The 41,744-nt window shown below is 40.7% G+C and carries 31 protein-coding genes and 1 pseudogene; 18 read left to right on the forward strand and 14 right to left on the reverse strand.

The window, feature by feature from the left end; translation table 11 throughout:
* Positions 1 to 514 precede the first annotated feature (514 nt).
* Positions 515 to 2,551, forward strand: a complete 2,037-nt coding sequence (gene ligA / locus HWQ42_RS27190; protein ID WP_292817385.1) for an NAD-dependent DNA ligase LigA — start codon at positions 515 to 517, stop codon at positions 2,549 to 2,551.
* Positions 2,552 to 2,883: 332 nt separating this feature from the next.
* On the opposite strand, the gene HWQ42_RS27195 is transcribed toward ligA, so the two are convergent.
* Both HWQ42_RS27195 and glgP read right to left on the reverse strand, forming a co-directional pair.
* Positions 2,884 to 3,636, reverse strand: coding sequence for a Uma2 family endonuclease (locus tag HWQ42_RS27195; RefSeq protein ID WP_292817387.1), 753 nt, complete (start codon positions 3,634 to 3,636; stop codon positions 2,884 to 2,886).
* Between the two features lie 104 nt (positions 3,637 to 3,740).
* Positions 3,741 to 5,161: pseudogene (gene glgP, locus HWQ42_RS27200) on the reverse strand (alpha-glucan family phosphorylase).
* A 673-nt stretch (positions 5,162 to 5,834) separates the two neighbouring features.
* Here glgP and HWQ42_RS27205 point away from each other — a divergent pair.
* Entirely contained in the window at positions 5,835 to 8,051 is a 2,217-nt protein-coding gene (locus tag HWQ42_RS27205; protein WP_292817389.1) for an FUSC family protein, read from the forward strand.
* A gap of 402 nt (positions 8,052 to 8,453) precedes the next feature.
* Here the strand turns inward: HWQ42_RS27205 and HWQ42_RS27210 are convergent, their stop codons facing one another.
* Positions 8,454 to 9,191 carry an SDR family oxidoreductase gene (locus tag HWQ42_RS27210; RefSeq protein WP_292817391.1) on the reverse strand — a complete coding sequence of 246 codons (738 nt, stop codon included), beginning with the start codon at positions 9,189 to 9,191 and terminating at the stop codon, positions 8,454 to 8,456.
* Positions 9,192 to 9,378: 187 nt separating this feature from the next.
* Positions 9,379 to 10,044: a phosphoribosyltransferase gene (locus HWQ42_RS27215; protein WP_292737965.1), complete on the reverse strand. Its 666-nt coding sequence runs from the start codon at positions 10,042 to 10,044 to the stop codon at positions 9,379 to 9,381.
* 795 nt (positions 10,045 to 10,839) lie between these two features.
* Here HWQ42_RS27215 and HWQ42_RS27220 point away from each other — a divergent pair.
* The gene (locus tag HWQ42_RS27220; protein WP_292817393.1) at positions 10,840 to 11,343 is read left to right on the forward strand and encodes a hypothetical protein; all 504 of its coding nucleotides are present in this window, start codon (positions 10,840 to 10,842) and stop codon (positions 11,341 to 11,343) included.
* A 437-nt stretch (positions 11,344 to 11,780) separates the two neighbouring features.
* Here HWQ42_RS27220 and HWQ42_RS27225 read toward each other — a convergent pair whose 3' ends face one another.
* A complete protein-coding gene (locus HWQ42_RS27225) occupies positions 11,781 to 12,572 on the reverse strand; it encodes an ion transporter (RefSeq protein ID WP_292817395.1) in 792 nt (263 codons plus the stop codon).
* Between the two features lie 88 nt (positions 12,573 to 12,660).
* On the opposite strand from HWQ42_RS27225, the gene HWQ42_RS27230 reads away from it, so the two are divergent.
* Positions 12,661 to 13,086 carry a nucleoside deaminase gene (locus tag HWQ42_RS27230; protein ID WP_292817397.1) on the forward strand — a complete coding sequence of 142 codons (426 nt, stop codon included), beginning with the start codon at positions 12,661 to 12,663 and terminating at the stop codon, positions 13,084 to 13,086.
* A 121-nt stretch (positions 13,087 to 13,207) separates the two neighbouring features.
* Here HWQ42_RS27230 and HWQ42_RS27235 read toward each other — a convergent pair whose 3' ends face one another.
* Together HWQ42_RS27235 and HWQ42_RS27240 are read right to left on the reverse strand one after the other, a co-directional pair.
* A complete protein-coding gene (locus tag HWQ42_RS27235; protein ID WP_292817399.1) occupies positions 13,208 to 13,870 on the reverse strand; it encodes a response regulator transcription factor in 663 nt (220 codons plus the stop codon).
* Entirely contained in the window at positions 13,870 to 15,135 is a 1,266-nt protein-coding gene (locus tag HWQ42_RS27240; protein ID WP_292817401.1) for a sensor histidine kinase, read from the reverse strand. The genes HWQ42_RS27235 and HWQ42_RS27240 overlap by 1 nt, the downstream gene beginning before the upstream one ends.
* Before the next feature lie 381 nt (positions 15,136 to 15,516).
* Here HWQ42_RS27240 and HWQ42_RS27245 point away from each other — a divergent pair, with 381 nt between their 5' ends.
* From HWQ42_RS27245 to HWQ42_RS27260, 4 genes are all read left to right on the forward strand, one after another.
* Entirely contained in the window at positions 15,517 to 16,035 is a 519-nt protein-coding gene (locus HWQ42_RS27245) for a P pilus assembly/Cpx signaling pathway, periplasmic inhibitor/zinc-resistance associated protein (RefSeq protein ID WP_292817435.1), read from the forward strand.
* Between the two features lie 70 nt (positions 16,036 to 16,105).
* Positions 16,106 to 16,627, forward strand: a complete 522-nt coding sequence (locus HWQ42_RS27250) for a Coq4 family protein (protein WP_292817403.1) — start codon at positions 16,106 to 16,108, stop codon at positions 16,625 to 16,627.
* A 160-nt stretch (positions 16,628 to 16,787) separates the two neighbouring features.
* Positions 16,788 to 17,030 (forward strand): regulatory protein SipA, encoded by a 243-nt coding sequence (sipA, locus tag HWQ42_RS27255; protein ID WP_292737954.1) that lies wholly within the window; start codon positions 16,788 to 16,790, stop codon positions 17,028 to 17,030.
* Positions 17,031 to 17,087: 57 nt separating this feature from the next.
* A complete protein-coding gene (locus tag HWQ42_RS27260) occupies positions 17,088 to 17,645 on the forward strand; it encodes a peroxiredoxin (RefSeq protein WP_292737952.1) in 558 nt (185 codons plus the stop codon).
* A gap of 37 nt (positions 17,646 to 17,682) precedes the next feature.
* Here the strand turns inward: HWQ42_RS27260 and modA are convergent, their stop codons facing one another.
* Positions 17,683 to 18,477, reverse strand: a complete 795-nt coding sequence (gene modA / locus HWQ42_RS27265; RefSeq protein WP_292737950.1) for a molybdate ABC transporter substrate-binding protein — start codon at positions 18,475 to 18,477, stop codon at positions 17,683 to 17,685.
* A gap of 94 nt (positions 18,478 to 18,571) precedes the next feature.
* On the opposite strand from modA, the gene HWQ42_RS27270 reads away from it, so the two are divergent.
* Positions 18,572 to 19,015 (forward strand): molybdopterin-binding protein, encoded by a 444-nt coding sequence (locus HWQ42_RS27270; RefSeq protein WP_292817405.1) that lies wholly within the window; start codon positions 18,572 to 18,574, stop codon positions 19,013 to 19,015.
* Between the two features lie 191 nt (positions 19,016 to 19,206).
* Here HWQ42_RS27270 and HWQ42_RS27275 read toward each other — a convergent pair whose 3' ends face one another.
* Positions 19,207 to 20,175 carry a TauD/TfdA family dioxygenase gene (locus HWQ42_RS27275; RefSeq protein ID WP_292817407.1) on the reverse strand — a complete coding sequence of 323 codons (969 nt, stop codon included), beginning with the start codon at positions 20,173 to 20,175 and terminating at the stop codon, positions 19,207 to 19,209.
* Positions 20,176 to 20,889: 714 nt separating this feature from the next.
* Here HWQ42_RS27275 and HWQ42_RS27280 point away from each other — a divergent pair.
* The 3 genes from HWQ42_RS27280 to HWQ42_RS27290 all read left to right on the forward strand — a co-directional run bounded on the left by HWQ42_RS27280 (position 20,890) and on the right by HWQ42_RS27290 (position 27,964).
* Positions 20,890 to 22,482, forward strand: a complete 1,593-nt coding sequence (locus HWQ42_RS27280) for a glycosyltransferase family 39 protein (RefSeq protein WP_292817409.1) — start codon at positions 20,890 to 20,892, stop codon at positions 22,480 to 22,482.
* Positions 22,483 to 22,769: 287 nt separating this feature from the next.
* On the forward strand, positions 22,770 to 26,708 hold the full coding sequence (locus HWQ42_RS27285; protein ID WP_292817411.1) for a DUF2157 domain-containing protein: 3,939 nt from the start codon (positions 22,770 to 22,772) through the stop codon (positions 26,706 to 26,708).
* A 917-nt stretch (positions 26,709 to 27,625) separates the two neighbouring features.
* Positions 27,626 to 27,964, forward strand: a complete 339-nt coding sequence (locus tag HWQ42_RS27290) for a hypothetical protein (protein WP_292737940.1) — start codon at positions 27,626 to 27,628, stop codon at positions 27,962 to 27,964.
* 62 nt (positions 27,965 to 28,026) lie between these two features.
* Here the strand turns inward: HWQ42_RS27290 and HWQ42_RS27295 are convergent, their stop codons facing one another.
* Positions 28,027 to 28,986, reverse strand: coding sequence for an NAD-dependent epimerase/dehydratase family protein (locus HWQ42_RS27295; protein ID WP_292817413.1), 960 nt, complete (start codon positions 28,984 to 28,986; stop codon positions 28,027 to 28,029).
* Positions 28,987 to 29,631: 645 nt separating this feature from the next.
* Here HWQ42_RS27295 and purD point away from each other — a divergent pair.
* The gene (gene purD / locus HWQ42_RS27300) at positions 29,632 to 30,909 is read left to right on the forward strand and encodes a phosphoribosylamine--glycine ligase (protein ID WP_292817415.1); all 1,278 of its coding nucleotides are present in this window, start codon (positions 29,632 to 29,634) and stop codon (positions 30,907 to 30,909) included.
* Between the two features lie 125 nt (positions 30,910 to 31,034).
* Positions 31,035 to 32,981, forward strand: coding sequence for a two-component system sensor histidine kinase NblS (nblS, locus tag HWQ42_RS27305; RefSeq protein WP_292817417.1), 1,947 nt, complete (start codon positions 31,035 to 31,037; stop codon positions 32,979 to 32,981).
* A gap of 108 nt (positions 32,982 to 33,089) precedes the next feature.
* Here the strand turns inward: nblS and HWQ42_RS27310 are convergent, their stop codons facing one another.
* On the reverse strand, positions 33,090 to 33,461 hold the full coding sequence (locus HWQ42_RS27310) for a zinc ribbon domain-containing protein (RefSeq protein ID WP_292817419.1): 372 nt from the start codon (positions 33,459 to 33,461) through the stop codon (positions 33,090 to 33,092).
* Between the two features lie 258 nt (positions 33,462 to 33,719).
* On the opposite strand from HWQ42_RS27310, the gene HWQ42_RS27315 reads away from it, so the two are divergent.
* The 3 genes from HWQ42_RS27315 to HWQ42_RS27325 are packed head-to-tail and all read left to right on the forward strand — an operon-like array spanning position 33,720 to position 36,653.
* Complete coding sequence (locus HWQ42_RS27315) at positions 33,720 to 35,099, forward strand: AAA family ATPase (protein WP_292817421.1); 1,380 nt, start codon at positions 33,720 to 33,722, stop codon at positions 35,097 to 35,099.
* A gap of 2 nt (positions 35,100 to 35,101) precedes the next feature.
* Positions 35,102 to 35,854 (forward strand): chromosome partitioning protein ParB, encoded by a 753-nt coding sequence (locus HWQ42_RS27320; protein ID WP_292817423.1) that lies wholly within the window; start codon positions 35,102 to 35,104, stop codon positions 35,852 to 35,854.
* A 43-nt stretch (positions 35,855 to 35,897) separates the two neighbouring features.
* Entirely contained in the window at positions 35,898 to 36,653 is a 756-nt protein-coding gene (locus tag HWQ42_RS27325) for a hypothetical protein (RefSeq protein ID WP_292817425.1), read from the forward strand.
* Positions 36,654 to 36,884: 231 nt separating this feature from the next.
* On the opposite strand, the gene HWQ42_RS27330 is transcribed toward HWQ42_RS27325, so the two are convergent.
* From HWQ42_RS27330 to HWQ42_RS27340, 3 genes are all read right to left on the reverse strand, one after another.
* The gene (locus HWQ42_RS27330) at positions 36,885 to 37,832 is read right to left on the reverse strand and encodes a glycosyltransferase (RefSeq protein WP_292817427.1); all 948 of its coding nucleotides are present in this window, start codon (positions 37,830 to 37,832) and stop codon (positions 36,885 to 36,887) included.
* 65 nt (positions 37,833 to 37,897) lie between these two features.
* Positions 37,898 to 38,926: an Npun_R2821/Npun_R2822 family protein gene (locus tag HWQ42_RS27335; RefSeq protein ID WP_292817429.1), complete on the reverse strand. Its 1,029-nt coding sequence runs from the start codon at positions 38,924 to 38,926 to the stop codon at positions 37,898 to 37,900.
* 284 nt (positions 38,927 to 39,210) lie between these two features.
* On the reverse strand, positions 39,211 to 39,660 hold the full coding sequence (locus tag HWQ42_RS27340) for a hypothetical protein (RefSeq protein ID WP_292817431.1): 450 nt from the start codon (positions 39,658 to 39,660) through the stop codon (positions 39,211 to 39,213).
* A 504-nt stretch (positions 39,661 to 40,164) separates the two neighbouring features.
* On the opposite strand from HWQ42_RS27340, the gene HWQ42_RS27345 reads away from it, so the two are divergent.
* The gene (locus tag HWQ42_RS27345) at positions 40,165 to 41,604 is read left to right on the forward strand and encodes an MFS transporter (protein ID WP_292817433.1); all 1,440 of its coding nucleotides are present in this window, start codon (positions 40,165 to 40,167) and stop codon (positions 41,602 to 41,604) included.
* Positions 41,605 to 41,744 lie beyond the last annotated feature (140 nt).

Below are 41,744 nucleotides of genomic sequence, written 5' to 3' on the forward strand. Positions count from 1 at the left end.
TGAGAAAACATATTTCTTGTTTTTCTTGGAATAATTTATTCTTTGGAAGTCCCTAATTTTAAAATACGGTAATACGATAGATTTACTGTTATTTAAATATAATATCTCATAGCTTGATGCAAGAAGCAAGTTTTAATGGCTTGGGTATGGGGCAAAACAGTTCCGTGAGCGGATAGCTAAGGTTTAGCCCGTTCTGAGTAAAAAAGTGAGATTCCCCACTCAGCACTCATTAGACATCTTGCAAAAGTAACTTTTGCAAGATGTTGGGGAAACGTTTTATATAGCCATTTATTGACTCGCGATCGCTCTACATTTTTTACCAGTGGAATTATACTTAGTACTCAGGGGAAGCGCACTACTGAAGTTTGCCGTGCGATCGCCCTATCCAAGTATTAGATAGCGGGGGATTTGGTAAAACTTATTTAGCTTTATATATGGCTCAAAAGCCAAAATTTTGTATAGTACAAATGTATGATTTGTTAGCCCTAATCCTAGATATTTTATAATAATTCTCATGACACAGATTAAGCCGGAAGTAAAGCGCACAGAAGAATTGCGCCAGTTATTGCAACAAGCAAGTTTCGCTTATTACGTCCTAGATGCTCCAATCATGGAGGATGCAGTCTATGACCAGTTATATCGAGAATTGCAACAACTGGAAACTCAATATCCAGAATTGACAGCACCAGATAGTCCGACTCAGCGTGTAGGTGAGAGGCCAGCAACACAATTTACCTCGGTGCGGCACAATATCCCCTTGTACAGTCTGGAAAATGCATTCAATATTGATGAGTTGCAAGCATGGGATCAGCGTTGGCGGCGACAAGTACCGAAAATAGATGCAGTGGAATATGTCACTGAACTGAAAATTGATGGTTCTGCTTTGGCTCTTACTTACCAAGATGGCCTTCTAGTTAGAGGCACAACTAGGGGTGATGGGGTGACGGGTGAAGATATCACCCAAAATGTACGGACAATTCGCTCAATTCCCTTACGTTTGAATTTTGAAGGGTTAGAAATTCTAGAAAGAGTAGAAGTACGAGGTGAGGCATTTTTGCCGTTGGAAGTATTTAAACAAATCAACGAGGAAAGGCAAAAAGCTAGTGAGCAATTATTTGCCAATCCCCGCAATGCCGCAGCTGGTACACTCAGGCAACTAGACTCCCGCATTGTCGCTAAACGGCGGTTGGATTTCTTTGGCTACACCTTACATATTCCTGGTAGAGATGACACTAGTATTGCTAATAGCCAATGGGAAGCGTTGGAGTTGTTGGAAAAGATGGGTTTTCGAGTTAACCCTAACCACAAACTCTGTGCTTCGATCGCAGAAGTGGCAAAATATTATGAATACTGGGATACGGAACGGCTGAATTTACCCTACATGACGGATGGGGTAGTCGTGAAGCTGAGTTCTTTTAAACTTCAGGAACAGCTAGGGTTTACGCAGAAATTTCCCCGTTGGGCGATCGCCTTAAAGTATCCAGCCGAAGAAGCACCTACCCGTGTAGAAAATATTGCTGTAAATGTAGGACGAACGGGGGCGTTAACACCGTTAGCCGAGATGCGCCCGGTGCAACTGGCGGGAACAACAGTTTCCCGCGCCACTTTACATAATAGCGATCGCATTACTCAATTAGACATCCGCATTGGCGATACTGTCATCGTCCGCAAAGCTGGAGAAATCATACCAGAAGTGCTGAGGGTCATCAAAGAACTCCGTCCCGCTGACACCGAACCCTTCGTTATGCCTACCCATTGCCCAGTCTGCGGCCAATTGGTGGTGCGAGAATCCGGTGAGGCGGTGACTCGGTGCGTCAATGCTTCCTGTGCGGCGATTCTCAAAGGTTCCATTGAACATTGGGTAAGTCGTGATGCCTTGGATATTAAAGGTATGGGCGAAAAACTGGTATATCAACTCGTTGATAAAGGTTTGGTGCATTCCGTTGCCGATTTATATGAGTTGACAGCAGAGAAGTTATCTGCATTGGAAAGGATGGGGAAAAAGTCGGCAGAGAAGTTAGTGGATGCGATCGCTCAATCAAAAAATCAACCTTGGTCAAGGGTATTGTATGGTTTAGGCATCCGTCACGTTGGCAGTGTGAATGCCCAATTACTGACTCATAAATATTTCACTGTAGACCAGTTAGCGGCAGCAAAGCAATCAGATATTGAAGGCATTTATGGTATTGGTGCTGAAATTGCCCAATCTGTATACCAGTGGTTTCGGATTGATGCTAACCAAAGGTTGATAAAACGCTTACAAGCAGAAGGATTGCAATTAACTGCCACAGAGAAAACAAAAATAGTTGGGGATGGTAATCAAAAATTTGCAGGTAAAACGTTTGTAATTACGGGAACATTGCCAACCTTAAAGCGGGATGAAGCGAAGGCTTCGATTCAAAAATCTGGGGGGAAAGTAACTGATTCAGTTAGTAAAAAAACAGATTATTTAGTTTTAGGAGAAGATGCCGGTTCCAAGTTAGAAAAAGCAATTTCCTTGGGAATTACACAGTTAAGTGAGGCGCAATTGTTGGAGATGCTTAAAGATTAAAATCAGGTAAATAGCCTGGAAAGCTATATATTTCGTGAACGAATCCAGACAATTAACCCATACTTATCAATCAGCCAAAAATCATGACCGCTACAACCTCCATATCCCCGATTTATCAAATAATACCAATTTGAAAAAAGAATGCGACAAATAGACCATTTGTAGAGACGCGATTCATCGCGTCTTTAGCCAAGGATGTGTTGCAATTATTAATTGAATTGGTATAAGTCGGCGATATTATTTTTCAGGAACGATTCAGGATTGCTATCGCAAACTAGTTGGTTTTGCAAAATCGGATGATTCTCGTAAGGGCAATTTATCAATTGCCTCTACTAAAATGGGGGCAAGTTATTCGGGTCAATACCCTGTGATTGCAAATAAGCAATCAGTCGTTCTTTTTGCTGGCGTTCTTGTTCTGTACGTTGGCGTTCTTGTTCAATCTGTTCTACAGCCCACGGTAACAAATTACCATCTCGGTCCCACCAGCGCAACCAATAACCAGTGCGACCTTCTTTTGTTCCTTGCCAAGTTGCTAAAAATAAGCCCATTACATCAATCCAATGACGACCATTTTCGTCGGGTTGCTTTAACTCATAGCGCTTATTTTCCAGTTGATAATATTCTAATAAACCGCCATAAGGTTCAAAAATAACGTAGATGGGAATCTGCAAAATTTGCTCGTAGAAAAACCATTTTCCTGGTGGATAAGTTCGCTTGACTGAATATTCTCCACCCTCAGTATCGGATAAAAATTCAATAGCGATCGCCGGAATATCCCCTTCTAAATTGGGTGTATAACTTTTGCGATTACCCACCACTTCATTAACCGACGGCACATAAACCCAGTCTGGTGCTTTGGCAATAAATTGCTCGTTGACTGTCGCACAAAGACCAAAGTTTGAAGCTATCAACATCTGAGGTTGGATGAATCCACTGATTTCTAGGCTTTCACGCAAAGCACCAGCCAAAAGTGGCTGACCGGTATTCTCCACTGGTTCATCCTCTAGTTGAAAATCTTTGGGCAAGGCTTCCCAAGAGATTACCAGTTCTGTTGGTGATTTGGCTTGGCTGAGTTGGGTTGCCATAAACACAGCATGAATTTATTCTCGATCTTATCGCAAGCGATACTAGGAGCAAGAAAAGGGGCAGAAAACCCGCCCCTCTATTTAACCAGGAAACTAAAAATTATCTAAAGCAGTACTTTAGCTAAAATCGGTTCCACACTCTTAGAAATCTCTGGGACATATACCTGTGAAACGTAGTCGGCAATCATCCTGTCGGTGTTGAATAACGGCGCATTTGTCTTAATCGACGTTTTCATCATCTGCACCCAACGGTGAGGAATGCCTTTGGCATCTTGGTCATAGTATAAATGTAACCAATTGGCACTTTATCTTTCGATCGCTGCGGATAGAGAACTGTCCACATTTTACGAGAAACTTGACCGTGTAATTCACTCACGCCATTGCAAGCACGCGACATCCGCAATGCTAAAACGGTCATCCCAAAGGGTTCCCAAGGATCGCCCAATCGCCTTGCACCCAGCGCCAAAAATTGTTCGCGGGAAAGTCGCAATTGCGGCCAATAGCTGGCAAAGAAGGAATCTATTAAATCGGGAGAGAAGACATCATGACCGGCGGGAACGGGGGTATGGGTGGTAAATACACAACTGTTCCGCACCTTAGCTTCAATGTCATAGAAAGATTTACCAGTCCGTTCAATTTCTAAGCGGGCAATTTCCAAGGTGCAGAATGCAGCGTGTCCTTCGTTGAGGTGATAGACAGAAGGTTCAATTCCCAAGGCGTGTAGGGCGCGAACGCCACCAATTCCTAAAACGACTTCTTGGGCGATGCGGGTTTCCAAATTACCGCCGTATAGATGTCCTGTTAGCCAGCGGTCAATGGGATCGTTATCGTGGCGATCGCTATCTAATAAATATAATGTGACTCGCCCAACTTGCACTCGCCAGATTTGCACTTTCACAACTCGTTGGCGAACTTGTAACTCGATAGTGACCGATTCCCCTTGCTCATTTTTGATTAACTCCAGGGGCATTTGTTCAAAGGGATTATCAATATAATAATCTTCTTGCCAACCTTGGCGGTTCAAGCGTTGCCGAAAATAACCTTGGCGATACAACAAGCCAACACCAACCAATGGCACACCTAAATCTGATGATGATTTCAGGTGATCCCCGGCGAGAATTCCCAACCCGCCAGAGTAGATGGGTAGAGATTCATGGATGCCAAATTCGGCGCAAAAGTAAGCAATGGGGCGCAATGCAGATACTTGCGGTGCAACTCGACTGACCCAAGTATCTTGCTGATTGATGTATTGGTCAAACTCACGCGCTAGGGCGGATATCTGCTTTAAGTAAAATGGGTCTTCTGCTAATTGCGTCAGACGCTCATAAGTTGCCGACTCTAAAATTGCGACTGGATTATGCCCACAGCGTTCCCATTCTTGGGGATCAATTGTTTGGAATAAGGAGATGCGATCGCCACTCCAACTCCACCAATAGTTATAAGCCAAATCTGCCAAACGCTTGAGCGGCAAAGGTAACTTTTCACTCAAGTGTCGTGCTGGGGTGATTGCACTGCTATTAGCCATACTAAATCTATGTCCTCGCGCTTAACTTTTTCTCTATGTATCGGGAACTGGGGAAAAAGCAAGGGAGCAGGGGGCAAGGAGCAAGGGAGAAGAGTTTTCCCATTTGCCCGCTGCACCCCGCCCCGATGCCTCTTTTCCATGCCCAGTCCCTTTTATTTACTCTTCAGGTTTATAACACCGGAGCCTTCACTTGCTGAATTCTCCCCTGAAGTTGGAACAGTTTTTCGACATCAAACCTTATCCAAGTAAATGGTTTTTATTGTTTTCGTCTTTTAAAAATTATCTCTACTTTTGGACAGATTTAATATTTTTTTCTATCAAATTCGTTGACATTATTTTACTTTTTTTATTTTATTGTAAATATTTATTTACATTTTTACAATCAGCAACTAAGGTTATTTATATGTCTTGATAATAGTCAATTTTTAATTACAGATATTTGCAGCATAATAATGCTTTTTATCAGACAATCACAGCAATCATGCCGTTATTCACGATAAAACTCATATCTGTTAACAAATAATTAAAAATGACTTATAAAGTGACAAAATATGTATCTGAAGATTCACTTTTTGTAAAAGCTCTTAATTGCCCACCATCAATTAGAATAAATTTTAATATATCAAAAAATTAAGATAATTTCGATAAAAATTTTGTTTTGTTAACAAAAACAATGCAGTTAAATCAAAGTAATTTCCTCAAATTTCTGATCCAATCAGAGCCAGGAAAACCAGCAATATCCAACGGCTTACGAGCTGCTTTCGCGTTGGGAGTTCCCATGCTAATTGGGCAACTCATTAACCAAAGAGAAAGCGGACTATTGGTTGGTTTAATGGCTCACTTTGTCAACTTAGCGAATGTTGGTGGCCCTTACCAAATCAAAGCTAAGGCGATGACACAGGCTACTTTGGGAATAACTGTTTCAGTATTTGTGGGTACTCTAGTCGCTCAAGTTCCGGTACTAGCTGTAGTGCTGACACTTCTCTGGGGAATTGCTTCCGGTTTTGCGTCACTGTACGGTAATGCTGGTGCCAATGTTGGTCTGGTGGTAGGGATATCATTTATTACCACGATCGCACAGCCAGGAAACTTGGAAGTTGCACTCGTGCGATCGCTGCTATGCCTAACCGCAGGTGGATGGGCGATGCTACTCTCCTTAGTAATGTGGCCTTTTAGACCTTACGATCCAATACGGCTAGCTTTGGCTGATTGTTTCAGTGCAATCGCCAACTACATTCAGGCATTTGTAGGTAAAGTAGCAACAACTGAAAATATTCTCGAAATTAGAAAAGCATTAGAAACAGCACGCACTGCTTTAGGTACATTACGGATTGGACAGTCGTCTCGGAGTTGGATAAATGAGCCATTTTTGCTGCTAATTCAGGATGGCGATCGCTTGCTTGGTTTAATTGTTGCCTTAACAGAATTACTAGAAACTCACTTCCAACAACAGCAATATTATACAGTCCAGCAATTAGTAGACGATGCACTCGAACAAATATCAGTCATTCTTCAAGCCATAGCGAAAGTCATATCTCGCAAGCCTGCTAGCATCGACTTGGGAAATCTCAAGCGCATCTATGAAGCACTGAAAGAACAAGAAAGTCTGCAAAGAAAAGCAATTGCTGGGAGTGAAACCGACTACACAACCCTCGTTGCTTTCACTAACCTGGTGCTGACGCTCAAAAAGCTGATCGAGCAATTGCAATACACGGCTCAGACAGCTAAATCTCTGGCAGATCGCAGCAAAATGAGTCAACGAGATATAGATAGACTTCTTTTATTTGAAGAAGAACAGCGATCGCCCTTAAGTTTACTCAAAGAAAACCTCACCTTAGACTCAGCAATCTTTCGCCATGCTCTCCGCATTGGTGCGAGTCTAACTCTAGGCGTGATATTATACAGCGTTACAAATTTACCAATGGGCTATTGGGTAACACTGACAATTATATTAGTCCTGAAACCAAACTTGGGTGCAACTTTCAAACGGTTTTTCCAGCGAGTTGGCGGGACAATCTTAGGAGCTGTCTTAGCTGCTATCTTACTTGCAACCATCACGAGTAAGCCTGTATTAGACATCATTATTCTGCTGACAGTATTTTTTGGCGTTTCCCTGATCGGTTTCAACTATGGGTATTCAGTGATTTTCTTCTCAATATTTGTCTTACTGATTATCGATATTGGTCATCCTATTAGTTGGCAACTTGCTGGCTTTCGGGTGTTGAATACATTAATTGGGGCGGGACTGGCTTTTGCGAGTCATTACTTTTTATGGCCAAACTGGGAACGCGATCGTTTACCTAGTCAACTCGCCACAGCACTACGAGAATGTCACAAATACTTTCGGGATGTGATGGCTGTTTACCAAGGCACAAAGGAGCGTGACTCTAGTATTATCAGTCAACGGCGACAAACTGGACTAGCAATTGGCAATGCCCAAGCCTCCTTCCAAGGATTGCTGCGCGAACCGAAAATGCACCAAGAATTAGTAGAACCAGTAATGACGCTGCTGCTGTATATGGGACGTTTTAATAACGCCGTAACAGTTTTGGCAGTACATCTCGAACATTTCCGAGGAACAGTACCACTCCCGGAATTAGAAACCTTTGTCTGCCAAATTTCGCTACTCTTAGAGCAGTTAGCTGATTCAGTACAGCAGGAAATTCCCCCACCGCCCTTACCTGACTTGGAAGAAACACTGCTAAAAATCCAGCCATACCTGCAAGCACTGCGTACAGCCAGGATAGAAGAACTAGCCGTCAATCAAGGACATACACCGATTCGTCAGGCAGTCATTGATTACAGCATATTAGATTTGGAGATCGAGCAGATCGTTCGGCGTTTGACCGCTATGCACTCAGCGATGGTACGGCTAACATTAGCTAATTAAATTTCAAGTGTTCGGTAGAAAAAGACGATAGGATTCGCTGTCCATCAAAATTCTAAAACCTAGCCACATCAGTAGGAAGGGGAAAATCTTGCCAGCATAACGGTCAATACGGTTCGGATAAGTAGAGGAGGCAGGGGTGCAGGGGAGGCAGGGGAGGAAAGAGAGTTATTATTAAGCAATTTCTCTTCCCCTGCTTCTCTTCTCCCCCTGCTCCCCTTGCTTGCCTTATTTGAATGCTGCTGGCAAACAGAGTATATAAATCCCAAGATTATTGCCGCCGTTAGAAATTGTTACCGCACAGACGCGCTAGGTTTGGCGATCGCTTTCTGAAATCAAATCCTTTAAATTTAGAGTTTCTTTTTAGATTAGCTGACTTAGTTTTTTTAAGTTGTAAGCCTAAATTTAAAGTTCTTGACGTGTCGGACGGATGATGATTTCATTCACATCAACATCATCAGGTTGCTCAATGGCGTATGCGATCGCACGGGCAATGGCATCTGCATCAATGGCGATCTCATAAAGTTGGTTAATTCCTGCTGCTGTGTCTTTATCGGTAATCGTGGTGGTCAGTTCGGTGGCAACGGCTCCTGGTGAGATATTAGTCGAACGGATTTCACCATTTGACTCTAGCCGCAGCCCTTCAGAAATCGCCCGCACTGCGTACTTGGTGGCACAGTAGACAGCTGATCCCGCAAACACCTTATGTCCAGCCACGGACGATAGGTTAATGACGTGACCAGACTTTTGCTGACGCATAATCGGTAAGACGGCAGCAATCCCATAGAGAACGCCTTTGATGTTGATATCGATCATCCGATCCCACTCCTCCACCTTTACTTGGTCGAGGGGAGAAAGCGGCATCAACCCGGCATTATTGATTAGCACGTCAATTTTGCCATAAGTACTCAAAGTTTTTTTCGCTAAGGCTTCCACCTGGGCGCGATCTGCTACATCGGTTACTTGATAGGTTGCAGTCCCTCCTGATTTAGCGATCGCTGCAACCAATTCTTTGAGACGATCTTCGCGTCTGGCAGCCAGCATTAGTTTGGCTCCACTAGCAGCTAGTAGCTTCGCAGTTGCCTCACCTAACCCACTGCTAGCTCCAGTGATGATTACCACTTTGTTTTGAATCTCAGACATATTGATTTCTGCGGATTATTGAGTATGGATCGTGAAACATAGGGTGCTGTTTCAGATGAACTCAGCATTACTTAACCATATCAACTAGTTTGTAACAGGATCAACGTTTTTGTCTGAGCAACATCACGCCGTTTGAGTTCTGTCCCGTTAAAACTTCAGTTGGTCATCTCATAAACTTAATCTTTATCTACATACCAAGAGGTATTACTTCACCGTTCTTTGCTGCTTTGGCGAGTAAGTCACGGACTTCTTCATCCGTCGTTTGAGGAAAGCTTTCGTACCAAAGACCAACGCTCTGGAAAGGGCTGGGTGTAGAGATGCAAACGATTTCGTCTACCTCAGTTTCTAACTCTTGGCAAGTTTCAGGTGCAGCCACAGGTACAGCAATCACAATCTGAGCAGGTTGCTGTTTTCGCACAGTTACAACAGCAGCCCACATGGTTGCACCCGTGGCTAAACCATCATCTACTAAGATGACTGTACGTCCTTGTAAATTTCTTAAGGGGCGATTTCCCCGATAAAGCCGTTCCCGCCGCTCTAACTCCCGTTCTTCTTGCGCCGCCACTCTGGCAATTACTTCATCAGGTATCTTTTCCAGGCTGATAATATATTTATTGACTATCCGCACACCACCAGAAGCGATCGCTCCCATCGCTAGTTCTTCTTGATCGGGCACACCCAATTTACGTACCACTAAAACATCTAAGGGAGCATTTAACGTTTTGGCAACTTCAAAGGCAACGGGTATACCACCCCTTGGTAGCCCTAATACCAAAACATCTGGATCGTTAGCATAAGCAGTTAACTCCTTAGCCAAAACTTGACCTGCAAACCTCCGATCTTTAAATAGCATGGTGATATTCCTAATTAGTTTCCAAAAAAATTAAATAAATATTTACATAAGTTTGTTATTGACTATGAACCTCAAACAATGGAGCAAATTCCAAACTTGTTGTTATAGTTCAGATGTTCTGAACCGATCTTAGAAAGCTAAATATTCCCTGTCCTCCACTAACGGAGCGACATCTTCAATCTACAGGTCTATCAAACGAATGAGTTAGCTTTAATACAACAAGATTTCTGCATCTTGCGCTGAGACTATTTTACTACTCTACACTCAATATCCGTCCCCAAATGGCTTGTTGAGAAGACCGATGACGCGGTGAACTATAGCTGTAGGGGGTTTACTGCTCTAGGTAACTGGTGTTAGCGTGAAGCAAAGTTATAGTGCGACCACAAAAGAAGGGTGATATGGAAAACCTAATGTTTAAGTAGGGGTGCATTTGAAAACTACTATAAGTTTTGCCACTTCCTAACATTTACTGCTAGACTTTTACGGAGTATCTTTTTTACCGTATTTTAAGAAAAAAATACTTACGTGCTAGCAGATGCAAAAATCTATGAAAATCCAGTGATAATTAAATTGTTAATTCTTCGCTTGTCCCGTATTACTGACATTGGATTGATATTATCTTTACATCATCCCTAAATTGTGAATATGAGATAATGCACCAATCTGCTTGTTCATTATATAATGCTTAATATTACAGAGAAAAGTCATCAAAGTTACCCAATTAACACTTTTGAATAAAAATTAATAGGGTAGAATCACTGAGTATGTTTGAAAATCAAAAGAAGGGTGTTTTTAATGATCAGCTTAACTAATTCAGAAAACGGCACAGTTAGCAGCACAGCAGCCACTAAGAGGCTGGCAAGGGCGATGATGGTTTCTGGTGGAGAGTTTTCACTCTTATTGGCGTGTTGTAACTCTGTTCAAAGGCAGCAGCAAGTGCTGAATTTATTAACAGAATTTTCATCAGCAGATATCCACGAAATATTGCTCTCACCTACGGTTGACAAATTATACACAGCTATTATAAGTGAAATTGGTACTACTCAACCCGAAGCTTTGATGATAAGGGGCTTAGAATCTGTAGCGGCAATTAACCAACTGATTATTAGTACCAATATCATGCGAGATGAGTTTCGGAAACAGTTTCAGTTTCCCTTGGTATTGTGGGTCAATGATGAAATTCTGCGTAAGCTAGTTTGGCTAGCACCCGATTTCAAAGACTGGGCAGCTACTACTATTAGATTTGATGTACCTAATAATCAGTTAATTGAATCTGAACAACAACCCATCAGCGCCTAATATTGTCTGAAATTACTTTTAAAATTTTATATATGCTAGTTGAGCCGAGCAAAACCGAAGCTCAGGTTCTGTCACATTATTTTCTAAAATTACTTTTATTTAACTACTCCCTTAGCAATTAACTACTCCCTTAGCAAAGTGAGCTAAAAATTCTTGGAAGCTATTTTCAAAATTAGAAGATGGTATGGGTGTCGAGTGTGTTATCGCCTTAGTACACGTCATCCTAAAAAAGGTGTGAGAATTAAGCTGCGATCGCCATATTTGTTTGAATCGTATAATTTATTCTACTTCAACAGCACTAACTGAAATTGTTATTGAACCTGGGTTTTCCTCAAAAGAGATATCCTATAGGAATGAAAAAGAATGTAGAGACGTAGCAATGCTACATCTCTACAAAGATTGTGGATAACGCATACATATTTAATTTAACCAGATGTCTAATCAATCCTGCGACTAGCTAACTTAGTCCCGCACCTCTGACAAAACCCAGCATTTACATCATGGAAAGCTAAACCACAACCTGAACAAACTATTTCTACCTGATTAGCAGTTTTCACCACTCGCTTAATCAAATCCCCTACTTGCCAAGGAATGAGTGCAATTCCGGTAAAAATCATCAATACTGTTAGCAAGCGTCCTAATTCCGAAATTGGAATAACATCACCAAATCCTACAGTTGTCATTGTGACAACAGAGAAGTAGAATGCATCCAAAAATGTACCGTAATTTTCAGGATTAACCGGATGCTCAACTTGATAAATTAAGCCAGAGTAAATAAAAACAATTGCAAATAATGTAAATAATATTCGCGCAAAAATCATCCCATCTTCACTGCTGATACTAGCGAATAAAAACTTTCTATCGATAAATCTAATTAATCGTAAAATCCGAAACCATCGTAATAGGCGGATAAAGCTAATATCCACCATACCTAGAAAAAATGGCAGAATCGCCATTAAGTCAATAATCGAATAAAAGCTAAAAATATACTTAATCTTATTTTCCGCACTCCACAGGCGGAGTAAATATTCCACAGCGAAGATCATGACGATCGCAGTATCAGCTACATTTAATTGAAACCGCATATAGTCAGGAATATTATATGTTTCTGCCACAAAAATTCCTGATGATATTAGCACCAAAGAGGCAAGTGTTAAATTAATCGCTTTACCTATTGGTGTTTCTAGGTCTTCTAAGTAAAATTCTGTTTCTTGTCTGCTCAGTAACATATTCGACCATTAATACATCTTAATTCCCAGTTATAACATTAGAAATACGATATTATTAACAATTATCCTTATGTTAACCTCAGCTTATATGAACCCAGAATCTTTTATGCGTTTAGCATTGGCAGAAGCAAAAAAAGGGGATGCGCCTTACGGTGCAGTGATTGTTAAAGATAATGAAGTCGTTGCCGTAGCTCATAATACTGTAAGGAGAGACAACGATCCATCAGCCCATGCAGAAATCAATGCTATTCGTAGTTTAACAGCTAAACTCAAAAGCCTCTCTTTAGAAGGTTATAACATATATACAACTGGCGAACCTTGTCCAATGTGTGCAACTGCTTGTGTTTGGAGTGGTTTATCAGAAATTGTATATGGTGCTTCAATTCAAGATTTAATTTCAGTAAATCAATCACAAATTAGTATCTCTTGTGAAGAGGTAATCGATAAGTCATTTAGGAAAATCAAAGTGACAAAAGGCGTTTTAAAGAATGAATGCTTGGAGTTATTTAAATAAGCTGAATTTAGATTCCTGATTTATTTAAAATCGGGAATATACGGATTGCAATTTTCACCAATAAAATAGAATTGCTATAAAGCTTAAAATTACGAATTACGAATTACGAATTACGAATTACTTAACTTGGCTCATTCAAATAGGATAAATATGTATTTGCCCAAATTGCAGCTTGAGTGCGATCGCGCAAATTTAACCTGTTTAAAATATTCGTAACATGATTTTTTACTGTCCCCTCAGAAATGTAGAGTTCCTGAGCAATTTCTCGGTTACTAGCGCCTGTAGCAATTAATTGCAAAACCTCTTTTTCTCTAGGGGTAAGTTCCGCTAAAGTAGATGGTACAGGCGGTGACTGGATTGGTGCAACATGAGAAAATTGGGTCAACAGCTTTTTAACTATACCTGGGCCTAACTGAGTATATCCTTTATGAACGGCACGAATAGCAACAGCTAATTCTTCTGATGGTGTATCTTTCAATAAATAACCCATAGCCCCATTCTTTAAAGCTGCTGACACATATTCATCATCATCAAAAGTCGTTAGTACTAAAATCTTAGTTTTGGCAAAACGTTTTTGAATTTCCTTCGTGGCTGCAACTCCATCCATAATTGGCATTCTGATATCTAGCAATATTACATCTGGCTGAAATTGGGCAACACAATTAATCGCCTGTTCGCCATTTTCTGCTTCTCCAACTATTTCTAAATCTGGTTCTAGTTCCAATAAAGCTCTTAATCCTTGACGAATTAAACTTTGGTCATCTACCAGCAATACTTTAATCATTATGTTAACCTTGTTAATGGAATATTAACTGTAATTTTGCAACCAGAGCCAAGAGCGCTATTAATATTAAACTTACCTCCAAGTGCTAAAGTGCGATCGCGCATACTATGAAGTCCAAAACCAGTAGTATTTTGCCCTACGTCAAAACCTTTACCATTATCCTGAATTATCAATTGTAAATTGCCTTTAGTCGTAGTGAGTTCCAATTTAACCTCTGTTGCATAGGCATATTTAGATATATTAGTTAAAGATTCTTGAGTAATCCGGTAAATAGCAGTATTTATTTCAGGTGGTAGAGAATAGTCCAGGTTGATTTGATAAATTGGTAATATCCCATTAAACCGATGAAAATTTTCTGAAAGACTAGCGATCGCATCTTCTAAAGATTGTTCTTGTAAGGGATTAGAACGCATAGTAGAAACAGATTGACGAACATCTTTTAGCGCCTTTGAACCTAATTCCTTTGCAGTTGCAAGAAATGTTTCAGCCTTACCTGGGTTAGATTGCCATAGTTTTAAAGCAGTTTCTAATTGTAGGTTTAAAGCAGTCAGAGAGTGTCCTAATGAATCATGAATTTCACGAGCAATGCGGTTACGTTCTTCTAAGGTAGCTTGATTTTCAATTTGCATGGCATATTGACGGAGTTTTTCGTTAGCAAGAGCTAGCTTTTCTCGACTTTGCCGTTCAGACAAAACTGCATTCATCATCAGCAACACAAACACCAAACTTAAGCCAAATACTAGTGACGAATTCAAAATCAAAAATCGATATCGCTCTTGTGCCTGTGGCGATGCTTGAAAATTGAATAACTGATATTTTAGTTGTGTGGTAACTAAAAATAAAGCAAATGACAAAGCTGTAACGAATAAACGCCCATTTAACTGAAAAATCAGACAACTGCGAGTCACTAAAATTATATAGAGAAAGGGGAAAAGTCGAGCAAATCTCTCCCCAAAAAGTCCAATTATTAAAATCAATAAAATTTCAATAGCTGTATATATTACCTTAGTTGTCTGGCTATTCCTGGGTAATCTTAAGCCCATTAGTGCAAAAATAATCAGACTATAGATTGACAGTTCTGGCAATATGCTACAAACTGACAAGTCTGGAAATGCACCACAAATTGATAGTTCTGGAAGCTTGGGACGAAAACGCCGTAACGGGGGTGGTATAACGGCTGTCAATGCGGTGATCGCCAGTAATGTCCACTCCAGATAAAGCAGAGACGGAAAAGGATGTTTCTTAATTTGAATTGAACGACTCATTAGCCGCGTTGCTCCCGTTATAAGTTATGAGTTAGGAATTAGGAATTAGAAGTTAATAATTCCGAATATTTGAGCAGTGGCTTCCGCCACTTAGAATTTTCGCTGAGTGAGAAATCAAAAGTAAATTCAAACAACAGAATCGTTACTTAATAAGCTAAAGAATGACTTATAAAATCATCATAATCAAAATTTTCAGGATTTATAACTCTAACTTTTAACTCCTAACTTCTAACTCCTAACTCCTAACTTCTAACTTTTAACTATCTATTGTCAATCATGACTTTAGTCATGGGTATAACCATGACTTTCTCCTCATGTAACTGCTGAAGATAAGTTCTTATGATGGTGGCATCCAACCAGGAAAAACCCACCAGACAAGTAATGAAACTCAAAGCATTATCGCTAGTCGCTTCCGCAATCGCCTTAACTTTAACTGCAACCTCCTTTGCTGTTCACGCTCAAACAGCCTCTCCTTCACCCCTGTTACTTGCACAAACTCAACAAAAAGAAAGAGGCCCTTGGAAGGAGTTGGGTCTAACAGATGCCCAAAAAACCCAAATTCAGACGATTCGCCGCGATAGCCGCGCCAAATTTGAAGCAGTTTTGACCCCAGAACAAAAAGCAAAATTAGAGGCAGCAAAACAAGCACGTCGGGCTGAGTGGCAAGCGCGTAAGGCTCAGGGGCAAACAGGTCAAGGTCAACGGCAACCCGGCCAACGTCGAGGAAAGGGTGGTTTTGGTGACTTAAATCTGACTGAAACCCAAAAAACCCAAATGCGACAAATCCGCGAATCTGAGAAACAACAGATTCAAGCAGTCTTAACCCCCGAACAGCGTCAAAAATTGGAGCAATTTCGTCAAAATGCTCCATCACGCCGTCAACAAGGCAATCCTCAATAATCATCTTTCAAAAAATAATAATTTTGGGGTGGGCAATACTCGCCCATCTCAATCCCAAAATAGATAGATTATGATGCAACCCTTTGCGGCTTTACCAAATCCCGCTCCTCGTCTGCAACAGGTTTTAGATGTACTCGATCGTATCGCACAAGCGCAGGGGCGAGATGTTCCCCAAATTGTGGAAATAGAGAAATTGCGTTTCCTCCCTACTGGCACTTTTGGCAGAACTTGGGCAGACTTCCTCAATGAACACAATTTAAAACCCTTTACTACAGGTAGCCGCCGTAAACAACTCCATGACGGGGTTCATGTTCTCACAGGCTATGGCACAGACTTCATTGGCGAAGCAGAAATACAGGCATTTTTATTAGGAACAAATTTTAGCATAACTAACTTGATGCTGGGACTAGGACTGTTGCGAGTCATCCATAAAAACCTAAATTCTCGACAACAATTCACCTGGGACAGACTTTGGCAAGCATACCAACGCGGTTGTCACTCTCACTTTGACCCAGATACTTGGCAACCAGAATTACTTTGGCACTTACCCTTGACTGATGTCCAGGCATTGTTTTCCATAGTCAAAAATTAACAGACTTCTTGCAGAAGATGCGGAAAGGGGAAAAACTTCATCCCCTTTCCCTTTCCCTATTTTGAGTGCTGAGTTCTGAGTTCTGAGTTCTGATTCAATTTAGTAGACTTTCAAGATCGTTTTGAGTTATGAGTTAATCAAAACTCCTAGCTTGATTAACATGTCGAAAGAATTCGCAATTGGTAGTAAAGTCCGTGTTGTGGCGCTACCAGCCTACGTCAAAACTGCTGAACCTATGCCCATGTTGCGCCCTCCCAATGTCATTCACATTGGTGAAGAAGGTATAGTCATTGACCGCAGACCTGGTGGATATTGGGGTATTCGCTTTGCTAGGGGGGCTTTTCTCCTAGATAGTCAATATATCGAAAGCACAGATACCCCTGCCGAATCTCACTTAGAATAAGATTTCTCGCAACCAAGAATTGTAAACTTGTGTAAAGTTGTGATTCTGGTTTACACCATGATTTCCCGCCGCACTTTTTTAAGCATATTATTTGCCAGCTGTATTTCTGTCATCAGCTGGCTGAATTTTACCCCTGCTGCTAATGCTCTTGGTGGTAAACTTCCGGCAATTAATCAACCTGCACCAGAGTTTACTCTGCCAACCAACACAGGTGATGGTAAAATTTCCCTCTCTGACTTGCGTGGTAAATGGCTAGTCCTGTACTTTTATCCTAAAGACTTCACCTCTGGTTGTACTATAGAAGCTCGTCGTTTTCAGCAAGACTTACCCCAATACCTGGAAAAAAACACTCAGATTATTGGCGTTAGTGCTGATGATATTGACTCCCACGCCAAATTTTGTGATTCAGAGGGACTAAAATTCCCCCTATTGGCTGACACTGATGGTTCAGTGAGCAAAGCTTACGGTTCGTGGCTTGGCTTTTTATCTATGCGCCACAGTTTTATCATCGATCCTCAAGGCGTCTTGCGCGAAACTTTTGTCAAAGTCAACCCAACTATTCACAGTTCAGAAGTGCTGGCACGACTAGAAAAATTACAGTCCACAGCTTCTTAAACTTCAATAAATCAACAAGGGGCTTAAGCCCCTTATTTTAACTCACAATAAACCCATATTTTTTGAGTACAGTTTTGGCTTCACTGCCAGATAGAAACTGGACAAATTCTTTGGCAGCGGAAGGATTTTTACTGCTTTTAATTATTGCTACCGGATAGACAATCGGTGAGTGAAATTTATCATCAGCAGTAACTGCGACTTTTACTTTGTTGGAAATTTTGGCATCAGTGGCATAAACTAAACCCGCTTCGGCATTACCACTTTCTACTGCTGCTAAAACTTGACGCACATTGTTAGCAAAGACTAATTTCGACTTGAGGCGATCGTAAAGTTTCAATTTCTTCAAGACTTGCTCGCCATATTGACCGGCGGGTACGCTTCTGGGTTCACCGATCGCAATTTTTTTAATCTTACTATCTGTTAAATTGTAGAAGCTATTGATGCCAACAACATCCTGAGCCACAATCAAGACTAGACGGTTATTTGCTAGGTTAGTACGGCTACCTGGTAGCAATAATCCTTTTTGTTCCAAGGCATCCACTTGCTTTTTGCCAGCAGAAATAAAGATATCCGCTGGCGCACCTTGCTCAATCTGTTGCTGCAAGGCACCAGAAGCCCCAAAGTTATAACTAATATTGATATTTGATTTACTTTGTTGGTACAAAGGCTTAATTTCTTCCAGTGCCTCTTTTAAGCTGGCGGCTGCGGACACGAGTATGCTGGTGTTCGACTGTGCTATTACAGGAGAAGGAGGAACCAACGGTAAACCAATTGCTAGCAGCAAGCCAGCGATCGCTATACCCAGGAAGCCAAAAATTTGTCTTCTTTTCATAGAAAAGGCGTTTGAAGGGTTTCTTCCATAAAATTGATGCTAGGTAAAATAGTACCAAAGATACCAACATATAACCAACTATATCGGTAAAATTATGCCTAGAAAAGAACAAGGGTGGGTCACATTCCAAACCTCAGAAGAGGAGCGAAAGATTTTGGAAGAGTTCTGTGGCCAGTCTCAGCGAACTAAGACCGAGATTCTCCGGGAACTGGTACGTGGTCTTAATCAACACTCTTCACCATCAAACTTGCTACCAACCATAAACACAGATGAGGAAGATATCTACACTCAAATGCCTGAGATAGAAATTAGTCTTCAAAAGAAACCACTCAAAGTTAGCTCTCGCAATATTCTCAAGGGTGTTGTTAAGCGAGTTGTTACTGGAGCCGTTAATAGTGAAGTAACGCTGGAGATTGTTCACAAAGTTGAGTTAACTTCAATTATCACCAGAGTATCGGTAGAAGAGTTAGATTTGTCTGAGGGGAAAGAGGCTTATGCTGTTATTAAGTCCAACGATATAGTTATTGCCAGAGAATAGGCTGTGGTGATGTCTCTGAAGCATTGCTTTATCCATTCAAGAGAAACGATCAAGATTTTCTCACGAATGATTCTAAATTGCGGTAAAAATTTCTTAATGCTACACAAATAAATTTATATTTCGCTAAATACTTCAGTAGGTAAATAAGGGCTGCGAACAGATTCCACAGCCCTTGTTTACCACTCTATAGCTTATGAAAGCGCTGGTACTGCTTCCAACTTCTCAGCTTTGTTCTTCAATACGGTTGGTAGTTCGCTATTGAACGCCTCACCTTCAACCACTTGCGATCGGAAACCATCGGGCCCAACTGGAACATCGCCCGTGATGGTGGTGCGATAGAGGACGCGCTCGACTTCCAGATGATCCAAGTCTTGAGGGGCCAAATGGGAGGTGGCGCGGTTGTCCCAGAACGCAATGTCACCGTTATTCCAGCGGAAGCGGGTGGTGTAGGCGAGCTTGGTAATCTGGTTGAAGAACAACTCAAGCAGCAGGTCGCTCTCTTGTCGTGATACGTCAAGAATATGCGAGGTGAAGCCAGGGTTGACGTACAATGCGCGTTCACCAGTCTCAGGATGAACCCTTACTACTGGGTGGATTGAAACCAGGGGATTGGCTGCGATGCGCTGGGCAATCTTGCTATTGCTGGGGAAATTCAAACGCGCATTGAAGCGATGTTCGGCTTTTAATGTGTCTGCCAACGCCCGCAAGGGTGCTGATAGACCCTCATAGGCTGCAACTAAATTTGTCCATTGTGTGTCACCACCGAAGCTAGGGACATTAACCGCACGCAAAATTGACGCCGCAGGTGGGTTAACAACTGCTGTAACATCGGTGTGCCAGCGACTTTCATAGCTGGAACGGCGCAGACCATTGCGCCGCTCATAACGACTGCGGTCAATGGGCAGGATTTCTGAAAAGCCATCAATCGGCTCATCTTCGTGGGGATGCGCGTAGGTAACTTCACCAAAACGACCTGTGAACGCAATCTGTGCCGCATGATCGATGTTTTGGCCGCGAAAGAACACGACTTTCCACTTCAATAGTGCTTGACGAATTTCTTTGACTGCATCATCGTGCAAAGGACGTGACAGGTCTACGCCGCTGATTTCGGCACCGATGAAACCCGCTACTTGTTTGACCTCAATGTGTTTGTTGCTCATGTCAATTCTCCATAGTTTGATCGATAGGGCGGTGTTCGCACTCGTCCGTTTACTTTAGATATGTTGCTTGCGCTTAATAGCTACATACCAAAGGAAGCGATCGCAGTTTAAAATATCATACTATAAATCTATCAATTTACCGTAGTATATAGATGCCGTATTTTAGACTGTTGGAACAACGGTCGATTTAGTCCAGGTAAGGGCAAGTTAAAATTCGCAACACAGATTAAAAAGCTTCTTACCCGAAAGTGGCAAGCAAGCTATGTAATGAAATGCGTATAGAGTAAGTACTAAATTTTTGTTGCAAGTGCCTTTTTTAGAACTTACAACGATTCCACAATAGCGCTTCTGTATTCTTCGCTAACAGGTGTATTTATAATACTTTTATATAAACTTTATAAAATCTTTTTATTTGGAACACCAGTATTTTATTGATTGATTAATTTATATTGTAGGATTAACAAGGAAACAATTATACTTACTATCAGTATAGTTTTGCGCAAAACTGCAAAATAAATTAATAGTGGTTAAAAATTAAATAATACTTTGTATTTATTTTATAGTTTATAAATTTATATAAATAAATCCTAATTATAGTTCACTTTTTTATTCCAAAATCCTAATTTGATTTTGTTATTAGCCTATTGCTAATAACAAATTATGAGTTGCCTTTTTACCAAGGTTAAGTAAGGATTTGAAGAGATTGTAAACTACATGAAAAAGAAATTATCACAGAAATGGACTAATTTTCAATATTGGTTACGTTTTTTAATTATCATCCTATTAGGAATAGGTGTATTTTTCCGTTTCGTCAATATTGACAAAAAAAATTATTGGGGTGATGAAGTTTTGTCATCATTACGCATATCTGGCTATACGCAGTCAGAAATGAAAACGCAATTAAGTGATGGTCGTTTGATTGACATAGAAGATTTACATAAATACCAGCATCCTAATCCTGAGAAAAATGCAATTGATACAATTAAAGGGATTATTTTAGAAGACTCGCAGATTTTGCCACTATACATCTTGATTACCCGGTTTTGGGTAGAGTGCTTTGGCAATTCTATAGCAGCGGTCAGAAGTTTTTCAGCATTTATTAGTCTACTTACCTTTCCTTGTTTTTATTGGCTATGTCAAGAATTATTTGAGTCTTCACTAGTAGGGTGGATAGCTATTGGGTTGGTAGCCATTTCACCTATTCATATCGTGTATGCACAAGAAGCGCGATCGTATAGTTTAGGAATAGTAGCCATTTTAATATCGAGCGTAGCACTGCTGCGAGCCATGCGTCTTCAAACAAAAGTTAGTTGGTACATTTATGTAGCAACATTATCAATAGGGTTTTATACTCATCTATTTTTTACCTTGGTTGCTTTTGCACAGGGAATTTATGTAGTTGCAATCGAACGCTTTCGATTGAGTAAAACATTGATTTACTACCTGCTATCATTGCTTGCGGGGTTTCTAACCTTTGTACCTTGGATTTGGATTATTATTAGCAATCCTCAGCCAGAAGCAGTCACTTGGGCGAGTACTAAACAAACATTATTTATGTCAGTTGTAAGGTGGGCTGGTATCTTTAGTCGTGCGTTTCTTGATTTAGGTATTAGTCCTAACGAACCGGGAAAACTTAAGTTCGTTTTAATTCCTTTTATTTTAATTATTTTAGCTTTAATCAGCTACTCAATTTATTTTGTGTGTCGAAGAACTTCTAAAAAAGTTTGGTTATTTGTCTTAACCTTGATTGGATCTGTAGGGCTTCCTTTACTGATAACAGATTTCGTATTTCAAAAGCGATTTGCTACTAGTCGATATACACTTCCTTCAGTTTTAGGTATACAGTTAGCTGTTGCTTACCTATTTACCACTAAGATTGCGTCTATGTCTACTAAAACTTGGCAAAAAAAGTTTTGGTCGCTTGTAGCGTTTATGGTGATTATAAGCGAAGTTTTATCTTGTATGGTTCACTCTCAAGCGCAGATTTGGTGGAATCAATTCCCTGATAAATACCAAGAATATCCGAAAATTGCTAATATTATTAATCAAGGAAAGAAACCACTTTTAATTAGTGATGAGGATAATATTATTCCACCGCTACAAGTACTTAGTAACTTAATTGAGCCAAAAGTGAAATTTCAAATTGTAGGAAAAAATCAGTTACCAGAGATTACTAATGGCTTTAGCGACATATTTTTGTTCTTGTTCGAGCCGTCTGATTTCTTAAAAGCTGGAGTTGAAAAAGTTTATAACTCAAAGTTACAGCAGGTAGACGACTTTCTCTGGAAAATAACAAAATCTAATTAATCCAAGTACACGGGCATATCTAGGGGTTGGGAGAGTGCAAGCTGGAAACTAAAAGCAGGCAGATGGCATTTGAATATCGCTTGTAGGTTAAAAATCAATAAGGGTTATTGGTATAGATAATTGGTCTTTGAAGACGCGATAAATCGCGTCTCTACATCAGGGTTTTGGGTTTATCTGAACTGTATTGGGTTAAAAATTAATATCAATTAGCCTGATAAGTGGCACAGTTAAAGCAAAAATATACTTTAATTAAACAAATAATTTAAGTACTTGTACTGCTGCCGCTTATGTCATCGCCCCTTGAGCGCCCGCTAAAAATTGAAATCAGACTGCCATCTTCCCATCCTCAGTTATTAGAAGGGCTGGATATATGGCTGCGTTTAGGTCTAATATCTGATGCCCAAGTCAGGCAGTTATGTCGAGAGTTTCTGGTGTGTGCGGTGGTGTTGCAACCCCAAGCTGAAGCTCAAACAAAGGTAGTATTTGCAACTTCCGACCCCGTGCAGCAGTTGCCCATAGCAGTTTTACAATCTAGTAGCGGTAAACAACCACAACAAAAACCAGCTAAACCCAACTTCATCGGCACAATGTTGCAGTCCTTGGGAGCAGAACTAAGTGTCCGTTGGCTACTTTTTCTAGGGGTTTTCCTGGTAGTCGTATCTTCTGGGGTACTGGCTGCTAGTCAATGGGCGAGGTTTCCTGCTTCTGGACAATACGGGGTTTTATTTGCTTATACTTTGAGTTTTTGGGGATTAAGCTTTTGGGCGACTAGGCAAAATAACCTCAGATTGACGGCTCAGACGTTGCTGATTGCCACTCTTTTGTTAGTGCCTGTGAATTTTTGGGCAATGGATAGCTTTAAATTGTGGCAAAATCCTGTGGATTGGATTGTAGTTGCGATCGCCTGTCCTACCCTAACTGCTATAACTGTTTTACTCTCCAAAAATCGGACTATTTTTACTAATTTACATCCTGGCAAATTACCTCTAGTAAATATTTTAGGGTTGAGTTATCTGCATTGGGGTTGGCAGTTAAGAGAATTTCCTTTAATTGCTGTTTATCTGGCAACGATCGCTACAACTATCATTACCGTTTATCACAATCTTTTCCAACAGCCTCGTACTGTCAGCGACGATCGCCGTAGGCTAAGTATTAGTTTACCTGCTGCTGTAATTATTTATTCTTTAATAGTATTGTTAGTGCGGGCAATTTTTGTTACCAAGGTAGATGTCACACTGTTGGGGTTAGCTATTGGCATTTGTGGCTGGTTGATGACTTGGTTAGCAGAGCAGGGAAGGAGGAAGGCAGGGGAGCGGGGGAGCGGGGGAGCAGGGGAAGTAACATTAATATTCTCCTCGTCTCCCTTGTCTCCCTCATCTCTCTTACTCTGGGAAAGGCTTGGGGGCGTTTTACTCTTTTTGGGTTGGGTGGTATCGGTAGTAAATTATCCTTGGCAAGCAATAGCTGTCAGTGGTTTGGGTTTGTGGTTTGTGGGGAGTCGCTTGTGGCAGTACAGTTTAAAGCGAGACTTTGCAGGGGTTTTCGTCATCGGCTTAGAGACGATTTTGCTAGGCTGGCGATTAGTACCTGATAGCTTACAAAAATTAGCGATCGCAACTAGTACTCAACTCACCAATTCTCAAAATGAACCTTGGGCATTACTGGGTATCGCTTTATTTCCCTACGTAATTTTGATGGTGGCGCTTACAGATAGCTTTTATCGCAGCCAAAAGCGAGAATTAGCTAAATTTGGCGAACTGCTCGCTCTGTTATTTGGAGCTTTTTTAACAACGATCGCTCTCGTAAATCCCGCATTGCGATCGCTAAATCTGCTATTTTCTACCGCCACTCTGGCATTTGTTACTCAACGCCGCTCCCCGTCATCTCTTGCCCTGGTATACCTAACTCACATTATGGGGGTGCTGACGTTTTGCTTTACCATTAATTGGTTATTCCCAACCCTGAGTCAACAATGCTGGGCAAGTATTTTATTGGCTCTCATGGTTGCAGAATGGCGATTTAGCTTGCAGGAAGGACTATGGCAACGTAGTGCATGGGATATCGGTTTAGGATTAGCCGCAGCTAGTTTTTTCCTCTTGTGGATGAATGCAGAATCCTCTTGGTATGGCATCGCTGATAGTCGATCTGATTGGGGAGTTTTATGGCTAGTTACGCCTCTAGCTCTCACAGGTGTTGCCAATGCCACAATTATAGAGCGTCGGATTACTAGCCGTTACTTGAGTGTCTTGGCTGTGATAATTGCCCAGCTACTAACTTTACAGCTACCAGGAATCAGATTAATTAGTTTGGCTGTAGGTGCTGGATTGATGTTTGCAAATACGCGCTATTTGCGAAACCAAGTATCTGCGGTAATTACAGAAGGATTTGTTTTAAGTTTCGTTGGGGTGCTGCTGTGGACTGGTGTGCCTGGTTTTCCTCGCCTAGCGGTAGCCGGTTGGTTTGTTGTAGGAGCGATCGCAACTCTAAGTCTATGGTTAGCGCGGACTGTTTTCAGCCGACGCGGTAACGAATTAGCTGTTATCTATGCAGCCGCCAGTGATAAATGGGCGATCGCTTTGTGTAGTGTTGAATTATTAAGTTTGACGCTGCACTCAGTGTTGATTTACCAAGGGTTTACGACTTCAGGATTTTTGTTCTTAATTGCCACTGTAATTACCTTGGCAGCCATTGTTTATCGCAGTTGGCGCGAACCGACAAATTGGGCATTTTATAGTATTGGTTGGTGTTTGGAATTGTTAATTACCCAAGTGTTAGGGTTGGGGGAACGTTCAATTATTAGAATTGCGATCGCAAACATCGCCTTGGGTTTAATTACTCAACTTGTCGGCGAGTGGTGGCGGCGACGACATCAATTAGAAAGGTTTCCTAGCAGCCTGCACATTTTGCCATTAATTTATGGTGCATTTAGTGTATTGCTGCGTTTGAATACCTTTACCAAGTGGACAGGTTTGTATTCCTTGGGTGTAGCTTTAATTATTATTGGCGTGGGGCGACGGCACGAGAGCTTCAAACCCTTGCTGTATTTAGGAATTATTGGCGTATCAATTTCTGCTTATGAACTTTTGTTCTATCAAATGTCACAAGCTTCAGGAGGAGCATTAGGTGATGGATTAATTGCCATGTCTACTCTTGGCGCGAGTATCATGTATACTTACTGCATTCTGTCGCCAAGGCTAGTCAGCTACTTACACCTAACTCCCCAAGAATTGAAAAGAATTGCCCATATTCACTGGGTTTGGAGTAGCTGTTTATTAATGGCTGCTATTATTACACCCATTGCAGTTAACCGTTTGGTGGGATTGGGAACTGGAGTATTTTTGATTCGCTATGCCATCTTTCAGGGACGAAATTTCCGCACTTCCCCCAGCATCTTGGGAGGAATTACAATTGCCGAGATGTGGGTTTACCTTGGCTTATTAGAGGTAGCCGGCATGAGGATTTATTGGCGGGAGACAGCAGTAGGGCGATTTTGGGCTGGGCCATTAGTTCCTTGGAATGGTGCGATCGCTTGTGTGGTAGCCTACTTTTTGTACATCCTACCTTGGGAAAATTGGGGTTGGTCTAAAAGACCTTGGCAACAAGCTGCATACATCACACCACTGATAATTTTATGGGAAACTAGACTGCAAACTTACCCGATTACCTTAGTACTCGCAGCTGGATTTTACATCTTTTTAGCAAAAGTAGGTGAAAACATCCGTTTCACCTATATTAGTGTGGTGTTGATTGATTGGGCACTTTACCGTTGGTTTGATTCCTTACACCTGACTGATACTTTGTGGTATGTAACACCAATTGGGTTATCACTGCTTTATATTGCTCAAGTGGATACCCAACTGAAGCTACCAGAGTACAAAACATCTCGTCATTTTTTGAGAGTGCTAGGGAGTGGTTTAATTTGTGGGTGGGCAATTTTATTTAATCAAAATACAGCTTGGATACCGGGGATTTTCAGTCTCATCGCCATTTTTGCCGGATTAGCTTTGCGAGTACGGGCTTTTCTCTACATTGGTACAGCCACTTTTTTAATTACTACAATCTATCAATCGGTAATTTTCAGCTTGCAGTACTCCTTTTTAAAATGGGTTGTTGGTTTGCTAGTTGGCATTTTACTGATTTACATCGCCGCCAACTTTGAAACCCGTCGCGCTCAAATAACTTCCTTAATTCGTAGCGCCATTGATGAATTTCAATCATGGGAATAAGTAAGCTAAAGGTTGAACTAATTAGACAGGCGATCGCCTAAATTCAAGATACCTGTAAGTCACTTCAAATATTTTTTGAAAGCGATAAAAACAAACATCAAATTCCATGACAAAAGTTAGCTTGTCCTAACAAAAGCGTTGTCTGAGTAGCCTGCGTCCAAGCAAATACTAATTTAACATTCTGAAATTGCCCAATAGTTGCAGATAAAATTAACACTCGTGCTTAAAATTGAGCCAAATTACCAATCCCTGCAAGATTGGATAATTTATTTGTTGGAAGTCCCTAATACATCAAAAAATATTGCTCCAGGGTTGACGTTTCGGTGTTTCGCGCAGCCTGTAGCAGCTTCCGCCTTCCCTGCAAGAACTTCCGCCTTGACATTTCGGTGTTTCGCGCAGCCTGTAACAACTTCCGTCTTCCCTGCAAGAACTTCCGGCTTGACATTTCAGTGTTTTGCGCAGCCTGTAACAACTTCCGTCTTGACGTTTCGGTGTTTTGCGCAGTCTGTAGGAACTTCCGTCTTCCCTGTAAGAACTTCTGCTTTTGCTGTAGCAACTTCTGCCTTAACTTTACTGAGTCTTGAGTAAGAAAAAAGTAAGAGCGGGTTTACTAGACTTCTTGCATGAATCCAAAACCCTCACCCTAAATCCCTCTCCCAAAATTGGGCTACGGTGTACACACATCACGATTAAGGGGGGTAATTCGACCGTAGCTCAAAATTGGGAGAGGGACTTTGAAATTGGCTCCTCTTCTCCCAAAATTGAGAGAAGCAGCAAGGGGGATAAAATTAGTGAAAATACTCAAATTTTAGTCTTTAAAAAAAAATAAATAATTTTACTCAGGACAACCTTTTAAAAAATTGTCCACTATGGAATTACTAAAAGTTTAGGTTATCTTTTCAGATCAAGGAGTATTAATGGCAAGACCAAAACGCGATTCACGTATTCTTAGCAAAGCTGAGATGCGCTTGGCAAGTATTAAATCTATCAGTCCTACTCTAGATGTAGGAGATAGTTTAACAGTTAAAGATTATACTGATAAAATTGAAAGTCTCCGTCAATCTTTAGAAGCCTACAATACTACTCTCTCTACTATTGATGTTTTATTAACCCAAATCACCGAAAATGAACGTGATTTGGCAGACTATTCTGAAAAAATTTTGCTTGGTGTTGCTTATAAGTTTGGTAAAAATAGCCATCAATATCAGATGGCTGGGGGTACTCGTAAAAGTGAGCGCAAGCGTGCTGTGCGCTAAGGTGTTGTTTTGACTACCAGCTAAAGGCAAGACGGTTAAACAGATAAAGAAAATGAGGAAAATTAGGAAGATAGGGAATACAAAGATTTCACCCACTCCCATTCCTGCGTCAAACCCTCTTTTAGGGAGACTTGCGGCTGATATCCGAGAATTTTCTGCGCTTTAGATACATCAGCAGCCGTGTGGCGCGCGTCTCCCATCGCTTTTTCTATGTGGTTTCTTTTGATTGGCTTCCCAACAATTTCTTCAATCGTATTTAAGACTTCTGCTAAAACCACCCTGCTACCACCACCAATATTAAAGATTTCTCCCACTGCTTGAGATGCGGTGGCGGCGGCTAAATTAGCGGCGACGATATCACTAACAAACGTAAACTCCCGCGTTTGCTGGCCATCGCCGTAAATAGGAATCGCCTCATCGTGCAAAATGGATTGAAAAAACTTATTAAATGCCATATCTGGGCGCTGTTTGGGGCCATAAACTGTAAAATAGCGCAATGTCACACAGGGCACACCAAAGTTCTTGTAATACAGTTCACATAAAAACTCTGCTGCTAGCTTTGTAATGCCGTAAGGAGAAACCGGTTGAGGACAAATTCTCTCGTGGGTAGGTAATGTTTCTGCATCACCATATACACTAGATGAAGAGGCAAACACTAATCTTTTCAGGTGTTTAGCATCTTTAGCTGCTTCCAGCAAAACTTGTGTAGCATTAACATTTCGTTCTGTATAGCCTCGAAAAGCTTTACCCCAACTTGCTCTGACCCCTGCTTGTGCCGCTTGATGGTAAACTACATCAACATCTTTTAGGAGTTTCTGCCAATCTAAAAACTGCATATCTCCTTCAATTAATGTAAAGCCAGGTGAGCGATGTAAGTGTGCAACATTGTTACGCTTTAACATCGGATCGTAATAATCATTGAATTCATCAATCCCGATTACTTCTTCTCCTTGTTCTAGCAATGTTTCTGCAAGCTGAGAACCAATAAAGCCTGCGACTCCAGTAACGATAATTTTAGCCATGCTGCCGATTTTTTATATCCTGATTAACCGCAATATTCACAAGTTAATAATTATAATCAAAAATTGGTTATTGATTGAGGATTGTTTCATAGATAATTGGAGTCGTATTAGCAAAAATAATTCAACTAATACACTTGCGCTAAAAATATGTTATTAACTTGATTTGGTAATTATTAACAATAAAAATTAAAATTATACTAATTAATCAAATTTAATTTTGAGAATAAATGCAGTTGGAATTCAAAAGCTAAAATAGGTTAGCAGATGAAATAATTAAAGTGGTGGATAAATAGTTATGAGCATGGGAATGCCCCTCGTTGAGGCTCTGCCTCCAATCTGGCATTGAGTCTCTGACTCAATGAATGCATGGACAGTCTGAGACTGGGAACGAGGAAAAACGAGGAAAGTCTTATCAAGCTAGGTTTTTAGGACTTGTGTGTACACTGTAGCCAAAGCATCGGGGTGGGTTAAAGCGTATGTGGGACAAGCATTTGTGCTTAAGTTGACACCAATGAGCCTATTCTGACTCCTGAATTCTGCTGTAAATCAGAAGAAACTTGCACAAGTGTGAGAATTGATGAAAAAATTGATCCGCGAGAGTCGAATCAGGTATTCTCATTTTGCAAGGGACGCACGAGGAAATCAGTGAAAGTTTTAGTTGTCGGTAATGGGGGGCGCGAACACGCTCTGGCATGGAAACTGTTGCAATCTAAGCAAATTGAGCAAGTTGTCTGTGTACCAGGGAATGGGGGCACAGCAACTATGGAACGTTGCCAAAACTTGCCTTTAGCAATGGATGATTTTGAGGGGATGAGCCGATATGCTCTAGAACATGGCATAACTCTGGTGATAGTTGGGCCAGAAGTCCCCCTATCTAAGGGAATCACAGATTACCTCCAAGATAAAGGATTGATGGTATTTGGCCCAGTCAGAGCTGGAGCGCAAATTGAGGCGAGTAAAGCTTGGGCAAAAGCCCTGATGCAAGAAGCAGGGATTCCGACGGCACGGGCTGCGGTATTTACTGAGGCTATGGCAGCAAAATCTTACGTAAAATCTCAGGGAGCGCCCATTGTTGTTAAAGCTGATGGCTTGGCGGCTGGTAAGGGTGTAACGGTAGCTGAAACTGTTGCACAGGCAGAAAGTGCCATTGATGCAATTTTTCAAGGACAATTTGGTAGTGCTGGTGAATTTGTCGTCATTGAAGAATGTTTGCTTGGGCAAGAGGTGTCAGTTTTAGCATTGACTGATGGGTTAACAATTAGACCCTTGTTGCCAGCCCAAGATCATAAACGAATTGGTGACGGCGATACGGGCGAAAATACTGGGGGGATGGGAGCATACAGCCCCGCACCCATCGCTACACCAGAGTTGATGGCACGCATTCAAACAGAAGTACTAGAAAAAGCGATCGCTACCTTAAGAGCTAAAGGCATTGATTACCGAGGCGTACTGTATGCTGGGTTAATGATTGCACCCGATGGCGACTTGAAGGTTTTGGAATTTAACTGTCGCTTTGGCGATCCTGAAACCCAGGTGATTTTGCCACTGTTAGAAACACCCCTAGAAGAGTTGATTCTAGCCTGTGTACAGCAACGCTTAAGTGAATTGCCGCCCATTGCTTGGAAAGGGGGAGCATCTGCCACTATCGTTGCCGCTTCCGGTGGTTATCCAGGAGAATATGAAAAGGGCCAGGTGATTACTGGCATTGAGGAAGCAGAAGCAGCAGGAGCAACTGTATTTCATGCAGGTACAAAATTAAACCAGCAACAAGAAGTAGTCACAGATGGGGGTCGAGTATTAAATGTGACAGGAATCGGAGAAAATTTTGAGCAAGCGATCGCCCAAGCCTACGCTAGTATCAAACATATTCAGTTTGCAGGGATGTATTACCGGAGAGATATCGGTTATAGAGTTAGGAGTTAAGAGTTATTCACCATGCCCAATGCCCAATGCCCCATTCCCCATTTCCCTAACATATTTGTCAAATTAACTGTTAATTTTTAAGTTGTTGGGCTTTATAACAAAGACTACTAACAACTTTATTTAAGATGCTAAATCTGTTAAAAACAATTCGAGATGCGATCGCAAGTTGGTGGTCGGAGTTCACCCTCCAGACTAAACTGCTGGCTGTGGCCACAATGGTCGTTTCATTGGTGATGAGTGGTTTGACCTTCTGGGCTGTAAATACAATTCAGCAGGATGCGCGGATGAATGACACCCGCTTTGGTCGTGATTTGGGGCTGCTGCTTGCTGCCAACGTTGCCCCCTTAATCGCGGACAATAATCTCACTGAGGTTGCCCAATTTTCCCAACGCTTCTATAGCAGCACCTCTAGCGTGCGTTATATGCTCTACGCCGATGAAAACGGGGAAATCTTTTTTGGCATTCCTTTTTGGGAGGCTGAGGTAGAAAACTCCCTTACCATTAAACGGCGAATACAACTGCCAGAAGATTACCCTGGCGATGGGGAAAAGCCGATGGTGCGGCAACACACGACCCCAGATGGGATAGTTACCGATGTATTTATTCCCCTGATTGTCAATAAAAAATACTTAGGTGTATTAGCGATCGGGATCAACCCCAATCAGACCGCTATTATCTCCACCAATTTTACCCGCGATGTCACCATTGCCGTTTTTATCACAATTTGGGTAATGGTGATTTTGGCAGGAGTGATTAACGCCTTGACCATCACCAAGCCCATTAAAGAACTGCTAGTGGGGGTAAAGCAAATTGCTACCGGGAATTTTAAGCAGCGCATTAATTTACCTTTAGGGGGGGAACTAGGGGAATTAATTTTAAGTTTTAATGAAATGGCAGAGCGATTAGAGCGCTATGAAGAACAGAATATTGAGGAACTGACCGCAGAAAAAGCCAAACTAGAAACCCTAGTTTCCACGATCGCAGATGGGGCTGTATTGATTGATAACAACATGCAGGTGATTTTAGTCAACCCCACAGCAAAGCGAATTTTTGGCTGGGAAGCCGCTAATGTAGTAGGTTGCAATGTCTTACATCACTTACCAGCATCAGTACAAACCGAAATTACCCGTCCTTTGTACGAAATGGCAGCAGGTGAATGCGAAAGCGCCGAATTCCGAATTTTTATTAACCAACCCATCCCACGGACAATCCGCATTCTCTTGACTACAGTACTCAACCTACAAAGGGAAAGTATTAAAGGTATTGCGATTACTATTCAAGATATAACCCGTGAGGTCGAACTAAACGACGCAAAAAGTCAATTTATCAGCAACGTTTCTCACGAACTGCGAACGCCTCTATTCAACATTAAAACCTATATTGAAACCCTGCACGACTATGGCGAAGATTTAGCTTTACAAGAACGCCAAGAGTTTCTGCAAACAGTCAACCATGAAACCGATCGCCTCACCCGCCTAGTTAACGATGTTTTGGATTTGTCAAAACTCGAATCTGGTCGTAACTACAGTTTCGACGGCGTAGATTTAGCCCAAGCGATCGAGCAAACCCTGCGTACTTACCAACTCAATGCAAAAGATAAATGTGTTGAACTTGTTCAGGAAGTTGGCCCTAATTTGCCGCTAGTATTAGGTAATTACGATTTGTTAGTACAAGTGTTTGGCAACCTGATTGGTAATGCCCTTAAATTCACCAAAGCCGGTGGTAAAGTAGCAATCCGCGCCTACCAACTAGATTTCAAACCCACTCACACCGAATCTGCACCAGTGCGGATTGAAATTTCCGATACTGGAATTGGCATCGCCACAGAAGATCAACATTCAATTTTTGAACGCTTCTTTCGTGTAGAAAACCGAGTTCACACCCTAGAAGGCACGGGTTTAGGTTTATCGATTGTCAGAAATATCATCGACAGACATCGTAGTAAAGTCCATCTAGTGAGTGAAGTCGGCATTGGCACCACTTTTTGGTTCGACTTAGCCACCTTTGAAGAAAAAGCGCCACTGATACAAGTTGAACCTATTGCAGAAACATCCAAAATCATCACAGCTTGAAGGTTAGGGATTGGGTACAAGAGGCAGAGAGGCAGAGGGGAAAACAAAACTTACTTACTGCAACTCTCCCCTGCTCCCCTGCCTCCCTTGCTCCCCACTAAACCCAAATCAAGACCTTAATATCACGAACAACAAACAGACTAATAATAAACCTAATAGCAACAGCAAAGCCTGATTGCGTTTTACCCAACTTTTCACAGTTATTGCAAAACTGTTAGTGTAATGCTGCTGTTTCAACTCTAACTTTGTCTCTTCAATATTTTGGTAGAGGGTACAGTCTTTGGCATAAGGACGTTTAGGAAAATTGCAAGTATCATCAGCGTGATAGGTGCAGGTGTCGCACAGATACCCATCCCCAGCGGCGCGGTGCAATGGAATACCGGGATGACCGTAAGCTTTGAGTGTAGTCCGACAATAGGGACAACTAATAGCTTGACTATCAACAAGTTGATGGCAGTGGGGACAAGATACAGTAGCCAAAACCTTTAGCGCAAATAGGTAAACACTTTGATTCTAGCCATTTACAGGGATAATGGGGAAATACATACGTAGCCTGTTAATTTTGAATATGGCTAGCTCTCAAAATTGGTTACTTTATCAGCAGAGGTACTAATTTTGTGATGATTTTTTAGATTTTATAAGTGATTTCTATCACTCAACATAATTAAGGCTATGCCATAATCTAGCAAATATCAGGTTTTGTCCCAAGTCCAATAATTATTTAGAGGTAGAAAAATATTGCCTTTTAATCCTGAGCTGTGCCGTAACGAAAGCGAAGTTGAAAGCAAACTCATAGTGCAATATTTGCTACCACAGCTAGGTTATACTCCTGACACCTGGCATCAAGAAGTTGCCATTGGTAGCATCCGCTTAGATTTTTTAGCATTTGCTGCACAAGTGATTCCCTTTGTCTTAGATGCCAACTCACCGCTGAGTGTTGTCATGGAGGCAAAGCATCCCAAACAAAACTTAAATCATCATGTCCCTCGACTCAGGCATTATTTAACCAGCTTGAATGTCAGGTATGGATTGTTAACTAATGGCAAAGAGATTAGAATTTATCAAAAATTACAATACGATATTCAATTAGTATTTCAGTGTTCTGGGAAGGAAGTTGAAAGTAATTTAGAGAATATTAAAAGTTTAATTGGTAGAGATAGCCTGAAAGAAAGACAGTTAGTAGATAAACCAGAAATTCAAATAAATGAAAATAATTTAAATTTGGAAACTAAGAGGCAACATTCAATGAAAACGATTGCAATCTACCATAATAAAGGCGGCGTTGGAAAGACTACTGTTGCAGTCAATCTTGCAGCAGCATTGAGTAAAAAAGGTAAAAAAGTACTGTTAATTGATATAGATTCCCAGGCAAATACTACTTTTGCTACAGGATTAATCAAATTTCAATTTGATGAAGATGATGATTTACGCGAACAAAATGTATCTTGTTTATTAGAATCGTCAGATTTCAATTTTATTCCAGAAATTATGCGTCAGTCTCATTTTTTTAATAATCCAGAAATAGATGTTGTTCCATCACACATTAACTTAATTGATAAGCAAGATACTCTAACTAGAATAGGAGTTAGCAAAAGTAGACTTATTCTCAAACTCAAAAATGTAGAAAAAAATTATGATGTTGTAATTATTGATACTCCTCCATCAAGAGATTATTATGCAGAAGTTGCCCTGATTGCTTCTGATTATTTGATAATTCCTTCAGATTTAAAACCATTTGCAAACCAAGGTTTACCAACAGTTAAAAATTTTCTGAAGCAAATTAATGAATTTAGAGAACTTATGGGCAAGCTGCCAATTAAGATAATAGGAGTTCTTGCCTCTAAAATTTCAACTAACCCTAAATTTTTGCAGTACACTTTTCCAAAACAAAGAAGTGTTATATCTGAGCGCTATGAATTACCTTTAATGGAAGCAGTTATTTATGATAGAACCTCTCTGTCAGAATGTATGAATAATACTATAACAGTTGGAGATTTAGAATACCCAGACCCAAAATCAGTTATCAAATATGCAGAATCAAAAATTAATGCTCAACAATCTGCTATGGAATTTGAGATGTTAGCTAAAGAAGTTTTAGAAGAAATAGGAGTTAATTAATAATGAAGTTTTATACTGTAGATGTAAAAAATATTAGTTGTGATGTGCCTGCATCCAATTTCTCAAATGATGCTTTAAATAGCCTTGCCGATATGATTGTAGAAAGTGGGGGAATTATCAGACCATTAGTTTTGAAAACTATAGGTTTAGAGACTTATACAGTAGTTGATGGGTACTTTGAATATTATGCTGCTGTTAGAGCAAGAGAAAAAAATCCTCGACAATGTGAAATGGTAAATGCCTTTGTAATTTCCCCTAAGAATGAGGATGAGATATTTAAGCAAGTAGCTGCATTCAGGGAATTAGCTTCTGATAATAAACCAGAAATTCAAACTCCAATTAAAACAAATCATTCAGAATCTATTTCAAAAAATAATGATTTTAATTTGTTGGAAAAGCAAATTAATGATTTAAGGTCAGAACTGGCACAAGAAAGACAAGAAAGACAGAAACTATACGAGACTCTCAAGTTGATTGAAAGTCAGATCCCCAAACAGATTACACCTTTAGATGCATTCAATAGTTTAAGTTTACTAGAACTGACCTTCAGATTAAGAACTGCTGGTTTTACTGATAAAAAAGCTATTCAGGTTGCTGAAAGTTTGGAAAAAGAACGTAAAAAGAAAAAATTTGAATCTTTGAAAGATATATTAGCAAGAGTAAAAATTACCATTGGCAAAAAACAGATTAAAGGTATAAGCAGCGATAAAATGGTAGATATTGTTGATAGCTGGTCACGTATCTTGTTTATTTAAAAGTTAGTTACATCTGAGTCGCAAGAATAATTCGGGGCTAATTATGGATAGTCTGGAATCTAAAATTGTTGAAATCTTAAAACGTGGCACTCCCATAAGAGCAGTAAAAATTGCTGAGATACTAGGAGTTGAAAGACGGGAAGTCAACCATTACTTGTATTCTTCATTAAAGAATATGGTTGTGCAAGATAGTGAGTATAAATGGTCATTGAAGACAAATGAAATAGGTAATAATCAGCGTATCCCAACTCAACCTCCAAAACCTCAAAACCAATCATCAAAACCTGTAACGCAAAATAACGTCTACAGTTTTACAAAAAAAGAAATTCGACAAGATACTCCGATTCAACTACCAATTCGGCCAAATCAATCCTCAGAACCCGTCAAGCATGAGAAACTGGAGAAATTACATCAGCAACATTTTCAACCAAACCTTCAAACTCCATCCTCACAACCTGTAAAGCAAACTAATCCTTATGAAGTTGTCAAAAGAGAACTTGCTCAAGTATCTTCTGAGGAAAAGGTAAAAATTCTAGAAAATGCTTTTAGACAAGATAGGTATGCAGAACTAGAAGATGAGCAGATAAATGCTCTCCAATCAATTTTAGAAGAGGCTAGGCGGGAAGTGAATATAGCCAATACGGCTTATACACAAGGAAAACTCAGCTTTTGGAAGACTAACTCTTTAGCGATCGCACTTATATCAATAGCCTTAACTCTTAGTACATTTTTGGTGATTAGTCAACTGAGATCCAGTTCAACTTACCAACATACCCCAACTATTCCACAAAATAGGTAGATTTGCCATATTCTTTTCCAAATAACGTCAAAAGTAAGTTGCACAATATGTCAATCTCTAAGAGGTTGTTTTAAAAGTGTTTGGCTGTGTTTAATCACATTTTCACCCCCCTTAATCCCCCCTTGTAAAGGGGGGAAACCGGAAAATCTAGTTCCCTCCCCTTTGCAAGGGGAGGGTTAGGGTGGGGTAAACAAATATTTGATACACTACTACAGACTTTTCAAACATCCTCTAACTCTGCATCTGTCGCAGTGCATTAAACGCCTTACCTCGCAACCCAACTGGTAACAACGATAAACCTAAACCAGTCCAAGCTTTAGCAGTCGAAAAAGACTGTCCCGCCAAAACTAGCTCTCTGCCTTTTTGCGTTTCACCCTTTTCAATTAAACGCAAACCTAATAATAATTGTGTTTCAGTTAAACGATTTTTTCTGACTTTCTCTAATTTCTCAGACTCAAACTTATAACTTTCTAAATACTGAATTTTATCAAATAAATAAGGAATCGCTCGATTAATACCTTGCTGCTCTGCATGAGAGCGATATTCCATCAATAATTCTGGTAAGTAATAGCCCTTTTTTCCAGCCAAAGCTAGACGCACAAATAAATCATTATCCTCACAATTTTGCAGATTTGGCTGCATATATCCTAATTCTTGCAAGGTTTTACGGCGAAATAATGTCGCCCCAACTTGAAAGCTTTGCTGAATAAATACGACTTCCAACAAATTATTTACAACACCTGCGGGTAAATTCTTCCTACCCCAGCGATGAGAATTTTCTTGAGTTTTTGCCTCATCCCGTACATTGTTAATATCAATTATCCAATGGTCTGTACCAACAAAATCAATGCTAGAGTCTTGAGCAAGAATAGCCGCTGTACTTGCGAGAAAATCGGGTGTTAGCCGATCGTCATCATCAAATTTGATAAAATATTCACCACTGGCAGCATCAAAGCCAGAGCGCATATTATTACTTTTACCAATATTTTGCTGATGACGGATATATTTAATCCGATTGTCAGTGTATTGTGACATCAATTCGGGTGTGCGATCGCTAGAACCGTCATCACAAATAATTAGCTCAAAGTCTTGCTCAGACTGATTGAGTACACTGTCAATTGCGAAAGGTAGTAAATTAACTCGATTAAACGTGGGAATGGAAACACTAACTTTAGGCATTTTTGCAAGATGAGAGTGGACATTGCTCACTAACTAAATGCTTAATGAGCAAGGCTGGGCAAAAGCTAAGTGTAGGAAATTGTTTGATTAATTTTATTCAAAAGTTTTTTGATAAATCGATTGCTTCTAGCCGCTATGGTGGGTGGCTTTAATCGCTTTGGTTTTTGCTCTGGTTGCTTCAGAAAGCGATAGTGCAAAAATTCATTTTTGTAACGAATATCGACATCTTCACCTTTACACAAGCGGGTAAATCCAATAGAAGAATAGCCCATATAGTGAAGGCGATGAATTGGTTTTAATCCCTGTTGGTTGTAAAGAACATTATCAATGTTCACAAATGGATTTGCATTAGCACAGTTACCAGTTCTATCTTCACCATTGGGACTTAGTGTAAAGTTAAATAGTGGTCGAGCAATTCTAAAAGTCATGTAACTAAATAAATCTGCGTCACACCACCAAGCGATTTCGTTAATCAATTCGACTTCTTTATCTTCTATCAATCGCTTTTTGAGTATTTTTAATTCTTCAACGCCTAAAATACCCTTTTTTGAACCAAAAAAACTAGAACAGTGAATTTCTCGTCTGATTTCAGATTCAGGCAAAGACATTTTTTGTTCTAACTTCGGCAAGTCGAAAGCTGCAACTGAAGTTTGTTTTGTGTGTTCCCAGTCATCAAACACAAAGTCGTATTGGTCTAGTTTTTCTAAAACCTTGTCCAATTTATTCATTGCCAAACTATCAGCATCATAAAATACAAATCTTTCAAACTCACCATCAAAAGCACACATTTTTCGGATTAAATTATTTTTTTTATTCCATTCGATAGAAGGTTTATTTTTTCGGCTATTTCTTGGATAAGCGTTCCAAACTTGAACGGCAAAATCTTCCCATTTTTTGATCGAGCTTTTATTATCAAACAAGGTGACATTCGGTCGAGAATGTATCTCTTCTTTAACTCGTTTTAAGCGGTCATCATAGGGAATAATACAAATTGGAATGTCTGGACTAACATTCACCTCAATACTATTTAGCAAAGCTACTAGTTGGTCAAATACCACATCATTAGCAAGTGTGTAAATCCCAAAATTATCCATTGTAATAAATTATTTTGATCTTTGATTTACTGAGCAAAGCCAATTCTCTGTGAAGCTGCACATCATTTAAACCCCTCCCAACCTTCCCGAACTCGCAGGAAGCGTCGCAGGTAGTGGGGTAATTTCTACACATCTTTATACAGAATTGGTCTAACGCGAATAATACGATCGCTATTTTTTGACCTATTATTCTCAAATAATAATATACACATTTTCAACTTTATGCTGAAAATTAGTTTGGATGATACTAAACATTACCCACCTACTTAGAAGTGCCTAAAACTCTAGCTGTTAAACAATTGCCTCCTAGAGAATAATCTCAGCAACCCAGCGGTTCCCACACCCCAAGCACCATTAACCAATAAACCTGTCACTATTCCCACAAATTTCCAGCCACCAGCGATGGGCTGACCCTTGAGCGGTGCGACTACAAACCAAGCCACTAGCGTCGGAGCAATTGCACCAAAAACTAAAGCTCCTAACCAATAGTTTTTATCATGTCGAAAACGAGGTGCAATTACTACTAGAATCAGTCCCCAAATGCCTCCCCAGAATGCATTTGACCAAATTTGCGGGATTCCTAATGGTGGTGTCGGTGCAGTTGAATAAGGAGCGCGAGGTGTAAAATTTACTGCATGTAGCAGCGCCAACACACCTTGATGAAATAGCAAAACAGAGACAAAGCCTGCAATAAATCCTAAAGCAAATCGAGATAAGGCAGCTTTTTGAGTCATTACTTATACAAAAAGGTACTTATTTGCAGTTGCAGATGTAACTTTAATAATTGACATTTCCCATTCCCTATTCTCCATTTTCTCTAGAGCTTGCTTCTGAGAGTTGTCTATGATAGTTTGCTAACTAGTCTCAAATACAGTAACTACATCAAGTTGCCGTATTTTGTTGATTTTTATTGTTGATACAGCCCAAGGAGTGCAGAGTTAAGAGTACCTAAGTACTCTACCAAATATATGACAAGTGAAAAAGCCAATCTTGCCGATTCAGAAGTAAATACCTGAACATAAATCTCAATTTTTCAATTCATCGAGAGCATTTCTTAATCAAAGCATCTGCTGCGATGGCTACGCCCGCCGCAGGCATCGCACTCAACAAAATCGCCAACGTTAAGGATGAAAGCGGCAAATTTAGTTTCCCGAACTTAGTAGCGAGGATAGCACCCTAAAATGAATATACGTATGCAAACTATTCACAACCGTAAAGTCAAAGGCGGAGGCTAAACGTTGGCACAATTCCAAGCAGAACCTCTGGCTTTATCAGGCTCTCAAAAAAATTGGGTCTTACTCGGTGTCGGACTTGGGGTGTTCATGTCTACCCTGGATGTGGGTATCATCAATGTTGCTTTGCCCACATTAGTGCAAGCCTTTAACACCAGTTTTCCTACCACCCAATGGGCTGTATTGAGTTACCAGTTGGTCAGTTCTGGTTTAGTTTTGGGAGCAACCCGCTTGGGGGATATGTGGGGTAAGAAGTCCTTATACCAGGGGGGACTTGTTCTGTTTACTTTCAGTTCGCTACTATGTGGTTTTGCACCTAGTATTGAGTGGTTGATTGGCTTTCGGGCACTGCAAGGACTAGGTGCTGTATTCATATCTGGGCTTGGTTTGGCAATTATCACAGAAGTTTTTCCCTCTTCCGAACGAGGTCGGGCTGTTGGCGTCATCGGTAGTGTAGTGTCACTGGGAATTGCTTTTGGCCCTTCTGCTGGCGGATTGCTTTTAAGCTGGTCAGGCTGGCATAGTATATTCTTCATCAATGTACCCTTGGGGATTATCGCTAGTTTCTTAATAGCTCGTGTAGTCCCACCTTCTGCACGCATTGAGGGCAAACAGACATTTGACTTTTTGGGAGCCATATTGGCTTTATTGACTCTGGGCAGTTTTGGGCTGGGTATGACGCTAGGGCAAAGCCAGGGCTTTAGCAGTACGAATGCATTGATATTATTAGCGATCGCATCTGTGAGTTTCACTACTTTTTTGGTAGTTGAAGCGATTCTAAAGCAGCCACTACTAGAACTAAAGCTGTTTCGCAACCTTCAGTTGAGTATGGGTTTGCTAAGTGGCTGGTTAGCATTCATTGTTATTGGCGGTTCGCTACTCATCGTCCCTTTCTTTCTAGAGAGGGTCAAGCAATATCCGACCGTAAAAGTAGGGCTATTACTAGCCGTATCACCTGTACTTAGTGGGTTAATTGCCCCACTAGGTGGAATCCTTTCAGACCGCTTTGGCGCTCGACTAATCAGTTCAATTGGGCTGGGGTTGATGATTGGCGGGTGTCTGGGGATTAGCACTTTTGACGCTCAAATTACTGAGTTTGGCTATGTATCGCGGTATTTTATTTACGGCATTGGTCTGGGTTTATTCCAATCGCCCAACAACAGCACTGTTATGGGAGCAGTACCAAGAGAGCGGCTAGGGATTGCTTCTGGGCTTTTGTCTTTATCACGTACATCAGGTAACACCGTAGGAGTTTCTCTAATTGGGGCAGTATTTGGAGCCTTAATCGCTAGCATGTCTGCGGGTGCAGATGTCTCTGTTGCCCCTCCTGATGCGATCGTTGCAGGGTTCCAAGGAACTTTTCGTTTTGCAGCCCTAATACTTTGTGGGGCGGCTGTTGCATCCGTTTTGAGGATCGGTAAGAGGTGGGAGGCAGGGGAGGAATAATTAATAGACTCATCCACAAATGGCAAATGCTCACGGGGACTGGGTTTGAGAAACTTGGGTACAATAGGCGATCACTAAAAGGAGCTACGAAAAAATAAGTATTTGAGAGCATTCAGAGGCAAAAAATTAAAATTAGGGTG

Source organism: Nostoc sp. JL23, assembly GCF_017115065.1.
Lineage (GTDB): Bacteria > Cyanobacteriota > Cyanobacteriia > Cyanobacteriales > Nostocaceae > Nostoc > Nostoc punctiforme_A.

Excerpts from the sequence above, each read along its gene's own strand:
- ligA (WP_292817385.1), top strand. The coding sequence starts at position 515 with ATGACACAGATTAAGCCGGAAGTAAAGCGCACAGAAGAATTGCGCCAG.
- HWQ42_RS27195 (WP_292817387.1), bottom strand. The coding sequence starts at position 3,636 with ATGGCAACCCAACTCAGCCAAGCCAAATCACCAACAGAACTGGTAATC.
- HWQ42_RS27205 (WP_292817389.1), top strand. The coding sequence starts at position 5,835 with ATGCAGTTAAATCAAAGTAATTTCCTCAAATTTCTGATCCAATCAGAG.
- HWQ42_RS27210 (WP_292817391.1), bottom strand. The coding sequence starts at position 9,191 with ATGTCTGAGATTCAAAACAAAGTGGTAATCATCACTGGAGCTAGCAGT.
- HWQ42_RS27215 (WP_292737965.1), bottom strand. The coding sequence starts at position 10,044 with ATGCTATTTAAAGATCGGAGGTTTGCAGGTCAAGTTTTGGCTAAGGAG.
- HWQ42_RS27220 (WP_292817393.1), top strand. The coding sequence starts at position 10,840 with ATGATCAGCTTAACTAATTCAGAAAACGGCACAGTTAGCAGCACAGCA.
- HWQ42_RS27225 (WP_292817395.1), bottom strand. The coding sequence starts at position 12,572 with ATGTTACTGAGCAGACAAGAAACAGAATTTTACTTAGAAGACCTAGAA.
- HWQ42_RS27230 (WP_292817397.1), top strand. The coding sequence starts at position 12,661 with ATGAACCCAGAATCTTTTATGCGTTTAGCATTGGCAGAAGCAAAAAAA.
- HWQ42_RS27235 (WP_292817399.1), bottom strand. The coding sequence starts at position 13,870 with ATGATTAAAGTATTGCTGGTAGATGACCAAAGTTTAATTCGTCAAGGA.
- HWQ42_RS27240 (WP_292817401.1), bottom strand. The coding sequence starts at position 15,135 with ATGAGTCGTTCAATTCAAATTAAGAAACATCCTTTTCCGTCTCTGCTT.
- HWQ42_RS27245 (WP_292817435.1), top strand. The coding sequence starts at position 15,517 with ATGAAACTCAAAGCATTATCGCTAGTCGCTTCCGCAATCGCCTTAACT.
- HWQ42_RS27250 (WP_292817403.1), top strand. The coding sequence starts at position 16,106 with ATGATGCAACCCTTTGCGGCTTTACCAAATCCCGCTCCTCGTCTGCAA.
- sipA (WP_292737954.1), top strand. The coding sequence starts at position 16,788 with ATGTCGAAAGAATTCGCAATTGGTAGTAAAGTCCGTGTTGTGGCGCTA.
- HWQ42_RS27260 (WP_292737952.1), top strand. The coding sequence starts at position 17,088 with ATGATTTCCCGCCGCACTTTTTTAAGCATATTATTTGCCAGCTGTATT.
- modA (WP_292737950.1), bottom strand. The coding sequence starts at position 18,477 with ATGAAAAGAAGACAAATTTTTGGCTTCCTGGGTATAGCGATCGCTGGC.
- HWQ42_RS27270 (WP_292817405.1), top strand. The coding sequence starts at position 18,572 with ATGCCTAGAAAAGAACAAGGGTGGGTCACATTCCAAACCTCAGAAGAG.
- HWQ42_RS27275 (WP_292817407.1), bottom strand. The coding sequence starts at position 20,175 with ATGAGCAACAAACACATTGAGGTCAAACAAGTAGCGGGTTTCATCGGT.
- HWQ42_RS27280 (WP_292817409.1), top strand. The coding sequence starts at position 20,890 with ATGAAAAAGAAATTATCACAGAAATGGACTAATTTTCAATATTGGTTA.
- HWQ42_RS27285 (WP_292817411.1), top strand. The coding sequence starts at position 22,770 with ATGTCATCGCCCCTTGAGCGCCCGCTAAAAATTGAAATCAGACTGCCA.
- HWQ42_RS27290 (WP_292737940.1), top strand. The coding sequence starts at position 27,626 with ATGGCAAGACCAAAACGCGATTCACGTATTCTTAGCAAAGCTGAGATG.
- HWQ42_RS27295 (WP_292817413.1), bottom strand. The coding sequence starts at position 28,986 with ATGGCTAAAATTATCGTTACTGGAGTCGCAGGCTTTATTGGTTCTCAG.
- nblS (WP_292817417.1), top strand. The coding sequence starts at position 31,035 with ATGCTAAATCTGTTAAAAACAATTCGAGATGCGATCGCAAGTTGGTGG.
- HWQ42_RS27320 (WP_292817423.1), top strand. The coding sequence starts at position 35,102 with ATGAAGTTTTATACTGTAGATGTAAAAAATATTAGTTGTGATGTGCCT.
- HWQ42_RS27325 (WP_292817425.1), top strand. The coding sequence starts at position 35,898 with ATGGATAGTCTGGAATCTAAAATTGTTGAAATCTTAAAACGTGGCACT.
- HWQ42_RS27330 (WP_292817427.1), bottom strand. The coding sequence starts at position 37,832 with ATGCCTAAAGTTAGTGTTTCCATTCCCACGTTTAATCGAGTTAATTTA.
- HWQ42_RS27335 (WP_292817429.1), bottom strand. The coding sequence starts at position 38,926 with ATGGATAATTTTGGGATTTACACACTTGCTAATGATGTGGTATTTGAC.
- HWQ42_RS27340 (WP_292817431.1), bottom strand. The coding sequence starts at position 39,660 with ATGACTCAAAAAGCTGCCTTATCTCGATTTGCTTTAGGATTTATTGCA.